Raw genomic sequence first — 57,671 nt, 5'->3', positions numbered from 1 at the left:
ATCAGACGCGCAAATATAAACAGCAGAGCGATTTGAATAACGGTAAGCAGCAATTTTTTCATAATGATGCCTCCCTTATATTTATATTGTACAGAAGGTTTTGCTATAGGTAAAATACATATAAAGAATAATGTGTATTCCTTTTGTCTATAGAAAGGATGAAATGTAATGGATATCCGGCACTTAACGTATTTTTTGGAAGTGGCCCGTTTGAAAAGCTTTACGAAGGCTTCACAGTCGCTGTATGTTTCACAGCCGACAATCTCAAAGATGATTAAAAACCTGGAGACGGAGCTCGGCATAAAGCTGTTTTACCGCAATGGCCGGCAAGTTGAACTGACTGACGCCGGGCAGAGCATGTATGTGCAGGCGCAGGAAATCACAAAGTCATTCCAAAACCTGACGTCAGAGCTGAACGATATTATGGAAGTGAAGAAAGGGCACGTCCGCATCGGTCTTCCGCCGATGATCGGGTCCGGCTTTTTCCCGAGAGTGCTCGGAGACTTCCGCGTCACATATCCCGATGTGACGTTTCAGCTTGTTGAGGACGGCTCTATTAAAGTGCAGCAAGGAGTGGAGGACGGCTCGCTTGATATCGGGGTCGTCGTGCTTCCCGCGAATGAAGAGATTTTTCATACGTTCACAATCGTCAAGGAAACCCTTATGCTCGTCGTCCATCCGTCACATCGGCTCGCTGACGAGAAAGAATGCAGTCTTCACGAATTGAAAGAAGAGCCGTTCATATTTTTCAGGGAGGATTTTGTCCTTCATAATCGAATTATGACGGAATGCGTGAAAGCCGGATTCAGGCCGCACGTCATTTATGAAACGTCACAGTGGGACTTTATCAGCGAAATGGTATCCGCCAATCTCGGTATCGGCCTGCTGCCGGAAAGAATCTGCCGCGGTCTTGATCCTGACAAAGTCAGAACCATTCCGCTCGTTCATCCGGTTATTCCGTGGCATTTAGCCATCATTTGGCGGAAAGACCGCTATATGTCCTTTGCCGCCAGAGCCTGGCTGGAGCATACGAAATCGTATTTATGGAATCCGAAAAAGAGAAAAAAGGATGATTAAGCATGGACGCACAAACCGCAGCTCAACACTTGAGTAAAGTGCGGGATCAAAACCCGCTCGTTCACAGTATCACCAATAATGTCGTCACGAACTTCACCGCTAACGGACTGCTCGCGCTCGGCGCATCGCCCGTTATGGCTTATGCAATTGAGGAGGCCGCCGACATGGCGAAAATCGCAGGAGCGCTCGTCCTGAATATAGGCACCCTCAATTCGGCGTCGGTTGAAGCTATGATCGCAGCCGGAAAATCGGCCAATGAAAACGGTGTTCCGGTCATTTTTGATCCGGTAGGCGCAGGCGCCACGCCGTTTCGGACGGCATCAGCCCGCAAGATCATACAGGAGGTCCGCTTGTCCGCCATTCGCGGAAATGCCGCGGAAATCGCCAATATTGCCGGCGCCCCTGATTGGAAGATAAAAGGCGTGGATGCGGGGGAAGCCGGAGGAGATGTGGTTCAGCTCGCTAAGACGGCTGCAAGCGGGCTGAAGACGGTCATTGCGATTACCGGAAAAACCGACGTCATCTCCGACGGCGCCGACACATACGCCGTACATAACGGTGATAAACTGCTGACGAAGGTGACGGGGGCGGGATGCCTGCTGACATCTGTAATCGGAGCCTTCTGCGCAGCGGAGCAGGACGTTCTGCAAGCGGCCGTTTCAGCCGTTTCTGTATACGGAAGCGCCGCTCAGCTTGCCGCTTTGGACACCTCCCAAAAGGGGCCGGGCAGCTTCCAGATTGAGCTTTTAAACAAGCTGGCAAGCATCTCAGAACAAGAAGCGGCCGAGCTTGCTGCAATTGAAAGGGTGACAGAAAAATGACGCGTATTTCTCGGGAAATGATGAAGGATATGTTATCGGTTTATTTTATTATGGGATCAAACAATACAAGCGCAGACCCCGTTTCTGTGGTGAAAAAAGCCATTGAGGGCGGCGCTACGCTTTTTCAATTTCGGGAAAAGGGGAGCGGTTCTTTAACAGGGGATGAACGTGTCCTGTTCGCGAAGCAGGTGCAGGATGTCTGCAGGCAGGCCGGGATTCCTTTCATCATTAATGATGATGTCGAATTGGCCTTGCGCCTTCAGGCGGACGGAGTGCATATCGGACAGGATGACGCAGACGCCGAAGAAACGAGAGCGGCAATCGGCGATATGATTCTCGGTGTGTCAGCACATAACGTCTCCGAGGTGAAGCGGGCGGAAGCCGCCGGAGCCGATTACGTCGGAATGGGCCCGGTCTATCCGACCGAAACAAAAAAAGATGCTGAAGCTGTGCAGGGCGTTACATTGATTGAAGAGGTGCGGCGTCAGGGCATCAGCATTCCGATTGTAGGAATCGGCGGCATTACGGCTGACAACGCGGCGCCCGTCATTGTAGCGGGTGCAGACGGCGTCAGCATGATCAGCGCCATCAGCCAAGCCGAAGATCCAAAAGCGGCGGCGCGCAAGTTTTCAGAGGAAATTCGGCACTCCAAAGCAGGGCTGTCCCGATAGGGCGGCCCTTTTTCTGTGTGCGCAAAAAGGCAGTGACGGACTTGGAGAATATAAGCCGTATGTCAAGAACAGGGCAATCAGCTTGCAATATCGACCGAAGTGTTTGACGGCTCTATCGCCTTGCTCAAAGTGATGCCTGAACCAATCACCGCCGGCGCCGAAGGCTTAAAAGCACTCTATGAACCAGTAAAAAGCGCGCAGTGAGAGATCATTTCGAGGTCACGGAAAAACTTGATGCGGAATTCAGCGAATTTGAAGTTTTGATGTCGAAATACAAAACGTGCGATCAATCGTATACGTCTTGTGATACATTAAGTACAGATCAAATCAGGGAGATAAGCACGAAGCTGACGGCCCTTTCTGAAACCATGTCGAAGATTGCCGATGTGCTTTAAAAGGAGTTAAGACACAGCATGAGCGATGAACAAAACAAGGAAAAACAGATCCACAGACGGGATGTCCTGAAGTGGGGCGCCGTCGCGGGCGCCGCCGTTGCTGTCGGAGCGAGCGGCCTCGGAGGACTCGCGCCGCTCTTCAAACCGGCGGCCACCGCTTCAAAGAAGAATGATGAAAAACGTGATCGTGATCAAATCGTTCCTTTTTACGGAAAGCACCAAGCGGGAATCACAACGGCGCATCAGACGTATGTGTATTTTGCAGCGCTTGATGTCATGTCAAGCGACAAAGCCGATGTCATCTCCCTTTTCAAACAATGGACAAGCCTGACGCAGCTGCTGACTTCAGGCGCCGTCCCGTCGGGCGAACAGAAAAATAAATATATGCCTCCGCAGGATACCGGGGAGTCGCAGGATCTGGCCCCGGCGAATTTGACCGTTACCTTCGGCTTCGGCCCCGGGTTTTTCGAGAAAGACGGGAAGGACCGCTTCGGACTGAAAGATAAAAAACCGAAGCACCTCGCCGATATTCCACCGATGCCTAACGACAAGCTCGATAAGAAACAAGGCGGCGGTGATATCGTCATACAGGTCTGCGCGGATAATGAACAAACGGCGTTTCACGCGGTGCGCAACCTGATGAAACAGGCAGCAGGCGTGTGCGAAGTCCGCTTTCTCAATAAAGGTTTCTTAAGCGGCGGGAAAAACGGGGAAACGCCGCGCAACCTCTTCGGATTCAAAGACGGCACCGGCAACCAAAGCACAAAGGATGAAAACCTGATGAATTCGATCGTTTGGGTTCAATCAGGTGAGCCGGACTGGATGACGGGCGGCACGTACATGGCGTTTAGGAAAATTAAGATGTTTTTAGATATATGGGACCGTTCATCCTTGAAGGAACAAGAGGACACGTTCGGGCGGGTGAAAAGCTCGGGCGCGCCTTTCGGACAAAAAAAGGAAACCGATCCCGTGAAGCTGAATCAAATTCCCGCCGACTCGCATGTCAGCGTGGCAAAATCAACCGGCAGACAGATTCTGCGCCGGGCATTTTCCTATACGGACGGAATTGATCCGAAGACGGGCTATGTTGACGCAGGCCTGCTGTTTATCTGTTTTCAAAAAGACCCGGACCGCCAATTTGTCCCGATGCTGAAGGCTTTGGCGGCAAAGGATGCACTGAATGAATACACACAAACGATCGGCTCTTCCTTATTCGCCTGTCCCGGCGGCTGTAAAAAAGGAGAATATATCGCCCAAAGGCTGCTGGAATCGTGACACCTTTCATATGGAGGGTGTTTTTTAAAAAACACTTGTAACTATATATGTTACAACTTAAAATGAAAAGGAAAGGAGACTTACAATGACACTGCAGATTAAAGTATATTCTGATTATGTATGTCCGTTTTGCTTTGTCGGCAAAGCGGCGTTTGAAGAAGCAATCAAGGACAAGGACGTACAGGTGGAATGGATGCCGTTTGAATTGCGTCCGAGCCCCTCGCCGAAACTTGATCCGGTGAATGATCCCGCCAAGCGGCAGATGTGGAAAAACTCCATTGAGCCGATGGCGCAGTCTTTAGGCGTTGAAATCACGTTCCCCCGCGTGTCACCGCATCCTTACACGGATTTGGCATTTGAAGGCTTTCATTTCGCAAAGGAACATGGGAAAGGAAGCGAATACCATACACGCGTTTTTCAGGCGTTCTTTCAGGAAGAACAAAATATCGGTGACGTTGGCGTGCTGACAAAGCTTGCGGAAGAAGCCGGACTTGACGGCGCTGCCTTCAAAGAGGCGCTTGAGACAAGAGCGTACAGACACGTACAGCGGGAAGCGCTCCGCCATGCTTATGAGGAAGCCGGCATTACGGCAGTGCCGACGTTTATCATCGGCGATGAGAGAATCCCTGGCGCGGCGGGGAAGGAAACCTTTGAACAAATCATTGAGCGGGAACTGAATAAACGTTAACCCGAAAAAAGCCCTCTCGATCAGCGAGAGGGCTTTGCCATATAGTGTTTGACAAATGTTTGTCTGTCCGCTTCATAAGCCGCGGCGTCAAATGAGTCGCCGCAAAAATGAAGGCACCAAGGGTCTTTTTGGCAGGCGACGCCGACTTGATAGCCGTGTTTTTGAAATTCAAGCGACTGTGATGTGTCGTAAAAATGAAAGCCGCGAAACAAATCCTCCCGCCACTCCACGTCATATTGAGCCGCCATTAACAAGCCGTCAATGGCGTCAGCGGGCGTAAACAGTCCGTCTTCATCACCGTGCTCAAAGACCAGCGAATGATAAGCATTCCCCCGGTATTCAATCACTTTTCCCATCCGCTCTCCGCTTTCCCACCAAATGCCGTTCGGCGGCAGGGTTTTGCAGCCGGCGACACCGAGAAGGCCGAGCTCCTGATGAGATTGAAAGATATGAAGCATGTCATGAAGGAAATGCTGATGAATGATAAAGGTATCCTGATGCAGATAAATTTTATATTTGGAGGGGTGTCTCAGCGCTTTGTTGTAGGACGAGGCTATGCTTGCTGAATCGTATATCGGCATGATATCAACGGAGTATGAAGGGGGGACGGTAAGCTGCATGATATGGCTTTTGCACCGGGAGTACAGCGACTCGTCATTCACACAGACGACAAACAGAAATGAATGTGAATCCATTACATGCTCCTCTCGGCCTCAATCACATATTGATACGCCGATGCTTCTGTCATAAAGTCATGCCTTATGCCAAGCTGTACGCATACTTCGTGCAATGATGCGATGGCTTTGTGATAAGAGGGGTGATCAACGCGGATCGCCTCAATGCGTTTCACCTCATAGCCGGCGGCTTTAAATAATGAAAGCGTCTCTTCACGGGTAAAAAAACGCAGGTGGGTCTGATCCATTAATCCGGCGTCCCTGTAAGTCCATTTGCCGGCTAAAAGCTCCAGCACCACTGAGATGTGGCCGACATTCGGTATGCATGCAAGCACCGTGCCGTCTTTTTTTACATACGGGCGAAGCTTTTTCAGCACGGACCACGGGTCGATAAGATGCTCAAGAACGTCTCCGAACAGCATGCAGTCGAATTGTTCTGATTCGTACGGAAGAATGGCGGATTCAATGTCGCCGCAAAGCACGTGGCTCAATTTGCTTTCCGCCTTTTTTGCGGCTTCGGGATACGCTTCAATGCCGTAAACCGTTATTCCGCGGTGTTCGATCGCCGCTCCTAAATTGCCTGTGCCGCAGCCGACATCAAGCACTGTCCGCCAGTTTTCGTCTATTTTGTTCAATAAATAAGGATTCAGGCCTTCGTAGTAGTTCTGTTGTTTTTCATCATAATAGGGATTCGTATCCATCTGTGTATCACCTCATAAACGGGCATATACACAAGATATGCAGCGGGGGGATCTCATATCACCATGTTTGGCTGTTCAATTGCGGAATGCGGACGGGAATGGTTGTCCGGTATACGGTTTGTTCTCTGATTCCCCTCTTATTGCGGATGTTCCTTTGAAAACTCGGGTGCGGGCGGACTGTGGCAGGTCATATAGTAAAAGGATCCGCCTGTAATCTTACCGCTGGCGGATGGTGTTTTTCATTGGTGTTTTTTTCTTCACCGCTTTTTCAGTATTTAAGAAGCGCCTCACATCGTCAATGTGCAAACCCATGATTCTAGCCTCTTGAATTAACAATTGCCAATCTTGATCTATATCTTTCATTACATGAGTTTTCATAAGAACCTCCAATTGAAAAATTGATTTGCCCAGCTACAGCAGCCAATGTATAACAAATATCACACATAGTTGGCCGGTAATCCCAAATTGAAGATGAATTCACCTACCTATTCCCTAAGAAAATGACTGAAATAACCAAAATCCTTCAAGAATTCTTACGTATAATAATAAACAAATAAATACTGACTGGATAGTATGCAAATAAAAATAAATCATATGACCTATTAATATTTACCCTCAAAGCGTCGACTAGCATATTCTTTTTGCATAAAAAATACCGCAAAAGAATGATTCGGTGTAAGATAAAGTGAATGATCAAACAGCTGGGGTAAAAAATGAAAAAAAACAAATTTCAAATTAAGAGAGAAGAAACATTTGAAAGTTTTATTGACGCAGGCCTTCATCTCCTGATTGAAAGAGCTTACGATTCAGTCTCAATCGATGACATCAGTAAAGCGGCGGGTTTCAGCAAAGGTGCGTTTTACGTTCATTTTGAAAGCAAGGAAGATTTTCTGAAGCATTTGTTAGACAGGCGTCAGATTAAAAAAAGGATCATCACTGGCTATCTCGACGAATTAGAAAAGCAAACAGCGCGGCCGTTGACGCTTTGTGAAGCTGCGGCAAGCGCGGCCAGCCTGTTGATGCGGTTTGTAAACAGCAAGCCAGCCTGGAATGTTGTGTCTTTTGCCGTTCATATGCCTACTTACAAAGTCGTCAGTGAATATGAAGCTTATATCCGTCTTTATAAATTATGGATAGAAGAAAGCACCATGTACATAAATTGGCTCAAATCGAGGAATTTAATAGAAGACCATATAGATACCGAGCATACCGCTAACATGATGTGCGCGCTCATCGACGGGATAGTTAAGCAATCCAATGTGCTGGGAAGGCCGGTTACTTTCCGCAGCATGTTTGACGCGCTCTATGTTTTTGTCAGCGGAAGAAAATCGGGGTAACGTTCTTCTTGATTTGACAAAAGGTTTAGAAAAGTCTTTCAGAAAGCGAGGAACTGCTATGCGCTACAGAGAAATTATGATGTATATCATTATGGGGATATTCACGACCATCGTGAATATCGTCAGTTTTTACATTCTGACGTCGGCCTTTGAGATGGATTACAAGGCGGCGACCGTCGCTGCTTGGATTCTGTCCGTTCTATTTGCATATGTCACGAATAAACTGTATGTATTTCAGCAAAAGACCGCGGGGATGCGGAGTCTGATGAAAGAATTGACGGCCTTTTTCAGCGTGCGGGTATTGTCTCTCGCCATCGATCTCGCCATGATGATTCTTCTGGTCAGTCAATTTCATATGAACGAAACGTTGGCGAAAATCGCCGATAACGTCATTATCGTAGTCGTCAACTATGCGGCCAGCAAGTGGATTGTCTTCAGAAAAGCGAAAGAAGAGGGCGTGTCATAACGGTTTCTTTCCGCGCCCCGGGGGAAAGTGTAATGGTGAAAGGGGATGCGTATGAAGCACAAAATAAAGAAAGCGTTTGCTGATGTATTCGGGGAATCGGAGGACCTGCGCATTTTCTTTGCGCCCGGCAGAGTGAATCTCATCGGAGAGCATACGGATTATAACGGGGGCCACGTCTTTCCGTGCGCGCTGACGATCGGTACATATGCAGCCGTCCGGGAGAGAGGGGACAGGCTCGTCAGAATGTACTCTCATCAATTTAAGGAAGCGGGCATAAAGGAATGCAGTCTCGATGATATCCGTTATCAAAAAGAGGACGGGTGGGCCAACTATCCGAAAGGGGTCATGGCGGAATGTCTCGGCAGCGGTTTTTCCCTTCCGCACGGCTTCGATATTGTGTTCTGGGGAAACATCCCGAACGGCGCGGGGCTGTCATCTTCGGCTTCCATTGAACTTGTTACGGCGGTCATTCTCAAGGAATGCCATGAGCTTGAGGCGGATATGCTCGACTTGGTGAAGCTCGCTCAGACGGCGGAAAATTCCTTTATCGGCGTCAGCTGCGGAATAATGGATCAATTCGCCATCGGAATGGGAAAGAAACATCATGCGATTCTGCTGAATTGCGGGACGCTCAGCTTTGAATATACAAAACTCGGGCTGTCGGGGCTGTCGATCGTTATTGCAAATACCAATAAAAAACGAACGCTTGCAGACTCAGGCTATAATACGAGGCTCAAGGAGTGCGGGGAAGCGCTTTGTGATCTTCAGAAGCATCTTTCCGTTCAATCACTGGGAGAGCTGACCCCTTCCGCCTTTGACGCTCATGCGGAGCTGATTCAGAATGAAGTGAACAGACGCCGGGCGAAACACGCCGTCTATGAAAATCACCGCACAATAGAGGCAGCCGACATGTTCAGTAACAATCAGCTTCATCATATCGGTGAATTAATGAGGGATTCGCATCTCTCTTTACGCGATGACTACGAGGTGACGAGTCATGAGCTGGATACACTGGCTGAAGCGGCCTGGCGCCACGGCGGGGTGATCGGATCAAGGATGACGGGAGCCGGTTTCGGCGGCTGTACAGTCAGTATCGTCAAGGACGATGCGGTTTCGGATTTTATTGAAACGGCAGGAGCCCGCTATGAGGAAAAGACAGGGAGAAAAGCTGACTTTTACACGGCGGATGTCGGAGCCGGAGCGAGAGAACTAAAGGGGGATGACGATGGCAATTGAGCGGCACGCGGAACGTTTAATCCGGTACGGATTGCAAAAAGAGCTGATTTCCTATCTTGATATTGAATATACAAGAAACCGTTTATATGAAGCTTTGCATATCACCCATCCGGAAGTTTCAGAACAGAAAGAAAATGAATCGGCGGCATCATTGCCGGACATATTGGCCCCGATTTATGAATGGGCGGCAGAAACGGGCCGGATTGCAGCCGATACAGACACCTATCGCGACCTGCTGAGCGCGAAGATCATGGGCTGCTTTGCCCCGCAGCCGTCCGAGATTGTCCGTCGTTTTGAAGAAACAAAGGCGGTGCACGGGCCGGAGCAGGCGACAAAGGCGTTTTACCGGTTTTCAGAGGATGTGTATTATATCCGTTCGGACAGAATACAGCGGAATGTCGGGTGGACGGCTGAGACGGCTTACGGAAAGCTGGACATCACGATCAACCTTTCAAAACCGGAAAAAGATCCGAAAGCAATTGCCGCTGCCAAAGAGCAGCCGCAATCCGATTATCCGAGATGTGTTCTTTGTAAAGAAAATGTCGGGTACGAGGGGAGACCGGATCACCCGGCGCGTCAAAACCTTCGTGTCATTCCGGTGATTCTCGGCGATGAGCAGTGGTTTCTGCAATTTTCTCCGTATGTGTATTACCGGGAGCATTGCATCGTTTTGAAAGACCGGCACGAACCGATGAAGATCAGTAAAAAAACGTTTGACCGGCTGCTGTCGTTCGTCAGCCAGTATCCTCATTATTTTCTCGGTTCCAATGCTGATCTGCCGATTGTCGGCGGCAGTATTTTAAGCCACGACCATTTTCAGGGGGGCAATTATGAATTCCCGATGGCGAGGGCGGAGACAGAAAGCCGGTACAGGCTGTCTGACTATCCGAAAACGGTGTTGGGAATTGTGAAGTGGCCGATGTCGGTCATCCGCCTGCAAAGCGAGAGCGCGTCTGAGCTTTCCGGCGCGGCGGATGCCATCCTGCGGGCGTGGCGCGGTTATTCCGATGAGGCGGCTGATCTCCTCGCCTATTCAGGAGAAACACCGCACAATACAATTACGCCGATTGCCCGGCGGAAAAAAGGTTTATTCGAATTAGATCTCGTCCTCAGAAATAACCGCACCTCTGATGAGCATCCGCTGGGAATTTTTCATCCCCATCAGGAAGTTCATCACCTGAAAAAAGAAAATATCGGACTGATTGAGGTAATGGGGCTTGCGATTCTGCCGGGCCGCCTTGAACAAGAAATGAAATACACGGCTGAAGCGCTGTGCTCACCGGACCCGGAAGCGGTCTTAACGGCAGACCCTTCTGCGGCAGCGCATAAAGATTGGGCGCTCAGTGTGCTGCATAAGCGGAAGATAACGAAAGAAAACGCGGAACAGATTCTGAGAGAGGAAATCGGCCATGCCTTTGCGCGGATACTGGAGCATGCCGGCGTCTTTAAACAGACAGAAGAAGGCAGAGCGGCTTTCCGGCGGTTTATCCGCCATTTGGGCGCTCTACCGGAAAAAAGCCCCATCCCATAAGGGACGAGGCTTTTTTTTTATCCTCTGCTTCTGGCGATCAGGCTGAATAAGAATACCACGATCGCAGCTCCGATGATTGCCGGAATGATGGCAAAGCCGGCAAGGTGAGGACCCCATGTGCCGAGCAGTCCGTGCCCGATCCATGCGCCGATCAGACCAGCGATCATTGACCCGATGATTCCTCCGGGCATACTGCCTTTTACAAATAAACTTCCGATCCAGCCGATAATAATAGCGACAATCAGAGATACGATAAAACCCATAAATATCACTTCCTATTTTTTATTTATTTATGCCTATATGTTACCTTCGTTTTGTCCATATTAAACATATGAATGCGTTTTTTATAATGAACATATCAAGGCGCGTTCCGGTCTTTTTTTTCACAATGCGTTGCGTTAAAATGGAAACCGTGTGAAAAGGTGTGAGCAAAGGAAAAAATATTTCTTTTGTAGAATGTTTAACAAAATGAAACTTTTTGTTGACCAGCGTTTTTTATTATGGTAAACCTTTATTTGGTATTATTCGTTCTCACTATCTTTTTTCTCTATATATGCTAAATGATCTAAAACTTTTTATGTTTGATTTGCGCAAGTGGAAAAAGTTCATGCATTTTTTGACGATTTTGTGACATTAGGTCGAAAAAAAGATGAACTTTAGAAAAAAATAAAGCTAATAAGGGCAGATTTTGATAGCATAACAAGGTAGATAGAGAAAAGATTTTGAGAAAGTACATTTCAGATTCACTACATCAATAGGAAGGATGGTGATCTTCTTGTTCAGAGCATTTAAACCGTTACTTTTAATAGCGATGTTGGCTGTTGTTTTCGTACTGGGCGGATGCAGCGACATTTCCGTTTTAGATCCGAAAGGACCTGTAGCAGACCAGCAGAAAGATCTGATTCTCTTGTCAATCGGATTTATGCTGTTCATTGTCGGCGTCGTATTCGTACTATTTACAATCATTTTAGTGAAATACCGCGACCGCAAAGGCAAAGACAGCGGAAATTACAAGCCCGAGATGCACGGCAACACGTTCTTAGAAGTAGTCTGGACAGTGATCCCAATTTTAATTGTTATTGCACTTTCTGTGCCTACCGTACAGACGATATATTCGTTAGAAAAAGCGCCTGAAGCGACAAAGGATAAAGAGCCTCTTGTTGTTTATGCTACTTCGGTAGACTGGAAATGGGTATTCAGCTACCCAGAGCAGGATATTGAGACGGTTAACTACCTGAACATTCCTGTAGACCGTCCGGTTTTATTTAAAATTTCTTCAGCCGATTCAATGGCATCGCTATGGATTCCTCAGCTTGGGGGACAAAAATACGCGATGGCGGGAATGCTGATGGATCAATACTTACAGGCTGACAAAGTGGGAACATATGAAGGCCGCAACGCGAACTTCACCGGCGAACACTTTGCCGACCAGAAATTCAACGTAAAAGCTGTTACGCAAAAAGACTTTAACAGCTGGGTGAAAAAAGCCCAAAGCGATTCTCCAAAGCTGACGAAAGAGAAGTATGACGAACTGATGCTTCCGGAGAATGTCGGTAAATTAACGTTCTCTTCTACACACTTAAAATACGTTGACCACGGCCAAGATGCCGAATATGCGATGGAGGCGCGCAAACGCCTTGGCTACAAAGCCGTATCACCGCACTCTAAAACAGATCCGTGGGAAAATGTAAAGAAAAACGAATTTAAAGTATCCGACGATAAACAAGATTGAAATTGAACAAGAAAGGAGGAAGCCCGAATGAAATTGAGATGGGATGAATTTTTTGTAACAGGTGACCCATTAATTCTGGGCGCACAAGTTTCCATTGCGCTTTCCACTATTGCTATCATCGTTGTACTCACATACTTCAAAAAGTGGAAGTGGCTCTGGTCTGAATGGCTTACGTCTGTAGACCATAAGAAACTTGGAATCATGTACATTATCTCTGCTGTTATCATGCTGTTCCGCGGCGGGGTCGACGGCTTGATGATGCGCGCCCAGTTAGCGCTTCCTAATAACAGTTTTTTAGACTCAAACCACTATAATGAGATCTTTACGACTCACGGTACGATCATGATTATCTTCATGGCGATGCCGTTTTTAATCGGTCTGATCAACGTTGTCGTACCTTTGCAGATCGGTGCGCGCGACGTAGCATTCCCTTACTTGAACAACCTGAGTTTCTGGACGTTCTTCGTAGGTGCGATGCTTTTCAATATTTCTTTCGTTATCGGAGGTTCTCCGAACGCAGGCTGGACGAGTTACATGCCGCTGGCAAGCAACGACATGAGTCCCGGGCCTGGTGAGAACTTCTACCTGCTCGGTCTTCAGATTGCCGGTATCGGTACGCTGATGACGGGTATCAACTTTATGGTGACGATCCTGAAAATGCGTACGAAAGGCATGACGCTGATGCGTATGCCGATGTTCACATGGACGACGCTGATTACAATGGTTATTATCGTATTCGCCTTCCCTGTTTTGACAGTGGCATTGGCGCTGTTATCATTTGACCGTTTGTTCGGCGCTCACTTTTTCACGCTGGAAGCCGGCGGTATGCCGATGCTTTGGGCTAACTTGTTCTGGATTTGGGGACACCCTGAAGTATATATCGTTATCTTACCGGCATTCGGTATTTTCTCTGAAATTATTTCAGCGTTTGCAAGAAAGCAGTTATTCGGTTACAAAGCGATGGTCGGCTCAATTATCGCCATTTCCGTCCTGAGTTTCCTTGTATGGACTCACCACTTCTTCACAATGGGGAACAGTGCGTCCGTTAACTCTTTCTTCTCGATTACAACGATGGCGATTTCGGTTCCGACCGGGGTTAAAATCTTTAACTGGCTCTTTACGATGTATAAAGGCCGGATCAGTTTTACAACACCGATGCTGTGGGCGCTCGCGTTTATCCCGAACTTCGTTGTCGGCGGGGTAACAGGGGTTATGCTTGCGATGGCTGCAGCGGATTATCAATACCATAATACGTACTTCCTCGTATCTCACTTCCACTATGTGCTGATCGCGGGTACGGTATTTGCATGTTTCGCAGGATTTATTTTCTGGTATCCGAAAATGTTCGGCCACAAGCTGAACGAAAGAATCGGAAAATGGTTCTTCTGGATCTTTATGATCGGATTTAATGTATGTTTCTTCCCTCAATACTTCTTGGGGCTGCAAGGTATGCCTCGCCGTATTTACACTTACGGACCGAATGACGGATGGACTGCATTGAACTTTATTTCAACTGTCGGAGCCTTCATGATGGGTGTCGGATTCTTAATCCTTTGCTACAACATCTACTACAGCTTCCGCTACTCTACTCGCGAGATCAGCGGAGATTCATGGGGCGTGGGACGTACGCTTGAGTGGGCGACTTCATCTGCGATACCGCCGCATTACAACTTTGCGGTGCTTCCTGAAGTGAAATCTCAAGATGCGTTACTGCAATTGAAAGAAGACAAAACGGATATTCATCCGGAAAGCAAGTTCAAGAAAATCCATATGCCGCACAACTCCGGAAGACCGCTTATTATGTCAGTGGCGTTCGGTATTGCAGGCTTCGGACTTGTATTTGAATGGTTCTGGATGGGCATTGTCGGCTTGATCGGCATTCTGCTTTGCATGGTGCTTCGTTCATTTGAATATGACAATGGCTACTATATACCTGTTGAAGAAATAAAAGAGACGGAAAGAAAGATTTCCGAATAAAGGAGGCGTGATTTATGGAACATGCAGAACACGGCAATTCTAACGCGCCTATGGAATATCAATCTGAAACCGGCAGACTCAATATTCTCGGGTTTTGGATCTTTTTAGGGGCAGAGATTGTGTTGTTCTCAACACTATTTGCAACCTTCTTCGTTCTTCAAAGAAGAACAGCAGGAGGAGTCTTACCGGCTGAATTATTTGAAGTGAAGCTTGTCATGATCATGACATTCCTGCTTCTGATCAGCAGTTTCACCTGCGGGATCGCTGTTCATGAAATGCGTCGCGGAAGTTTAAAAGGCGTCGTCATTTGGACGATCATTACGCTTCTTCTCGGCGCGGGCTTCGTCGGATGTGAGCTTAACGAGTTCATCCACTATGTACATGAAGGAGCATCTCTCGGTACAAGTGCTTTCTGGTCTGGATTCTTCGTCCTTCTGGGAACGCACGGAACGCACGTAACGATCGGTATCTTCTGGATTGCCGGCATCTTACTGCAATTGAAGAAACGCGGATTAACGCCGCAGACGTCTTCAAAAATCTTTATCTCAAGTTTATACTGGCACTTCTTAGACGTTGTTTGGATCTTCATCTTTACAGGCGTCTATCTCATCGGATTGGGGGGACTATAATATGGCAAACAAATCTGCTGAACACAGCCACTTTCCGTGGAAGCATATCGTAGGTTTTGCGTTGTCTATTATTCTGACCCTGCTGGCCCTTTGGGTTGCAGTATATACGGAATTAAGCCCATCAGCAAAACTCTGGATCATTTTCGGATTCGCATTTATCCAAGCCGGTCTTCAGCTTCTCATGTTCATGCACATGACAGAAAGCGAAAACGGCGGAATTCAAGTCGGAAACACGCTCTTCGGATTTTTCGGAGCGATTGTTATCATCCTTGGTTCCATCTGGATCTTTGCGGCGCACTACCATCACGGTGACCATATGGATGGAAACCCTCCTGGCGGTGCGAAGCAACATTCCGAACATCAGGAATAAAAAAAAACCCTCTTCGTTCAGGCGAAGAGGGTTTTTTGTGCCTTTATTGGCTTCTTCTCCGGCGCAGGCGCGGAAGGCCGTAAATGATAAAGGCGGCGATATGGGCAACGATGACGTTGACGGCAAACAGGATGATCATGAGTGTGTGGCCGAGAGGGGATAGGCTGCTGGTTGCGTAAAAGTAGAAGAAAACCCACATGAGAATAATTGGCGGTATGGCCGAAAGAGCGACTTTTTTGTTATCCAGCCAGATAAAGAGGGGTGTTGCGCTTGCGACCAGTAAATAAGCAAAAAACATGTCCATCTTACATGTCTCCTTTCACTTTATGGGAGCGTTTCCAAAATGAAATACAGAGAATGAAATGTGTCTGTTTTGTGGTCGTTTTTTGAACATTTTGTTACAATTATTATACCATGTTTTCCAATTTTTGATACCGCTTTTTCGAGAAATGTATTGCAACTATTGCCTCATTTTTGGATAGGTACAAGAAACCGGAAAGGCCAAATACCCTGTCACAATTCCGGACAATGGAATGGCGCAGGCTGTGAACCTTTGCTATGGTCAAAGAAAATATGCACAGCAAGGGTGGTTTGAAGTGGACGTAAGGAAAGAAGATGTCACAGCGCCGGATGTCATTGCGCTTTTGCAGGATCATCTGAAGAGCATGACCATGCATTCTCCTCCGGAAAGTATACACGCGCTCAATGCGGACCGGCTGCGTCAGCCTGACGTTACGTTTTGGAGTGTGAGGGAAAACGGCGTCCTGCTCGGCTGCGGCGCCTTAAAGGAGTTAAACAGCCTGCACGGTGAGATCAAATCAATGAAAACCTCTCCGCATCATGTCAGAAAAGGCGCAGCCAACCGGATCCTCCGCCATATGCTTGAAGAAGCATATCAGCGGATCAGCGTGGAAACCGGTTCTATGGAGGCTTTTCTCCCCGCCAGACGCCTGTATGAAAAAGCCGGGTTTCAATATTGTGATCCGTTTGCACATTATAAAGAGGACCCGAACAGCTTGTTCATGACGTTAAACATAAGCTGAAACCCCTTTTCTGACGAGAAGGGGTTTTTTATCGGAAAAGTTTCGTCATGACCGAAACATTTCCTTTTCTGACACGTCATATGTCGTGTAGTCCCCAAACCGTAAAAAATAAAAAGGAAGCAACCTCATCATGTTTTCTTGAACAGTGTTCATGTATAATAAACAATAGTGACTTCCGATGAAAATGTAAGGCGGGATAGAATGAGTCGATATAAGAAACAGCAAAATCCCTATTATCAGGGGGATTTGATTTTTATATTTGGTGTGTTTTTAATAATTAGTGTTGCGGCGATTTATGCGGCCGGACAGTTCGGGCAGTACGGAGGCAGTGCCTGGATGAAACAGATTGTCTTCTATGTTATAGGTGCGGGATTCATCGGATTATTGCTGTACTTTGATTTAGAGCAGCTTGAGAAACTGAGTCTGTACGTATTGATTGCCGGCGTGCTGTCGCTGCTCCTTTTGCGTGTGGCGCCGGAATCCATCGCGCCGATTAAAAACGGAGCGAAGAGCTGGTTTCAAATCGGAAACTTTACCCTCCAGCCCTCTGAGTTTACGAAAATAGGAATTATGATGATGGTCGCGTCCATTATATCGAAGGCGGGCCCGAAGGATCAAAGGTCGCTTCGGGAAGATGTGAATCTGCTTTTGAAAATTGCGGCATGGACGGTTATTCCGATCGGGATGATCGTCTTGCAGGATGCCGGAACGGGTGCGATCTGTCTGTTTATCGTTATGGTGATGGTGTTTATGTCAGGTGTAAACTGGAAGCTGATCACCATCATCGGCGGTTCGGCCGCGCTCGTGCTTGGCCTTTTCTTAGTTCTCGTGATTGAATTTCCCCATGTGGCGAATTCAATCGGCATTGCGGATTATCAAATTAACCGGATTACATCGTGGATGTCTGACTCCAGTGCGGCAACGACTCAGGCAGAGAGCGATAAAAGCTGGCAGGTGGATCAGGCCGTTATGGCGATCGGATCGGGCGGCATTACCGGAAACGGCGTTCATAATCTGAAGGTGTACGTACCTGAGGGGCAGACCGACTTTATCTTTGCGATTTTGGGTGAAAGTTTTGGATTTTTAGGCTGCGCCATTGCGGTCGTCATGTTTTTCTTTTTAATTTACAGGCTTGTGGTGCTGATTGACCGCTTGCATGCGTTTAACCGGTTTGGCGCGTTTTTTTGCGTAGGATTTACTGCACTTATCGTGATTCACACCTTCCAGAACATCGGGATGAATATCGGCATTATGCCGGTTACCGGTATTCCGCTGCTGTTTGTCAGCTATGGGGGGAGCTCGGTGCTTTCTACATTAATCAGCTTCGGGATCGTATATAATGCAAGTGTGCAGCTGACGAAATATAAAAGCTACTTGTTCAATTCTTAATGTGAGACGGCTCGTTTTTCGGGCTGTCTTTTTTTGTTTAGAGCATTTCGCTTTTGACATGATTCCCTTTCGGATATGATATAGAGAGAAGGAGGCTTTTATATGAACAATACCATCGAAACTATACTTAATCATCGGTCGATCCGATCATTTACTGACGAGCTTCTGACAGCAGAAGAGATAGATACATTAGTGAAAAGCGCCCAGGCGGCGTCAACGTCCAGTTACGTGCAGGCTTACTCCATCATCGGCGTAACCGATAAGGAGAAAAAGCGGAAGCTGGCGGCGCTGGCCGGAAACCAGCCTTACGTCGAAAATAACGGGCACTTGTTTGTGTTTTGCGCTGATTTGTACCGCCATAAAAAACTTGCTGAGGAAAAAGGCGAAAACATTACCGAGCTTCTTGAGAATACGGAAATGTTTATGGTCAGCGTCATTGATGCCGCACTTGCCGCACAAAATGTGAGTGTTGCCGCGGAATCAATGGGGCTTGGCATTTGTTATATCGGAGGCATTCGAAATGAACTTGATCAGGTGACGGAAGTGCTTGGTACACCTGACCATGTGCTGCCGCTGTTCGGCTTGGTAGTCGGTCATCCCGCTCATCCGTCCGGTCAAAAGCCGCGCCTGCCGAAACAAGCCGTATATCATGAAAACACATACGATACGAATGAAGAACACTTCCGCAGTTATATGAAGGAATATGATGAAACCATTTCCGCTTATTATGATAAACGGACAAACGGCAAGCGGGTTGAAACGTGGTCTGATCAAATCCTGCAGTTCATGAAACAAAAACCGAGAACCTATTTAAATCAATATGTAAAAGATAAAGGTTTTCAAAAGAATTAAGAAAAAACCTCTCCTGACCGGGAGAGGTTTTTTTATGTTTCACGTGTAACATATTTCGACAAAATGGAACAAGGTATATAAATCTTTATCATCAGGGATGCTTATAAGCATACAGAAAGAAAAAACGGCTTAGCAGTGGTACGATGTTGATGAGGTGACAGTGATGATTTCATTAAGTATATTGGATCAATCTCCTGTATCAGAAGGGAGTTCCGCGGAAAGTGCTCTGCGGAATACAGTAAGACTGGCGCAGGAGGCGGAAAAGCTCGGATATAAGAGGTTTTGGGTGTCAGAGCATCATTTTTCAGAGCGGTTGGCGGGTTCAAGCCCTGAAGTGCTGATCAGCCATATTGCGGCGAAAACGAATGAGATTCGTGTAGGCTCGGGCGGTGTCATGCTTCCGCATTACAGCGCATATAAGGTGGCGGAAAATTTCCGCGTGCTTGAAGGGTTGACGCCGGGCAGAATCGATCTCGGATTAGGGAGAGCGCCGGGCGGAATGCCGATCGCATCATGGGCGCTGAATGACGGCGGGAAGCGTAACGCTGATCAATATCCGCAGCAGCTTCGTGAGCTGGCGATGTATTTGCATGATGCAGCCGACGACAATCACCGTTTTCCGAATCTCACGGCATCACCCCTTATTAAGACGGCGCCGGAAGTCTGGCTTCTCGGTTCTTCGGGGGAAAGCGCGCTTCTGAGTGCAGAAATGGGAGCAGGCTATATGTTTGCTCACTTTATTAATGGAGAAGGCGGAGAAAGCACGACGGCACAATATAAGCGCAGATTTAAACCTTCTCTATTAGGTAAAGAACCAAAAACAGCCGTGGCGGTGTTTGTGCTGTGCGCGGACACGGAGGAGAAAGCGGAGGAACTCGCGGCCGTCATGGATTATACGCTGCTTGCAGGTGAACAGGGGATTCCGCTTCACGGCGTACCGTCTTACGAAACCGTCCGCGGCAATACGTATACACCGTATGAACAAAGACGAATTGCCGATAATCGGAATCGAATGATCATCGGAACGAAGCAGCAAGTGAAAGAACAGATTCTGGCTCTCAGTAAAGCATACGGAACAGAAGAAGTGATGGCTGTAACCATTACTCATCATTTTGAAGATAAACTTCAGTCATACCGCCTGCTTCGAGAAGCTTTTGCCGATTAATCAGAAAGAAACCCTGCTGATGCTCCAGCAGGGTTGTTCGGTTATTCAATGATAAAAGGTTTTTCAGTCAGCACCTGGCTTGATTTCCCTTTGTTCGCGGCATAGGCCAGCATATAATATTCTCCTGCCAGCAGTGCGGTGTCACCATTGACTTTGCCGTTCCAGTCGAAATATTGATAGCCTTTATCCTGCTTTTTGTAGATGCCGGCTTGGCCGACAAAGTCAAGATTGCTGTCATATACAAGGAAAGCAAGCTCTTCGGCTCCCGCCGGAAGATAGGTTTCAATTTGGTAGGTTCCCTGCGTTGTGCCGTCCTGCACGTCGATTGACGTCACGCGCGGATAGTCCGGCTCTTTTACAATCAGCAGCGTCGGCACTTTTGCGACTGTTTTTCCGCCTTCACGCACTGTGACGGTTCCCTCATAGGTGCCTGCCTTTACTTTTTTGGCATTGACCTTTACTTTCGCATTGACCTTTCCGGTTTGATGAGCGGGGATCACGACCCGGTCTGTGCCCGAAACGGTAATGCCCGTGCCGTTGAAAGAGTACTCGAGCTGATATGATTTTCTGATGGACGATTGGTTTTCAATCGTAAAGGTTTCTTTTTTCGTTTCATTGCCTTTGTCTTTCATAAACGTTCCGTAAGAATAACTTCCCGGGGCGACAAGAGAGTCTGCTTTGATTGCCTTCATGATTCTGATGCTTCCGGCGCCTTGCGCATTATGCGGGTATACGTCACCGTCCGCGTCCGTTAAGGTTTCCGCCGTGTTCATGAGAGCGGCTTTTATTTGTTCCGGGCTCCATTTCGGTTTGGCCTGCTTGATGACGGCAGCTGCGCCGGCTACATGCGGGGAAGCCATGCTCGTTCCCTGCTTCGATCCGTAGCCGTACGGGTCGGCCGGATCATGGGTCGGAATAGTACTGACGATATTTACGCCGGGAGCGGAGACGTCAGGTTTAATCATCCACGTGTCCATAACCGGACCGCGTGACGAAAAGTCTGCCATTTGTTCAGTGAGCGATTTAGCCACGGATAAATTGAAAGTCGCTTTTGTGCCGCCCGCTTTTAATTGGCTGACGAGTTTTTCGCCGTCTTCTGATGAAAGCTTAATCGTCGGCACGGACATGCCCGGTACGTTGGCTTCAATTTCTCCCGGGGCATTGTTATACACAACCATACCGATCGCGCCCGCTTTTTTGGCGTTGTCGGCTTTATCCACAAAGGCGATGCTGCCCCGTTTGACGACCGCGACTTTTCCTTTCAGATCTTTGCCTTCAAAATCCTTTTGCTCGCCGATACCCGCCTCTATGAGCTCTGTTTCTTTTTTATTCAGTGCTTTTATGTCATCTTCTTTGTTGTAGCCCATTACTTTCGCTGAGGAATAGGAACCGAAGGAGACGGCGTACTCGTTCAGCGGCAGCTGGGTCGCTCCGACGGAGATCGCTTCTCTGGACGTTCCCGGAGAGCCGACGGTCCAATTGTTCGGCCCGCTGTTTCCGTTTGATGTAACGGCCGTGACGCCTTCTGACATCGCCCAGTCAAGCGCCGTGCTTGTCGCCCAGTCTGGGTTATTCACAGAATTGCCAAGAGAAAGGTTCATGACATCCGCTCCGTCCTGTACCGCGCGTTCGATGCCGGCGATGACGTTCTCCGTTGTTCCGCTTCCGCCCGGACCGAGCACACGGTAGGCAAGGAGTGTAGCATCCGGCGCGACGCCTTTAATCGTTCCGTTTGCCGCTACCGTGCCCGCGACATGGGTTCCGTGGTCAGTCGACGCGCCTCTCGGATCACCGGACGGCGTTTCTTCAGGATCGTAGTCGTTATCCACAAAATCGTATCCTTTATATTGTCCGAAATTTTTCTTTAAGTCAGGGTGTTTATATTCGACACCGGTGTCAATAATGGCAACCTTGACGCCTTTACCCGTATAGCCGAGCTTCCACGCGTCATTTGCCCCTATATAAGGCGCGCTGTCATCCATCTGCGGAGACACGGCATCTTTAGATAGGGTGATGTCTTTATCTTTGAGCTGATCGGTATGATAGGTGACATTCGGATAAACCGCTTTGACATCCTGATCACTCAGCAGTTTGGGGATTTCATTTGCCGGGAGTTTCATGGAGAAGCCGGAAAACACTTGCTCATATTCCCTGTTGATTTTTCCGTGTTTAACGGTTTTGAGCGCTTTCTTTTTCACTTTTGTGCGTTCGCTTTTCAGCTTGCTTTTTGTCTGTGCTTTGCCGAGTTCCTTTGCTTCCGCCAGTGACTTTTCCTTCAGCTCCACGATGACTGTCGTTTGTTTGCCGGTGGTCATATCAATGTCACCGAACACCTCAGCCTTCTCAAGATCAGGAGTTTGCGGTTTTGAAGCCGGAGCAGCCTGTGAACTTGTGGATAAGGTAAAGGATAAGACAAAAGCCGGAAGCAGATAACGGATGATTCCTTTTTTCAATCGTGTTTCCCCCTTTTTTCTTTATCTAAATTAGAAATCTAGTATATATTTCTTGAAAATTCAAAATAATCCTTGTGACATATGACTCATTTATGGAAATTGGTCTGTGAATAAGGAGGGAGTTATACACAGAATCCTGTGCATAACTGAATAAATTTGTGTATATATATTGTTGGGAACGAATGTTCCTATACAAAATATAGACCAAGTTTGTGGATATGTGGATATACCCTGTGTTTAAGCTGTGCTTAACCAAGGGATAAAGTGTGTATAACTTTTTTTATCGGCTTTTCCATTTTTCAGGTCATTTCCATCAGCTTTCAACAAAACTTCTGAAAACTAGTTTGTTTTTTCACTCATATTGTGACAAACAATTCGACCGGCCGCGTCTATCATAGAGTCATAGGGTTGCTAGACCCGCTAGTTTTTAGCGGAGAAGGATCGGCCGCCTTTTCCGTTAAAGCGGAGAGAAAAACAGGCCTGCGAACAAGCTGTCTGTCAAAAAGAAGCGGAGGGATGATTTGCAATGAAACGTTTGCTAGTATCTTTACGGGTGTGGATGGTCTTTCTGATGAACTGGATGGCGCCGGGTAACGGAAGATATCCATTAGCCGCCGTGTACGGAAACCAAGCGGCTTATCATAAGAAAGCGAACCGGACGGCTGGGGCTTTTTCGTTTGTGAGCCGTGTCCGATCGGCGGATTTGACCGATGAAACGAAATCGGCCAGCGGCAGGCTGGATAAAAACCGATGGATGCCTGTCCGCAAAGAATTGCCGAAACGGGAGCGCGCGGGTCCGACACCTTTACATCATATGAAAAAGAGGGTACAATCCCACTAAACATAAGAACGGGAGCGAACCTCTTGAGAATAGACAAAGTATTAAATAACAATGCGGCGTTAATAAAAGAAGACGGACGGGAGAAGATCGTAATGGGTCCCGGAATCGCTTTTCAAAAGAGAAAAAATGATGTGATTCAAAAGCATAAAATTGAAAAAATATTTGTCGTGCACGACGAAAATGAAAAGTTCAAACAAGTGTTAGAAACGCTTCCCGAAGAGCATATAGAGGCGGCTGAAGATATCATCAGCCATGCGGAGGGAGAGCTTGCGGCACCTTTGAGCGATCACATCCACATTGCGCTGGCGGACCATTTATCCTTTGCGATCGAAAGGATTCAAAACGGCCTTCAGGTGCATAACCGATTGCTTCATGAAATTAAGGCGCTTTATAAAAAAGAATATGAGATCGGCCGCTGGGCGGTTGAACACGTGAAACAAACCCTCGGTATATCATTGCCTGATGATGAGGCGGGGTATATCGCGCTTCATATCCACACTGCCAAGGCGGATGCCAAAAGCATGTATTCGGCGATGAAGCATACAACCATGATCAAAGAAATGATCGAAAAGATCGAATCCTTTTTCGAACAGAAGGTGGATGAAGACAGTATTTCCTATCAGCGCCTCGTCACGCACTTGCGGTATGCGGTCAGCCGGTTGGACTCAAATGAAGCACTCCATTCCATGGACGAGGAGATGCTTTATTTCATCCAAAAAAAGTATCCGTTTGCTTATCGGTGTGCGCTTGAACTGGCGGCGTTTTTAAAAACTGAATATGATTTGGAACTGCCGGAATCCGAGGCCGGCTATATTACGCTGCATGTCCAGCGTCTGCAAAAAAACCCGGAATAACGCGTCTGTTTCGAGAAACAGACTTTTTTTATGAAAACATATTGACGAAAGCGCTGTCATGAAATAGAATGAAAGCGCATTAAAAAAACTGAATCCGGCGGGATTGTGACTGGTAATGCAGGCAAGACCTAAAATTTGCGTACATGAAAAAGGGATCATGCTGATCTTTTTCGTTGGCGAATTTTAGGTCTTTTTTGATTTTAGAAAGGGGGATACATAATGAATTATCAAGAAACGGCAAAACAGCTTATCAAACATATCGGAGGGGAATCAAATATCATCAGCGCGACACATTGCGCGACGCGGCTCAGGCTCGTCATTCAAGATGAACAGAAGATCAGCCAGGCCGGCATTGAAGAAATAGAAGGCGTAAAAGGGGCTTTCAGCAGCTCGGGGCAATATCAGATTATATTCGGCACCGGCCTCGTGAATAAAGTGTATGACGCTTTTTCAAAAGAAGCCGATTTGGGGCGGGAAGATCGTGAGACACATCAGGACGCAGCGAAAAAAAAGCTGAATCCGGCCGCAAGATTTGCGAAGACACTGTCTAACATATTCGTTCCCATCATTCCGGCTATCGTGGCAAGCGGACTTTTAATGGGGCTGCTCGGCATGATGAAGGCTTTTCACTGGGTGTCTGAACAATCATCGCTGTTTAAGCTTTTAGACATGTTTTCAAGCGCGGCGTTTATCTTCCTGCCCGTATTCATCGGGTTCAGCGCGGCGAAGGAATTTGGCGGTAATGCCTATCTCGGTGCCGTGCTCGGGGGAATTATGATCCATCCGGCGCTTTTGAATCCGTGGGGGCTTGCGGATGCATCGCCTGATTTTATGCAGCTCTTCGGCTTCGACATTGCGCTGCTCGGCTACCAAGGGACGGTCATCCCCGTACTGTTAGCCGTTTACATTATGAGCAAAGTGGAAAAGGGCACCAGAAAAATTGTGCCTCACGCATTCGATTTATTGGTCACGCCGTTTGTCACGGTGATTGTCACAGGATTTATTACCTTTATCGCAATCGGTCCGCTTGGCAGGGCGATCGGATCAGGCATTACCGTCTCGCTGACATATGTGTATGATCATGCGGGAATTGTTGCCGGACTGCTTTTCGGCGGTCTTTATCCGCTTATTGTGCTTACCGGTGTGCATCACAGCTTTCATGCGATTGAGGCCGGCCTCATCGCTGATTTGGGCAGAAACTATATCCTTCCTATCTGGTCGATGGCGAATGTCGCTCAGGGCGCGGCGGGACTGGCTGTATTTTTCCTGACGAAAAAAGCGAAAATGAAAGAAATCGCTCTGCCAGCCGCATTCTCCGCTTTTCTCGGCGTAACCGAACCAGTCATTTTCGGTGTGAACCTAAGGTACCGTAAGCCGTTTATCGCGGGAATGATCGGCGGAGCGCTGGGAGGAGCCTATGTCGTGGTGACCGGCGTCGCCGCCAATGCCTACGGTCTGACCGGAATTCCGATGATTGCCATCACGGCTCCGCTCGGTTTAGGAAATCTTATAAACTATCTGATCGGAATGGGCATCGCCTCTGTCTCGGCGTTTATTGCCGCTTACATTATGGGAGCTAAAGAAAAGGAGGCCGTCAAATGAGGACACCGGATCAAGAGCTGCGCCTGCAGGCTGAGGAAGCGAAAAAGAAGCGGGGAGAAACAGCCGCGTCAGATCCATACCGCCAGAACTATCATATTATGGCGCCGGTCGGGCTTTTAAATGATCCGAACGGCGTGATCCAATGGAACGGCGTATATCACTTGTTTTTTCAATGGCAGCCATTTCATACGGGGCATGGCGCGAAATTTTGGGCGCATGTGACGACGAAGGATTTCGTTGAGTGGAAAGAGGAAGAAATCGCGCTTGCGCCGGGTGAGTGGTATGACAAAAACGGCTGTTATTCCGGAAGCGCCATCGAAAAAGACGGGCGGCTCTGCCTGATGTACACAGGCAATGTCCGTGACGAAGAAGGCAATCGGGAAACGTATCAATGCCTCGCCGTATCCGAAGACGGGATCGTATTTGAAAAAAAAGGAGTCGTCGCGCGTCTCCCGGAAGGCTATACCGCTCATTTCCGTGATCCGAAGGTTTGGAAGAAAGACGGAGCGTATTACATGGTGCTCGGCGCGCAGACAGAAAAGCTCACCGGAAGCGCTGTATTGTTCACATCAGAGAACTTGACGGATTGGACGTTTCTCGGTGCGATTGCGGGGGCGGGCTCCGGCGGTCTCGGGTCATTCGGCTATATGTGGGAATGTCCCGACCTGTTTTCCCTTGACGGAACCGACGTGCTGCTCGTATGTCCGCAGGGGCTTGAAGCCGACGGGATAAAATATCATAACAGCCACCAGGCGGGCTATTTCCTCGGCAGGCTGCATACAGAGCCGCCAGAGTTTAAGCATGGTGAATTTACGGAGCTTGACAGAGGATTTGATTTTTATGCGGCGCAGACGCTGGAAGATGATAAGGGACGGAGAATTCTGTTCGCGTGGATGGGCGTTCCGGATCAGCATGAGGACAAACATCCGACACATGCGTATCACTGGGTTCACTGCTTAACGATGCCGAGACAGCTGTCACTGTCCAACGGCAGAATCATACAGCGCCCGCTCCCGGAAATGAAATCACGCCGCACGGATGAACAAAAGCGCCGTCTTCAATTGAATTGCTCGTCTGTAAGCCTCCCGGTGAAAGATGCGTCCCGGGCTGAAGTGCTGCTGGAAGACATCACTTGCGAATCCGGTTTTGAAATCTCAATTCGGGGCGCAGCCCGGTTTATATTTCATCAGGAAGAGGGGCTGGCTGTGCTGGAGCGCACAGCTTTCAGAGAAGAAGAAAAAGAAAAGAGAAGCTGCGCCATCAGCGAGGTGCATTCCGTGCAGCTCTTTGTGGATGCATCCTCCATCGAATTGTTTTTGAATGATGGAGAAGAGGTATTCAGCGCCAGATATTTTCCTTTCCCGGGAAATGATGACGTAACCGTCACTTCGGTAGGAAAAACGGAAATAAATGGCTCAATTTGGACACTTTTGTAGAAAATCGTTCTTTTTTCTTATGTGAAACCTATGCCATCTGTGCTATTCTTCAAACGAAAGCCTATGATTCCAGGAATAAAAGGAGTTGTTTTCTCAGTTTTGAAAAATCAGAAGATGACGCCGAAATGTTTACTTGTCAAAGCCGCAGAGCAAGTGGAAGATAAGCGGGAAGAATATAAAGAAGTATTGCTTCAGCTGAATCGCATGCTCAAGAGAGCTGAGCCGCACAATGAATGGAGTGATCGGCTGATGCATACATATGAACAGATGAAGGAATATGCGCTGTTTGTGCAGTCTATTGAGATGTTTTTGCGGTCATCCGCGAAAAAAATGAAATAATCCCCCTCGATCATGAGGGGGATATTTATTTTATTTTCCGCTAAGGCGCATCGCCGAATGTTTAGTCGGTCCGATGTATTGGTTCAGCGGGAAGGATTCTTTGATTGCCGCGGTGATAAATTCTTTTGCCGCATAGATGGCTTCCTTCACTTCAGCGCCTTTGGCCAGTTCTGCCGTCACGGCGGCGGAGAATGTGCATCCGGCTCCGTGCGTGTAAGGTGTATCAATCATTTCGCTTTCTAATACTTCCGCGGTTTCTCCGTCATACAGCACGTCGATCGCTTTTTCATGTTTCAATTTGCCTCCGCCTGTAATCAATACATATTTCGCGCCGAGTTCGTGAATTTTCTTGGCCGCTTCTTTCATGTCTTCCACTGTTTTTAATTCATCCATACCGCTCAGCTGGCTTGCTTCAAACAGGTTTGGCGTGATGACGGTTGCCAGAGGCGCCAATTGGGTGCGAAGCGCTTCGGCATGCTCCGGATACAGCACTTCGTTCGCTCCTTTGCAGACCATGACAGGATCGATAACGACATTCTTCAGCTGTTTTTCTTTAATCGTTTTCGCCGCAAGCTCTATGATCTCCACGGTAGGGAGCATTCCCGTTTTCATGGCGTCTACGCCGATTCCGTCAACAATCGTCGCCAGCTGTGCGCGAATCGTATCGGCATCGATCGGAAATACTTGATGATCCCAGCTGTTCTCCGGGTCCATCGCTACGATCACGGTCAAAGCCGTCATTCCGTATACGTTTTTTTCTTGAAATGTTTTTAAATCGGCCTGAATTCCCGCGCCGCCGCTGGAATCAGAACCGGCAATAGTAAGTGCTTTGTGCATTGACATATCAATGGCCTCCATCAGTGTTTTATATCTCATTATAGTTAGATTTTCTCCCGATCACAATACGGAAGGCTTGGAGGAATGATTTGACAGCCGCAGGGGATGTGCGTACAATACCTACATAAGATTACTAGGTAAGGGTGAGAAAATAAATGCTCAACAGGGAGCTTGTAAAGGGAAGCACGGTCATTCTGGTGCTGACGCTGCTGAATGAACGGCCCATGTACGGGTATGAACTTGTGAAAGAAATGGAGAATAGAAGCGGGAATGAACTGCAAATGAAGGAAGGCACGCTGTACCCATCGCTTCATAAGCTTGAACGCCAAAGCTATATTTCTTCTTACTGGGAAAAGCAGACCAAAGGGCCGGACCGAAAATATTACCGGATCACCGATGAAGGAAAGACCATTCTAGCCGAACGGACGAAGGAATGGAATCTGTTCTCTGCTCTGATGGACCGGATGCTGAAGCGGGGCGGGCAGAATGGATAAAGACCTTTATGTGCAGGAAATCAGAAAAGGGCTGGAAGGCAAGGCCGGAAGCCGTGAATTATTAAAGGAAATCGAAAGCCATATTCATCATGCCATTTGTGATCATCTGGAAAAAGGCAAAACCGAAAGCGAAGCGATGGCGCTTATTCTGCGGGAAGTGGGGACTCCGTCTGAGATTATCTCTGCTTTTCAAAAAGCTTCGGCGGTGCCCGCGCGGACTTTTATGCTCTTTTATCTGTTCTGCAACTGCGGTCTTTTTGTGATGGGGGCGATGATTACGATGATGCACGCGTGGCGGATTCATCCCGCTGTTGACGCGCTGTGGAAAGGGATTTCCGTGTCAGTATGGCTGATTATGATCAGTTATGTGCTGTATTGGTTCCAGACGGTATGGGCTTCAATGGTGCCGAATCTATGTTTTATGTTTGTCTTTTTGTTCAATCTGGTTCCGGCTGGGCTGTTTCCTTCGGCGGTCACACCGAGTTTTGCGGCAGTATGCGCCGTTGTGACGGTATGTTTTCCGTTTTGCGGCAAAATAGGTTTTTACGCAGGCAGGCAGAGGCTTGCCTGATCTTTTTCACTATATACATAGGTAATCTATATAGGGGTGTTGAAATGAGATTAGGTTCGTGGATGTACGGCGCGTGCGCCCAAATAGCCGTTACCGTATTTACCGTCTGCGGCTTGGTTCTTGCATTGCCCGTTGTGAGTCTTTTTATTATGGTTCTGAATGGGATGCAAGACGCTATATTTGTTGTTTTCAGTATTTTGCTTCTTCTATTGTTTTATGTACTGGGATGGATTTGGGCCGTTTCGTTTGCGCGTGAGTGGAAGGTGAAACTTTTCGAGCTGCAGATCAGTTCGCTCATTCCGCTGGCGGGTATATTATACTTGTACATTGACAGCGGGGTGAGTATACCGGAACTGATTCATGATTGGGATGAGGATGGATGTGCGCTTGTCCCGCCGGCTTTTGTCTGCTTGTGCACATGCTATGCGATGGTGTTGGTGCCTGTTTATCAATCAAAACTTTGGAACGCCATGGAGGCGGGCAGATTTAATGCCAAGGCGGTATGCACTGTTTGGGGAGACCTTCTGATCATTCTCGTTTTGCTGGCGGGTATGACCTGGATTTGTTTCTGAATGGGCCGAAATCAAAAATCCCCCCTGATCTCTCCGCCGCTTTATGTTTTAATAGAACATGAGAAAAAGCAGAAGGAGCGGGTCATGAATATATCAATTGTTATAGTCACGTATAACCGGATTCCGGCTTTGTGTGAGTTGCTGGAGTCGATTTCCATGCAGGCCATAAAGCCTTATGAAGTGATCATTGTAAATGATGCCGGGGAATCGGTCGAACAAGCGAAGCAGCTGTACAGCGATCTGCCGATTCAGATTATTGATTTAGAACAGAATGCCGGACATGTGGAAGCGCGGAACGCAGGTGTGAAAAAAGCGTCGGGTGATTATATCATGCTGTGCGATGATGATGATTTCATTACGCCGGGCCATTTGGAAAGAATGGCGGCTGCACTTGCTGATGCGGATTTTGTCCATTCTGACGCGGAAATTGTGTCATTTGAAGAACGGGGCGGCACGAGATACCCGGTGTCACGAAAGCCTTTCGCCTATACGGCGGATTATGCGGATATGCGGGTATTTTCCACGTACGTTCCGTCAGGAAGCATGTACAGGCGTTCTCTGCATGACACGTTAGGGTATTTTGATCCGGATGTCCATAATTATTGGGACTGGGACTTTTATTTGCGCGCCGCAAAACAGCACCGTGTGAAGCGTGTTCCTTGCGCGAGCGTCATATATGCGTTTTTTGAGGGAGGCGGCAATCAGTCCGCGGATCTCGGCGGCAAACGGAAGCGGTACTTAGACCGGTTAAGCGAAAAGCACGGGCTTGGGGAGCTCCCGACGAAAAACTTCGCGGTTCTTCTTGAAGAGCCGGACATGAAGAGGCGGGAGGCGCCGACTGACATTGTGTGGGACGGAAAGCCCGTCCATTCAAGACTGCACAGTTAAGGGGGACGGACAGTTTGAAACAGCTTTTAAAAGACAGCTGGTGGAATCAGCTGAAAGATGAATTTGACAAACCGTATTATCAAGAGCTGAGAGAAATGCTGAAACAAGAATACAGCAGCCAAACGATTTATCCTGACAGCCATGATATTTTTAACGCCTTGCATTATACGCCCTATGAGGATGTAAAAGCGGTCATTCTCGGACAGGACCCGTATCACGGGCCAGAACAGGCGCACGGGCTTAGTTTTTCCGTTCAGCCCGGGGTCAGACAGCCGCCGTCTTTGAAAAATATTTTCATAGAGCTTCAGGACGATATCGGCTGCTCCGTACCGAACCACGGATCGCTCGTCAGCTGGGCGAAGCAGGGAGTGCTTTTGTTAAACACAGTGCTTACGGTTCGCCGCGGTCAGGCCAACTCCCACAAAGGCAAGGGATGGGAGCGGCTCACTGACCGCATCATTGATGTGGTGAATGAAAGAGAGAAGCCGATTGTCTTTATCCTATGGGGGCGTCACGCGCAGATGAAAAAAGAGCGCATTGACACATCGAAACACATTATTATTGAATCGACTCATCCGAGCCCGTTTTCGGCAAGGAACGGCTTTTTCGGGAGCAGACCGTTTTCCCGTACAAACGCCGCCCTTGAAAAAATGGGGGAGCAGCCGATCGATTGGTGCATCCCCGACCTGCCGCAATAAACGTTTTTTTGAGGCGCTTCCGCCCGGCGGAAGCGTCTTTTTTGGCGTTCAGGGCGATATGCCGTCAGAAAAAATAACAAACTCAATTCTGCGATTCGCTCAGAAATTTGATAAAATGCAGGAAGAAGACAAATTACTGCTGGAGGATTTACTCATGAACATACATATCTCTGCTTTGATTCAGAAGATGGAAGAAGAACTGAGGCAGGCGAAAACGGCGACCCGCACCGAGGAGGTCAAAATGCACGCGGCCGCCATCCGCTCTCTGTGTGATGTCGTGCTCGGCACTCAGACGCACACCGCTCCGGCGCCTGTGCAGAATCCGATTCCGAAAGCGGCGCCGAAACCTTCCGCGTCTCCTTCGACAGACCCGCTGCTGCTTGAAAAAATGATGGGCAGCGCCGGGCTGAACCAATATCAGAAAAAAGCGAAAGACGAACGTGAGGAAGACGGAAACGGGGATTCCATTTTCGATTTTTAACAGGAGAGGTTGATTGACTTGAAACTGATACTCGGGGGTTTGCAATGGACGGCATTTATGATTGCGGCTGCGATTGTAGTTCCTGTCGCCATCGCACAATCATTTCACTTGAACCATGCCGATTCTGCCGCATTGATTCAGAGCACATTTTTTGTGCTTGGCGTCGCCGCGGTCATCCAATGTCTCCAGGGACATCGTCTGCCGATTAATGAAAGCCCGGCAGGCTTATGGTGGGGCGTATACACGATTTACGGCGGACTGACGGGCACGGTGTTTGCGACATTCGGCGAGACGCTGCGGGCGCTGCAGGGGGCGCTGTTATTAAGCGCTGTCTTTTTCTTTTTGTTCAGCCTTTTTAAAGTGATTGAACGGCTGGCCGTGCTGTTTACGCCGGTTGTGACTGGTGTGTATCTGCTGCTGTTGGTCATGCAGCTGAGTCAGCCGATTGTGAAAGGCCTTTTGGGCATCGGCTATTTAAAAAACAGCGTCGACGGCCTTGTATTCGGGCTCGCCATGGTTGTGACGGCGGCGATGTTCATCATGTCCCGATCGAATGTTACGTTCTTAAGACAGTATGCGATTCTCCTTTCGCTTGCCGGCGGATGGATCTTATTCGCCGTCTTCGGCGCTGCCAAACCGATTCAAATACCGGACCGCGTGATTCAGCTGCCGGCTCTTTTTCCGTTTGGAAAACCCGTGTTTGACAGCGGCCTGATCATTACGTCACTCTTCATTACCGTGCTTTTGATTGTCAACATGCTCGCGAGCATCCGGGTTGTAGAAGCGGCGGTGAAAAAATTCGGCGGCACCGTCGGGAAGCGGCGTGAGCGTCCGGCAGGGTTTGCGGCTTCGATCAGCCACCTTTTGAGCGGACTGTCGGGGGGTATTGCGCCTGTGCCGATTTCAGGGGCGGCCGGTTTTATTGAGACGACGAAGCTTCCTTCGAAAAAGCCGTTTCTTTTGGGAAGTGTATTTGTCATGATCATCAGTATGATCCCGCTATTTATGAATGCGTTCGCGAGTCTGCCCTCACCGGTCGGCTTTGCGGTAAACTTCGTCGTTTTCTCCACGATGGCGGGTCTTGCCTTTACAGAGTTTGACTCTTATGAGAAAGCGGAGCAAAAACGAATCCGCTCCATTATCGGTCTGGCGCTCCTGACGGGGGTCGGCGTAATGTTTGTGCCGGAGAGCGCGTTATCAGGGATGCACCCGATCCTGATTTCGCTCTTAAGCAACGGCCTTGTGCTAGGGACGCTGCTGGCGATAGCGATTGACCGAATCCAGCTTATCAAAAAGAAAAAATCCGACAATCTCGTGTCATCGGACGGCGGACGTTGAATTTTGCCGATGTTGGGTTATGATTGAATTGGAAACTTTAACGAAAAGGCGGGAGAAAAATAGATGAAAGTGTTTATTATTCTTGGTGCGATTAACGCTTTATTGGCCGTGGCGCTGGGCGCTTTCGGCGCGCATGGGCTTGAAGGGAAAATCCCCGATAAATATTTGCAGGTGTGGCACACAGGCGTGCAATATCATATGTATCACGCGCTCGGTCTTCTGGCTGTCGCGTTTTTGGCCGAAAAGCTTTCTGGCGCAGGCAGTGTTTCTGTTGCGGGCTGGCTGATGTTTGCGGGCATCGTTCTGTTTTCAGGAAGCCTGTACGTATTGAGCGTGACGCAGATTTCCATTCTCGGCGCGATTACACCGCTCGGCGGGGTGGCGTTTATCATCTCTTGGATTATGATTATCGTCGCGGCCGTCAAATATTTATAAAGAAAAAAAGCCAATCCTCTGTCAAGTGAGCGATTGGCTTTTTGATTTATCTCGGCGAATAAGAAGACATGGAGTACGGATAAGTATAAGCGATTTCCTCATCAAACGTGATGTAATCAAGGTAAATGGTCAGAAGCAGATAGCGGGTGCCCGTTTTCGGATCGCTGATGATGATATGGTCACGTCCCGCCGCCTGAATCACACCGCGGAAAATCTTTGAATTCCATTCTTTGCTGTTTTCAAATGTCATATAAATCGTCGCCGTTTTGCCCCGGTTCAACCGCAGAATATTTTCAATGTATGACTCTTCAATCGGCAGCATGCCGGGAACGTTTTGTGACGATGATGGACCTGACGGGATTTGAAAGCTGCCGCCGCCCTGCTGCTGCGGCTGGCCGGGGAACCCCCCGCCGAAGCTCTGCTGGCCTTGCTGCATCGGCATTGTCATTTGCTGCTGCATCGGCATCATTTGTGATCCTTGGCCCTGTGGCTGCGGATAAGGGTTAGGCCCGAGCTGCGGCTGGTATCCTTGCATATCCATTCCCATCCCCATCCCTTGCATTTGCTGATATTGATTCTTTTTCGGTTTCATATTGTTCCTCCTTTGATGAAAACCTCTTGATGCTGAAACCTCCTGAAAAGTATCAGACAGCCGACAGAGCGGCTGCTGTTTTTATCTATTCCACCATATGAGCCCAAAGAAAGATTTATGCGGAAAAAGAAAATACGCTCCAATAAGTCCGGACATCAGAGCCGGCTTTTTTTGTGCGCGCAATGCTGACTTTTCACATAATAGTCTGTATTCCTATCGCATCTTCCGCATAAGGAACATATGATAGCGGTAGTTTCAGGTGCGAAAAGGGGGTGACGAGTTGCCTAAAGTGTCAGTGATCATGACGAGCTATAACAAAAGTGACTATGTGGCCCGCTCTATTAAAAGTATTCTGTCTCAGACGTTTACGGACTTTGAGCTGTTCATTATGGATGACAACTCAAATGAAGCGACATTGGTGAAAATACGTCCTTTTCTCACGGATGACCGCGTCCGGTTTTATCAAAGCGATGTATCGGGCGTCAAAGAAAGAACGGAAAAAACACGCTACGCCGCCTTGATTAATCAGGCAATAGAAATGGCGGAGGGCGAGTACGTGACGTATGCGACCGACGACAACACGTATGTGCCGGAACGGCTTGAGAAAATGGTGAAAGAGCTTGATGAAGACCCGGAAAAAGCCGTCGTGTATTCAAGTTCCAAAACCTATCATCTGAATCAGCGGAAAGAGACGGTGAAGGAGACGGCCAGGCCCGCCGAACGGATCGTGTGGAACGCGCCGTGCGCCATTGACCATTGTTCGGTCATGCACCGGTTTTCCGTGCTGGAACAGGTCAAATCGGCATTCGGTTCCTATTGGGATGAAAGCCCCGCGTTTTACCGGATCGGTGACGCCCGTTTCTTCTGGAGAGTGAATCATTTTTATCCGTTTTACCCGATTTCTGAGGAGCTTGATATCAATTATATTACCGATCAATCCATCCATTATCAGCTTTTCGCGGCGGAGAAAAACGAGTTTGTGAACAGTCTTCCGCAGCAGACCACGTGCCGGGAGCTGAGGGAATCATTAAAAAAGCTTGGAAAGGGGTGAGGGCTTGTCGGCATACTTAGCGAATTATTGGGTGCTGTACCGGCAGTATATTGACCTTTTTCAGTCACTTCGCTACAAAGACATCCCGCTCGCATTGATCAGTAATTTTTATCAATATATCAGTCCGGCGCTTCGGGAGAGCATGGAGCAGAACCCAGAGCTTTTCGGTCCGGCGAATCAGCATATTCCTGAAGCCGGTATACAGCCATATTATGATCAAAAAAGGCAAAACATTAAGAAAACAGATGAGAAACCGGTAAACGGAAAAGTCATTCTGCATTTCGATCATCTTCGGTTCACCGAGGGAAACTACCGGCAGTTTGATCCGGCAAAAACAGCGGTACTGGCCAGATGGAGTCTGCCTGACCATTACGGGCTGCCCGTTATCTGCAAATTGGAGCTGACGGGAATGGGGCAAAAAGGGAACCCCGTCCCTTATATTGAAAAAGCCCATTCCATTTTGAAAGAGCTTCACAGCCATCCCGCTTTCGGAAACAGAGAATTTCAGGAACGTTTGTATAAAGACATTCCATTATTTATTGAAGCGATTGATGCCGTTGATATTTTGTTTACGGCCGAGAAGATTTCCGCCGTTGTAGTCGGCACGACAGAGGATATTTACAGCCGTGTGCTGGCGCTGATGTCCGCGAAAAAAAACGCCGTCAGCATCTGTCTCCAGCACGGAGCGCTCATGGGAGATGAAGCGTTTCTGCCCGTATTTACGGACTATCAGGCTGTATTCGGGGCTTATGAAGCGGAGTGGTATAAAGCAAAAGGCTGCAGGGATGAACAAATCATCATCACGGGGCATCCCCGTTTCGACGAGATTTTTTCAAGAGAACCGATAGATCAGGATACGTTTTACCGCAAACTTTCTTTTCTCCCGTCACAGCGGACGGTGCTGATCGCCACGCAGCCGTTTTCTGATGAATTTTATACGGGAGTGCTTGAAGAGCTTGTCGGCCAAAAGAACATGCAGCTCATTATTAAACCGCATCCGTGGGAAATCGGCAAAAACAAGCTGGATGCTTACAATCAGGTGCTGCGGAAATATAAAGCAGGAAAAATCATCAAAAAAGAGATGGAGCTGTATGACATTCTCCCGTATGTTGACGCTGCGGTGACTCAGACATCAACGGTCGGTCTTGAAGCGATGCTGTTTCAAAAGCCCGTGCTGATCGGAAAATCAGCGGGAACCCGCAGATACCCTTATTATCACTCACTTGGAGAATTTGTCTTTGAGGACCCGCAGGCACTCGCTCAGGAATTAATCCGGATATGCGAAAGCCCCGCAGAATATCAAAAAGCGGAACAGGCGCGCCGTGCTTTTGTCGCCGCGAACTACCCGGTTCAGGATTCGCTTGCCGCTTTATGCCAAGTGCTTCAGGAAAAAACCGGAGTCAGCTTCAGACGGGTTGACCCTTCATAAAAAAGATAGGAGCGCAAAGAAAATGGTGCAAAAAAGATCAGCTTTTCTTCCCTATTCATTGCCCATGATCGGGAAGGACGAAATTCAGGAGGTTATTGATACGCTTGAATCGGGCTGGCTTTCAAAGGGACCGAAAGTAGAGGCGTTTGAAAAAGCCTTTGCTGCCTGGACGGGAGCAAAGCACGCGATCGCGCTGAACTCATGTACCGCCGCTTTGTTTTTGGCCCTGAAAGCGAAAGGGATCGGTCCCGGCGACGAGGTCATCACGTCTGCCGTGACGTTCAGTTCAACAGCCAATACAATCGTGCACACAGGCGCCGTTCCGGTGTTTGTTGACATCGATCCGCTTACGCTGAATGCGGACCCTGAAAAAATTGAGGCGGCCGTCACCCCGCGGACAAAGGCGATTGTACCTGTTCATTTCGCCGGCCAGTCGTGTGATATGGATCAGATTCTGGACATTGCCGAAAAGCATCAGTTATTTGTCTTAGAGGATGCCGCACATGCCGTGTATACCACTTATAAACAGAAAATGATCGGATCAATCGGTGATGCGACGGCATTCAGCTTCTACGCGACAAAAAACTTGGCAACCGGTGAAGGCGGCATGCTGACGACGAACGATGACGGGCTTGCCGATCAGATCAGGGTGCTCAGCCTTCACGGCATGAGCAAAGGCGCGTGGAACCGCTATTCTTCAAACGGAAGCTGGTACTACGAGGTCGAAACGCCCGGCTATAAAATGAATATGTTTGATCTTCAGGCAGCGCTTGGGCTTCATCAGCTGAAACGGATTGACAGCATGCAGCAAAGAAGAGCCGACATTGCCAGCCGCTACCAGGACGCCTTCAAGCACATGAAAGGGCTGACCATCCCGCATGTCAGTGATGACGGGCGGCATGCATGGCATCTGTATGTTCTTCAAATAGAGGAGCAGGAGGCCGGGGTCAGCCGAAACGATCTGATTTCCGCTTTAAAAGACCAATATAATATCGGCACAAGTGTTCATTTTATTCCGGTTCCGTTCCATCCGTATTATCAAAAAACGTACGGGTATAAGGAAACTGACTTTCCGGCCGCGGCCGCGTATTATCACCGCACCGTGTCACTCCCTCTTTATCCGTCAATGACAGATGCCGACGTTGAATACGTCATTGCAGCCGTTACGGATATCGTCAAAGGGGCTGATTAGGTGTACAGACTGAGGGAAAATCTTGCGCAGGACATGATTCATGCCTTCCTGCATCAGAAGGGCATCCAGCCGGAAGCCTATGAATCGTCGCTCTGTTTATTGGAAGAAAACAGCCTTCAAGGCGTGATTTTATATGAAAACTCTTCGTGGGAAAGTCAATTGTTCCGAAAAAATATCATCAATGTGAAACTTGCAGCCGCAAACAGCACCGGACAGCTCAAAAGGCTGTTTCAGGCATTTTACGCGGCAAGGCGGGCGGCAGGCACTGATTTTATATTTATTAAAATACCGGCTGAAGATATCGGGGCGATGCAGGTCGTTCAGCAGCTTCCGAACGCTTATTTTGTAGGGAGTCTGCTCAAGCTCGTCAGCCCGGTGCGTGTATATAACAGCACGCCGCCGTTTGAGATTACAGAAGCCGGACCCGGCGACACGGAAGCGATCAGCCGGCTGGCCCGCGACGCCTTTACAAAAAGCCGGTATTACCAAGACCCCCATCTCAGCTATGAAAGTGCAAACCGCCTGTTTGAAGAGTGGGCGCGGAATAACGCGGAAGGCAGAGCTTCGTTACAATTCGCCGCCACATATAAGGGAGAGACCGTGGGCTTTGTTCAGGGGCTGTCTAAAGGCGATGAATTCGTCCTTGATCTGATGGCGGTAAAACCGGGATTTGAAGGGAAAGGAGCGGGATTCCATTTAGCGGCGCACGTGATTGAACAATCATTGCGCTTTCAGCATAAGACTGTATCAGCGGGAACGCAGCTCCACAATGTAAGAGCCATCCGCCTGTATGAAAGAATGGGATTTAAAGCGGATGCGTCCTATTACTACTATCATGTGTGGCCCGGGAAGGAGGCGGACTGATGGCATCATGCAAAATCGGAACGAAGTCAATCGGCGAAGGTTCGCCCGTATTCATCATCGCCGAAGCCGGAATTAATCATGACGGAAAACTGAGCCAGGCGTTTGAATTGATAGATGCGGCCAGTGAGGCCGGCGCGGACGCGGTCAAGTTCCAAATGTTTCAGGCTGACAAAATGTATCAGAAAGACCCCGGCTTGTACAAAACCGCTGCGGGAAAAGATGTCTCGATATTTTCTTTGGTGCAATCAATGGAAATGCCCGCCGAATGGATCGAACCGCTGCTTGAATATTGTAAGAAAAAAGGCGTGCTGTTTTTAAGCACGGTCTGTGACGAAGGCTCTGCCGACTTACTGTATGCGACTTCGCCTTCAGCCTTTAAAATCGCCTCCTACGAGCTGAATCATCTGCCGTTATTGAAATATGTCGCAGGACTGAAGACACCGATTATCTTTTCCACCGCGGGCGCTGATATTTCAGATATTCAGGAGGCTTATCAAACCATTACCGGCGAGGGAAACACAGAAATTGCGATCATGCATTGTGTGGCGAAATATCCCGCGCCGCCTGAATACAGCAATCTGAGCGTCATTCCCATGCTTGCCGCCGCATTCCCGGATGCAGTGATCGGTTTCTCCGATCACAGCGCCCATCCGTATGATGTGCCGTGCGCGGCGGTCAGGCTCGGAGCGAAACTGATTGAAAAGCATTTTACGATCGATAAAAACCTGCCCGGTGCTGATCACTCCTTCGCCCTCAATCCGGATGAATTAAAAGAAATGGTTGCGGCGATCCGCTCGGTTGAAGCGGAGCTGCGGCAGGGGCATCACGCTCCGGTGCCGGAAGTGCTGTCGGGAAGCTCCCATAAAACCACGACACCGATTGAAGGAGATATCAGAAGGTTCGCTTACAGAGGCATTTTTTCAACAGCGCCGATTCAAAAAGGCGAATGTTTTACGGCTGAAAACCTTGCCGTCCTTCGTCCCGGCCAAAAACCGCAGGGGCTTCACCCGAGATATTTTGAGCTTTTAACTGACGGCGCGCGTGCGGTCAGGGATATCCCCTCCGACACGGGCATCACTTGGGATGACCTTTTGACGAAAGGCAGCCCATATGATGACTGACATTTTGTTTATCATTCAGGCGCGGATGGGAAGCGGGCGTCTTCCCGGCAAAGTGCTGAAACCGATCGGCGGGTATACGATCCTCGATATGATTGTCAAAAGGGTTCGGCAAAGCGCGTATTATGATCAATCACGGGATAATCTGATCGTCGCCTCGTCTGACAGCAAGACCGACGACATTCTGTCAGCGCACTGCATCAGCAAGAACTACCGTGTGCACCGCGGCAGCGAACAGTGTGTGCTTGACCGGTTTGCACAAGTCATCGAACAAGTAAAACCGGACATCGCAGTCAGACTGACGGGGGATAACCCGTTTGTCGACCCTTCGCTGCTTGATTTTCTCATTCAATCGCATTTAGATCAGCACGCAGACTACACGTATATCTGCGGTACACCGCTCGGCATCGGCGGCGAGGCGGTAAATGCGCGTCTTTTAAAAGAGATCAATGCCGACAAAACGCTGGCGGACAAATATCAGGAGCATGTCACGCTTTTAATAAGAGAATCTCCTGAGAAGTACCGGCTCCTCTTTCCTGAGCCCCCGCAGGAACTCCGGGCCCCCCACTTGCGGCTGACCGTCGATACCGAAGAGGACTACAGGCTGGCCCGCGAGCTGTACGTAAAAGCGGGCTCGCGTCCTGATATTCCGGCAAAAGAATTGATCCATCTGCTGAATCGTGATCCGGAGCTCAGGGCCATTAATCAAATGATCCGGCAAAAAGAGGCTGATTAGCATGCGGGTTTTGATTTTCGCGGACGGGGGCCGTGACATCGGCATGGGGCATGCGGTGCGGATGAAGCTGCTTGCCGGTGCCATTAAGAACAATTGCTCAATAACGTTCTACACAAATAAAGAGGCTTCTTCTTATCTGTCTTCTGATCAATGGGAAGTGAACATCAAGCCTGACAAGGGACAGAAGGAATTTATTGTCCGGGAAATAAACAGGCAGGCTCCTGACCTTCTCATATTCGATCTGCTCGATATGCCGTGTGACTGGTTAGAGGAAATCAAAAAGCATTCATCGGCACGCATCGTCTTATTTGAAGAAAAACGGGAACATGTCATTCATTTATGCGATGCCGTTATAAACGGCATTTACGGAGGGCTGAAAAGCCGGACGGTTCAAATGGGCAGCGCCGCGGTATATGAAGGCCCGGAATATATCATTCTTCATCCGGGTTTTGAAAAAGCAAAGCAGCTTTATCAGCTGAGAAAAGAATGCCGGACCATATTGGTTTCATTAGGAGGAAGCGACCCGAAGAAGCTTGTCTTTAAAGTGATGGAAGCATGCCGCCGTATCCCCGGCATTCAGCGAAAACGAGTGATCATCGTCATGGGCGGCGCCGCGCCTCATGCTGATGACGTGCGCGCGCATCTTACACAAATGCCTTATGCCGAGATGGTAAGGCAGACAAATGACATGGCCGCGCTTCTCAGGAGGGCTGATATGGCCGTCGTGTCCGGCGGGATCACTTTATATGAAACCATTTGTACAGGTGTGCCCTGCATCGTACTTTCTCAAGTGGAGCATCAAACTGAGACGGCGGGAAAATTCGCCGCACGGGGGGCCGCCGTTCACCTCGGCCTTGGTGAAGGCATATCAGCGGACGTTCTCGCACGGCATATGTCTGACATGGCCGCTGATTATCCTCTGCGGACCGGACTTCATCAAAACGGAAAGCCGCTGGTTGACGGCAGGGGCATCAAACGGGCGGCGGCGATTCTTTATGATTTGTGATAAAACCACACGTAAGGAAGTGTTCATGTGAAAGGTGTTATCTTAGCCGGAGGCACCGGCTCACGCCTTATGCCGCTGACAAAAGCGGTCAATAAGCATTTACTCCCTGTCGGTCCATATCCGATGATTTACTGGTCGATCATGAAGCTGGAAGAAGCGGGGATTACAGATATCTTGCTGATTACGCAAAAAGAATATATTCCGCAATTTCATAAACTTCTCGAAACCGGAGAAGAGCTCGGCGTCTCAATCACATATCAGGTTCAGCCAGCCGCATCCGGCATTTCCGACGGTTTATCATACGCAAAGCGGTTTACCGGGCGCGATCCGTTCGTTCTGCTTTTGGGAGATAATATTTTTGAAGATTCATTAAAACCTTATACGGAGCGTTTCGCAAAGCAGGGAAAAGGAGCAAAAGTGCTGCTGAAAGAAGTAGACGATCCGGAGCGCTTCGGCATCGCCGAGATTGATGAGGAAAACAAACGGATCAAGTCGATCATTGAAAAGCCGGAGCAGCCGCCGACAAGACTATGCGTCACAGGGATCTACATGTACGACGCAGAAGTGTTTTCTTATATTGAACAAATTTCCCCTTCAAAACGCGGCGAACTGGAAATTACGGATGTCAATAATTTATACATTGAACACAGTAAGCTGACGTATGATGTGTTAACGGGCTGGTGGGTGGATGCGGGCACGCATGAATCGCTCTACCTCGCCGGAAGTCTGGCGCATCAGGCATTACAGAAAGGACAGGAGCATTAATCATGCCAAAATCATATTTAATTACAGGGGGCGCCGGATTTATCGGCCTTACCTTTACAAAGATGATGCTGAAAGAAACAGATGCGCAGATTACCGTCCTGGATAATCTCACGTATGCAAGCAGGCCGCTTGAAATAGAAGCCTTAAAAAAGAACGGCCGTTTTCGTTTTATCAAAGGTGACATTTCGGAAAAAGAGGACATTGACAAAGTCTTTTCCCAAATGTATGACGCTGTCATTCATTTTGCGGCTGAATCCCATGTGGACAGAAGCATAAATCAGGCAGAGCCGTTCATCACAACAAATGTAATGGGCACATACCGACTGGCGGACGCAGTGTTACAGGGAAAAGCCGGCAGGCTGATTCACATTTCCACAGATGAGGTGTACGGAGATTTGGCGCCGGATGATCCCGCTTTTACAGAGACGACGCCGCTTTCTCCGAACAATCCGTATTCGGCCAGCAAGGCAAGCTCAGACCTGCTCGTCATGTCTTATGTGAGAACCCATAAGCTTCCTGCCATTATTACAAGATGCAGCAACAATTACGGGCCGTACCAGCATCACGAGAAAATGATTCCGACCATTATCAGGCATGCCGTAAACGGCACGCCGGTTCCGCTGTACGGCGACGGGATGCAGATCAGAGACTGGCTGTTTGCCGAAGATCATTGCCGCGCCATTAAGCTCGTACTGGAAAAAGGAACACTCGGTGACATTTACAATATCGGCGGAGGAAATGAACGGACGAATAAAGAGCTTGCGTCATTTATCATGAAGGAGCTTGGTGTCGAGGAACGGTTTGCTCATGTCGAAGACAGAAAAGGGCATGACCGCCGTTACGCCATCAATGCTTCAAAGCTGAAAAATGAGCTGGGATGGCGGCAGGACGTCACATTTGAAGAAGGAATGAGAAGAACCATTCGCTGGTATACAGACAGCCAAGACTAATCGGAAAGAAGGGGATCCGATTGACGAAGGTATTAGTAACCGGAGCGGCCGGCCAGCTGGGGCGGGAGTTATGCCGCCAGCTGAAGCGGGAAGGATATGAAGTGATCGCCTTGACAAAAGCGATGATGAACATATCCGACCAGCGTTCGGTGCGGCACTCGTTCAGCCATTACAAGCCGGATATCGTCGTCAATACGGCGGCATACACCTCCGTTGACAAATGTGAAACGGAGCTCGACAAAGCGTATTTAATAAACGGAATCGGCGCTTATTATGCCGCGCTTGAGGCTGAAAACACCGGCGCGAAATTCATTCACATCAGCACCGATTACGTCTTCAGCGGCAAAGGAACACGGCCATACCAGACCGATGATCCCGCAGATCCGGGCACGATTTACGGAAAAAGCAAAAAACTCGGCGAAGAACTGATCCGGTTAACGGGAAAAAACCACACCATTATCAGAACATCGTGGGTGTACGGCAGCGGCGGGCACAACTTTGTCAATACGATGCTGAAACTTGCGGATACACATGATCAGGTGCGTGTCGTTAACGATCAAGTCGGAGCGCCGACGTACACAAAGGATTTAGCCGAAACGGTGATCGGTCTGTTTGACAGGCCGCCGGGCTTATACCACGCCGCAAACAGCGGAGTGTGCAGCTGGTATGAATTCGCCAAGGCCATCTTTGAAGAAAGCGGCAGAACCGCCTCCGTGCTGCCCGTCACGACGGAGGAATACGGAAACGAGACGCCGCGCCCCGCTTACTCGGTGTTGAGTCTTGAGTCGATTGAACGGCAGGGGCTCGGCATGAGGCATTGGCGGGAAGCGCTGCAGGATTATTTACAAGGGGAGGGACAGTGCAAGTGATCGAAGGCGTAAAAATCAAAAAGCTGATCAAACACAGCGATGACCGGGGTTTTTTCTCAGAACTCGTCCGTGACGATGAACATCTCTTAGAGCGTTTCGGGCAGGCTTCCTGGTCCAAAAGCTATCCCGGCGTCATTAAAGCGTTTCACTATCATGAGAAACAGGATGACCTGTGGTTTTTCCCGACGGGCCACGCCCAGGTCGTGCTCCATGACCTTCGCGAAGAGTCGGCAACCAAGGGAGAAACGGATGTCTACTACATGGGAGAAGACAATCCGATGCTCCTTCTCATTCCCAAAGGCGTCGCACACGGGTACAGAGTGTTGGGCGAAACCCCGCTGACCATTATTTATTTCACGACGATGTCCTACAATCCGGATCAGCCTGACGAAAAAAGAATCCCGTGGAATGATGACACCATCGGATTTGACTGGCAGACGGCTCACCGATAGCGCACAAGACGAAGACAGCGGATGTCTTCGTTTTTTGTGCTGATGTTAGCATTTGCTGTGAATGGAGCCAGTGAATAAGATACGACCGTCGACGATCATGATTGCTGGCCTGAAGGACAATTTCATCAAAAATGTCTTGGAAGATGGCGGTCAGTTAGGGACCTGAAATTTAAGAGATCCTCCCTTTCTTCTCCTATGGACATCATGCATCCTAAAAAAACAAAAAATGATTTATAGAATGGGAATAGGATTTAATTAGAAAAATCTTAAGAAAAAAGTAATATTTGCTTAAGAGAAAAGAGAACTTTCCTTTATATAGTAGGAGTATATATGGAAAGGGGAAAGCGAATGACATACATCTTAAAAACGAGTCAGCTTACAAAAACATTTAAAGGAAAAGAAGTTGTTTCCGGGGTTAATATGCACGTGAAAAAAGGGGAGATTTATGGATTCTTGGGTCCCAATGGTGCAGGTAAAACAACCATTATGAAAATGATTACAAATTTAATCAAGCCTACAAGTGGTGAAATAGAAATTTTCGGTGAGAAATTAACAGATACGTCATTTGAAGTTTTAAAAAGAATGGGCACCATTATTGAATATCCCATTTTCTATGACAACCTCACTGCTAAAGAAAATTTAGATTTCCATTGTGAATATATGGGCTATTACGATAAAAAATCCATTGACCACGCTATCGAGCTTGTAAAGTTACATAATATTGATAATAAAAAAGTGAAAGAGTTTTCTTTAGGAATGAAACAAAGGTTAGGAATAGCCAGAGCTATTTCTACAAGACCAGAACTTCTCATTTTAGACGAGCCGATTAATGGCCTGGATCCAATAGGTATAAAAGAGTTGAGGGATCTCTTTAAGTTACTTTGCAGAGAATATGGAATTACATTATTAGTCTCCAGTCACATTTTAGCCGAAATGGAACAAATGTCAGATACTGTTGGTATCATACAGAATGGCAAGTTAATAAAAGAAGTTTCTATGAAGAGTATAAACGGAAAACAAACAGAGTATATAGAGGTAAAAGTCCAAAATATAAAAAAAGCGTTATATATTTTAGAACAAGATCTGGGGATAAGAAATTTTAAAATGATTGATCAACAATTAATTCGTATCTATGAAACAGCAGTTACACAACAAGAAATCTCTAAAGCACTTATTCTGAATGACATTGGTATAGAAAGTATAAATAAAAAACACAGTTCTTTAGAAGAATACTTCTTAAATTCTATGAATGGGGAGGGAATACACACTAGATAGATTGCCCGTCTGTGTTATGCACCTATTTGCATTGTCTTAAATTCTTCTGCTGGAGGCTATTAGCATGTTAAAACTTATGAAATTAGAGTACAAAAAACATCACTTATCACAGTATTTTAAATGGGTGGCACTTTGGATATTCATCATCTTTGCCTTAGCGGCTTTTATGGGATGGGAATCTAAAAATGAAAATGAACTTATGTTTCGTGATTATGCAGATTTTATATCTCTAACTAATATTTTAATTAGAATTGTGTTTATTAGTTTTTCTGCTGTGATTTTATCCCGTTTAGTTATTGATGAATATAAAAATAAAACAATACAATTGCTGTTTACTTATCCTTTACAAAGAAAAAAATTAATGCAAGCTAAACTATCTATTGTCTTCCTATTCTGCTTTGTAAGTATTGTTATTGCTACGTTTGTTATTAACTTGTTAATTCTCTTCGTGAGTCCGCACTTATATTTATTCGAGAAGCCTGTTGAAATGAGTGAAGTTATTTCCGCTATGCCATCGACTCTTCTCACCGCTTTTATGATGGGAGGAGTGAGTCTGATTCCTTTATTTTTCGGCATGAGAAAAAAATCAACTTCTGCTACAATCACTTGGGCTGTCATAATCGGGGTCTTTATCAATGCAACAGTTTCCGACGAAGGAGAAACAGTCAGTTTAAGTCAATTTATTATCATTCCAATTATACTTTGTTTATTTGGTTTTTTAGTGGGTTATCTTTCTTACCGTAAGGTGGATCAGAAAGATTTATTGTAGATAAAAGGAGAAATTATACAATGAAGAAGATTATAGCATCATGTGCAGTGTTAATCGTAATCGGCGGAATTGTTTTAAGCCTTTATAAGACAGATACTAAAAACTTTAAAAAGAACGTGTCCTGCAATGTTGAAAAAATTGATACTTTAAAAGTATATACTGACTCATGGGATGTGAAGTTTAAAAAGAGTAATTCAAATAAGGCAACAATATCTGCTGAGGGGAAGCAGAAAGATAAGGCTCCAGTTACATTTCAAGGAGATGGGGGGGGGTTTGGTCGTTAGTCAAAAAGAACAAAAGAATGGCGGCTTTTTGGATGGATTTACTTTTGGGAAGCAGGGCGGCACAATCTATATTAATGTTCCCGATTCAGGTATGAACAATATTGAAATAACCAATAAAGATGGGAATATACAATTAAGTGAAATTTCAGCTGAAAATATTGTCGTTGATAATCATTCCGGTGATGAAAAAATCAATAATGTTTCGGCTCATACTGGAAAGTTTTCATCCAAGGATGGGGCGTTAAGCGTTGAAAATAGTTCTTTTGAGAAATTAAATATAACATCTGCAAGCGGCGATAATGAGATGAAGGAAATACATAGTTCCAATGTAAAGGTTACTTCTAAAGATGGAGCGGTTTCAATCAAGGACATAACAGAAGGAAAATCTTTATCAGTAAATACGAAATCAGGAGATATAGGTGTATCTTATAAAAAAGCGCCAACTTCACTTGCTGTTTTTGCTCAGAGTAATTCTGATGTAACGTTTGATCTAGATGGGCTTAATAAGAGCCATGATGGCGTAAAACTGAAAAAAGGTGAAATTGGCGCGGGAAGTAATAAAATAAGTCTATCCAGTGAAGATGGTTCGATAAAGGTGAGATAAAAAGAGAAAAACACAAGACAACAATTCCCGTATTGAAGAATGGTTGTCTTATTTGTTTGTATTTAAAATGTTTTGGAATATTTATCTCCTTTTGTATAAAAAATAATTATAATGAGATTAATTATCTGTATAATGATTGAAATAAACAGTGAATTAAGAATATCAGTTTTATATTTAAGGAGCGGAAAGCTTGGGTTACAAAATATTAATTGTAGAAGACGACCAATTCATAAGCGATATGGTAAGCGAAAGCTTAACGAAAGAAGGGTTTGAAGTAACAGCAGCTTTTGATGGTGAAGAAGCTTTAGACATATTGAACACCCAAAAGTTTGAGGTTATATTGTTGGATTTAATGCTTCCGAAGATAGATGGTATGGAATGTTTAAGAATGATTCGTTCCAAAAGTATGGTTCCCGTTCTTATCATGTCTGCAAAAGATGAAGATGTAGATAAGGCACTTGGTCTCGGCCTCGGGGCTGATGATTATATTTCTAAACCTTTTTCTATGCTGGAGGTAATAGCCAGAATTAAAGCAACCATTAGAAGAGAAAGACACTATAAGAGCTCCCTGTCTTCAAAGGAAGAAAAAATCATTAAAATAGGTGATTTAAGTGTTGACCTGCATGGCTTTTCCGTTAAAAAATTCAATGAAAAGATTAATCTCACGGCAAAAGAATTTAATATTTTAAAACTCTTTATTTCTAATCCTTCACAAGTATATACTAAGTCTCAACTTTATAAATCCGTATGGGAAGATGAGTATCATGGAGATGAGAATGTAATTAATGTTCATATTAGACGGCTTAGAGAGAAAATTGAGGACGATCCATCTCATCCAATGTACATAAAAACGTTGTGGGGAATCGGTTATAAGTTGGGAGATTTTTAAATTGTTTTATATGTTGGTTATTTTATTCATATGCTCTGCGGCAGTAAATATATTTCTTTTCCGAAGCCGATTAAATCTAAGGACTGAGATTAAATATATAAGAAATAAACTTCGAAAAGTTGTTAATGAAGAGACAGGCGAAAGATTATTGCTTAACACGGAAGATAAATATATAAAATCCTTGTTAATTCAAATAAACCGTCTTTTAGACCATAATCAAAAGATCAAAGGGAACTGCAATAGTATTGAACTGTCCATGCGAAAAATGTTATCAAATATTTCACACGATCTAAAGACGCCTTTAACAGTTATACTAGGTTATATTGAAATTATAAATAACGATAAAAGTCTGACTTCGGAAAAGGTTATGAGTTTACTAAAAACAGTTAATTTAAAAACGGTCGAGGTATTAGCGTTAATAAACCGTTTTTTTGAACTTGTAAAATTAGAGTCAGGAGATAAAAAATTAAATTCTTCACGAATTGACATATGTGAAGTCAGCCGAAAAATAATTTTGGATTACTACGAAATTTTAATCAGCAAAGAATTTGAAGTAGTGATTGATATACCCGATGATTCTGTCTTTGTTAGCGGAGATGAAGATGCAATTGAGAGGGTTCTGAATAATTTAATTACGAATGCAATTCAATATGGTTCCGATGGTAAGATGGTGGGTTTAAAGATCAGAATAACTGATAATGATGTTTTTGTAGAAATATCAGATAAAGGAAAAGGAATAAATGAAATGCATAAAGACCGTGTCTTTGAACGAATGTACACATTGGAGGACTCGAGAAATACCAATTATCAGGGAAGCGGATTGGGGCTGACGATTACTAAGAGATTAGTAGAGCAAATGGAAGGAAGTATATCTCTAAATAGTGTCCCCTTCAAAGAAACAACGTTTTCTGTACGTTTAAGACGTATTAAATTTTAATAAAAGCAGTAAGGTTTCTTCTGTATACGGCTTCAAATCCCCTTTCTCTTTAATCTGAGAGGCTGACAACAGTCTCTTTTTTTTATACGCAAAAGGCTGGCATGAATCTTGCATATAAAAAGGGGCGTAACGACAATGTGAAAGGGATTGATGGGTTTTGGTGTAAAAGCGCTTACATTTTGTTCTGCCGGTAATTGAAGCTTACACGTAAAATACGATGAGGTGATAAAACATGTCAGCCAACCCGCTTTCTAAAAGCAATCAGAAAGATGAAGAAAAAGAAGTTCTTAATTTGTTCTTGTCAACACAATCGATCATAAAAGAAGCCCTGCGCAAACTGGGCTATCCTGACAATATGTATGAACTGATGAAAGAGCCGATGCGGCTTTTAACCGTCCGCATCCCTGTCAAAATGGACAATGGCTCAGTACAGGTTTTCACGGGTTACCGCTCACAGCATAATGACGCAGTCGGCCCGACAAAAGGGGGCGTGCGGTTTCATCCGGAAGTCAGTGAAGAAGAGGTCAAGGCGCTTTCCATCTGGATGACTTTAAAATGCGGCATCACAAATCTTCCTTACGGGGGCGGAAAAGGCGGCATCATCTGTGATCCGCGGACGATGTCATTCGGAGAGCTGGAACGGCTGAGCCGCGGATATGTGCGTGCGATCAGCCAGATCGTCGGTCCGACAAAGGATATTCCGGCTCCCGACGTATATACCAACTCACAGATTATGGCATGGATGATGGACGAATACAGCCGCCTGAGAGAATTTGATTCACCGGGATTCATTACGGGCAAACCGATCGTTCTCGGCGGTTCACAGGGGCGGGAGACAGCGACCGCGCAAGGTGTCACGATTTGTATTGAGGAAGCCGTTAAGAAAAAAGGGATTCCATTGGAAAATGCACGGATCATCATTCAGGGGTTCGGAAATGCGGGGAGCTTTCTCGCTAAATTTATGCATGACGCCGGCGCCAAGGTGATCGGCATCTCAGACGCCCACGGCGCTTTGTATGACCCTGACGGCCTTGACATTGATTACCTGTTGGATAAGCGGGACAGCTTCGGCACGGTGACGAATCTCTTCACGGATGTCATAACGAACCGGGAGCTGCTGGAAAAGGACTGTGATATTCTCGTGCCTGCCGCAATCTCCAATCAGATTACGGCTGAAAACGCCCATCACATTAAAGCCTCAATCATTGTGGAGGCGGCAAACGGCCCGACAACGATAGATGCCACGAAAATTCTGAATGAAAGAGGCGTGCTTCTCGTGCCGGATATTTTGGCAAGCGCCGGCGGCGTGACGGTGTCTTATTTTGAATGGGTGCAAAATAATCAAGGCTTTTACTGGTCTGAGGAGGAAGTCGCCGGAAAACTGCGCAGCGTCATGGTGAATTCGTTTGAATCCATTTATCAGACAGCGCATACCCACAAAGTCGATATGCGTTTGGCCGCCTATATGACGGGCATCAGAAAGTCGGCTGAAGCGGCCCGGTTCCGCGGCTGGGTATAAGTGTTATCCGCAAAGAGATTTTGCATCAGTTATATAGCGGATCGCAAAATTTCTTTGCGTTTTCAGATTGCAGCTGACAGATTCGGACAAGCTTCGTCCGCTTTCGGCAAAGATTATCTTTTTTTTATCACAAATTGCTATGCTGGTATGCTTCTTGCATCTTCATAAAGCGTGAGCACACATTACAAAATACGGGGAGGAATTCTAATGCCAGTTTCATACGCACACGAACCATTTACAAATTTTCAGGAAGAGACAAATAAACAATCGTTTCAGGAAGCGCTGGCTTATGTGAATTCACAGCTCGGCAAGCATTATCCGCTTATCATCAACGGTGAAGCGATTGAAACGGATAAAAAGATCATTTCCGTCAATCCGGCAGATAAAAAAGAAGTGATCGGTTCTGTATCGGCCGCCGGAAAAGAACTTGCGGAAAAGGCCATGCAGGCTGCGCTGCAGGCATTTCAGACATGGAAAAAAGTACGGCCGGAACACCGCGCGAATGTGCTGTTTAAAGCGGCGGCGATCATCCGCAGAAGAAAGCACGAATTCTCCGCTTATCTAGTGAAAGAAGCGGGAAAACCGTGGAAGGAAGCGGATGCTGATACGGCGGAAGCGATCGATTTTTTAGAGTATTATGCCCGTCAGATGCTGAAACTGAAAGACGGTTCCCCTGTAAAGAGCCGTGACGGAGAATATAATCAGTATCACTATGAGCCGCTTGGGGTGGGAATCGTCATTTCTCCATTCAACTTCCCGCTTGCGATCATGGCGGGAACGGCGGCGGCAGCCATCGTAACAGGCAACACGATACTGCTGAAACCGGCGGATGCGGCGCCTGTCGTGGCGGCGAAATTTGTTGAAGTGATGAAAGAAGCGGGCCTGCCGGACGGCGTGCTCCAATTCATACCGGGCGACGGAGGAGAAATCGGCGACTATCTGGTTGAGCATCCGAAGACGAGATTTGTGTCGTTTACAGGCTCCCGCGCGGTCGGATGCCGCATCTATGAACGCGCCGCAAAAGTACAGCCGGGACAAAAGTGGCTGAAACGGGTCATTGCCGAAATGGGAGGGAAAGATACGGTGCTTGTAGACAGAGATGCTGATCTTGATCTTGCCGCTTCCTCAATCGTGTATTCCGCCTTCGGATTCTCAGGCCAAAAATGTTCAGCCGGTTCCCGTGCGGTCATTCATCAGGACGTCTATGATGAAGTTGTTGAAAAAGCCGTCGCTTTAACAAAATCACTCACCGTCGGAAGTCCGGAAGATTTTGATACATACATGGGGCCAGTCATCCACGAAGCATCTTATAATAAAGTCATGAGTTATATCGAAATCGGCAAAACAGAAGGAAAACTCCTGACGGGAGGCGAAGGTGATGATTCAAAAGGATACTTTATTCAGCCGACCATTTTTGCGGATGTTGATGAAAACGCCCGCCTGATGCAGGAGGAAATTTTCGGGCCGGTCGTCGCAATCTCAAAAGCCCGTGATTTCGACCATATGCTTGAGATTGCCAATAATACCGATTACGGACTGACGGGCGCTCTGTTATCGAAAACCCGCGCGCACATTGAACGCGCCCGCGAAGATTTTCACGTCGGGAATCTATACTTCAACCGCGGATGTACGGGAGCGATTGTCGGATACCAGCCGTTCGGCGGTTTCAATATGTCAGGAACCGATTCAAAAGCCGGAGGACCTGACTATCTGATTCTTCATATGCAGGCAAAAACAACGTCTGAAGCCTATTAATCTTTCGGAAATAGCGCGATGAAAAAGAGAGTCGCGCTATTTTCTCTATATGAGGGTAAGGAGGATGGAACATGTATCAGCAGCTCAGCAAAATGCTTCCGGAGGAGAAAATAGAAGCCATTACGAAATCACTGGTGGCGTTAAACAGCATCAACGGCACATTGGGAGAAGGAAAAAAAGCCGACTATATCAAAGATATGATTAAGAGCTTTCCTTACTTTCAGGAGAATCCGTCACATGTGTGGGAGCAGGCGATTCCTGAGGACCCTTACGGCCGCAAAAATATTTTCGCATTTATTGAGGGAAGCGGCGAAAGCCTGAATACGGTCATTTATCACGCTCATCTTGATACGGTCGGCATCGAGGATTTCGGCCCTTTAAAAGATATCGCTTTTGATTCCGACCGTCTCGCGGAGTATTTCTCAAACTATGAATTTGATCGGGATGTGCAGCGGGACGCCCGCTCAGGCGAGTGGATGTTCGGAAGGGGTTCGGTTGATATGCAGAGCGGTATTGCCGTTCATCTTGCCAATCTGCTTCACTTTTCTGAACGGCGCGATCAGCTGCCGGGCCATATTCTGTTCATGGCAAACCCGGATGAAGAAAGCCAGCATTCCGGCATTTTAACCAGCATTTCTGAATTAAAACGGCTGAAACAAGAAAAGCATCTTCGTTATTTAGCAGCGATTAATAACGATTTTATCACGCCGCTGTATGAGGGTGACACGACAAGGTACATCTACACGGGCGCGGCAGGGAAGCTTTTGCCTTGCTTTGCGATTTACGGGCGGGAGGTGCACGTCGGTGATACGCTGTCCGGCATCGACCCGAATTTGATCGCATCAGAAATCACCAGAAGAATTCACAACAATATTCATATGGCGGAAAACATTGAAGGGGAGCTTGTGCTTCCGCCGACCTGCCTGTACCAGCGTGACAATAAGGAAGCGTATAACGTGCAGACCGCCGTCAGCAGCTATGTCTATTTTAATTATTTTATTTACGAGAAAACCGCCAAAGAAGTCATGGATCAGCTGACTGCCGTGGTTGACGAAGCCTGCAGAGAGACAGAGCGAAAATTATCTGATTATTATGACGAATACTGCGAGAGAACGAGCCTGCCGAAAAAAGAGATGTCATGGAACGTTCAAGTGTACAGTCTGGAAGATTACCTGAAAAGGCTGAGAAACCGCGGGATAGACCCTGCACAGTGTATCGAGCAGACATTTAAAACATATGAACATCTTGAACTGCGGATGAGATGCTTTAAAGCCGTCGAGGAACTGCAAAAACTCGATCCTGAGCAGGGAGCCAAGGTCATTATTTTCTATGCGCCGCCTTACCTTCCGCACAATTATCTGAAAGAAGAGAGCACACGGGACCGGCTTTTGCAGCATGTCATTCAAGAAGCCGTCGATAAAACAGCGGCGTCAACCGGAGAAACATTCGCCTTTAAAAAGTTTTTCCCTTATTTAGCGGACGGAAGCTTTTTATCGCTGCATGAAACAGACGAGGAGGTCTCCGCCTTTACAGATAATTTTCCGGGCTGGGATGTCATCGGGACGATTCCTTTTAAAGAAATCAGGGAATTGAATATTCCGTCGGTCAATATAGGGGTATACGGAAAGGACGGCCATAAATGGACGGAACGCGTGTACAAGCCGTACACATTCCATGTGCTGCCGGAGCTCATTCAGCAGACGACAATGCACCTTTTGCACAGCTACCGACTAGACATACGCACAAATGGCTGACATAACGGAATAAGGGGGATGTATATGCAGGGAGATACCAATCAAACTGAATTGCAGCGCACGATGAAAGGCCGGCATTTGTTTATGATCGCCCTCGGCGGCGTGATCGGGACGGGGCTTTTTCTGGGCTCCGGTTTTACGATCAGTGAAGCGGGACCGATCGGCGCGATATTGGCTTATGTGATCGGCGGATTTTTAATGTATCTGGTGATGCTTTGTTTGGGGGAGCTCGCGGTCGCCATGCCGGTCGCAGGATCATTTCAGGCGTATGCCGCAAAGTTTCTCGGGCCGTCGACGGGGTTTACGATCGGATGGATGTACGCATTCAGCTGGGCCAACACAGTGGGGCTTGAACTGACATCGGCGGGGATTTTAATGCAGCGGTGGTTTCCGGCCGTTCCGATTTGGGTGTGGTGCCTTGTATTCGGCGTCGTCATTTTTTCCATTAACGCGCTGTCTGCGCGGAGTTTTGCGGAAATGGAATTTTGGTTTTCCAGCATTAAGGTCATGGCCATTGTATTGTTTATTATTCTCGGCTGCGCTGCGGTATTCGGCTTTGTCGGTTTTAACGGCGGGCAGACGGCTCCGTATCTGTCAAACTTTACGACGGACAAAGGGCTTTTCCCGAACGGCGCCCAAGCCGTGCTGTTTACCCTTGTCATGGTGAATTTTTCATTCCAGGGTACCGAGCTGGTCGGAATCGCCTCGGGAGAAAGCGAAAATCCGGAAAAGACGCTTCCCCGCTCAATCCGAAACGTCATATGGCGGACGCTGTTTTTCTTCGTGCTGGCGATGTTTGTTCTCGTGTCCATTTTGCCGTACCAAACGGCAGGCGTCATCGAAAGCCCGTTTGTGGCTGTGCTGGATAAAATCGGCGTTCCCTATGCGGCTGATATCATGAACTTTGTCATTCTGACCGCCATGCTGTCGGTGGCGAATTCCGGGCTGTACGCTTCGTCCAGAATGATGTGGTCCCTATCAAAAACTAAGATGGGCCCCGCTTCCTTAACGAAACTGACGAAAAAAGGCGTGCCTCTGAAAGCTCTTTCCATCACCATCGCCATCTCCGGTTTATCCCTGCTGACAAGTGTATTCGCGGCTGAAACGGTGTATGTGTGGCTCATTTCCATCTCCGGTATGATTACCGTCGTCGCGTGGATGTCAATCTGCGCTTCACAATTCGTTTTCCGGAGACGCTTTCTCGCTGAAGGAGGAAATCTGAAAGACCTGGCATTTAAAACGCCTCTTTATCCGATCGTGCCGATTCTCGGATTTTCGGTTTACGGTCTTATCTTGATCAGTCTCATCTTTATCCCCGACCAGCGTATCGGTCTGTACTGCGGCGTCCCGCTGATGATCATTTGTTACGCGTATTATCACTTCGGTATCAAAAAACGCCTGAAGCGTGAGCCGGCTTCTTCGGAAAAAGGCGCTGCCGGATAAGAAAAAAAGCCCTCCGCAAAAAGCGGCGGGCTTTACTTTGTTTTTCGTTTGGCCGACAGCACATAGGATAGAACGGCACAGAACTGAAAACCGAAAATGCTGACGGCCATCGGCCAGGCATTTTCTTCTCCGGCAATACCGACAAGGGGAGCGGCAGCCGCACCGCCGATAAAGGGCAGGAGTCCGAGAAGAGCCGCAGCGCTTCCCGCGCCTTTCTCCTGTTTCTGCATAGCCAGAGAAAATCCCGTCGTCGTGACGATCCCGACAGAAGAAACAATGATGAATAAAGAAATGCAGACCGCCGTCAGGCCTAAACCAAACGCAAGTGATAAAAGCAAAGCGATGCTTCCGATGACGGCGATCAACAGCCCGGAGACAAACAGCTTCCGTTCATCATGTGTTTTAGCCATCCGTCCGGTGATTTGGGTGGCGCATATGATTCCCGCACCGTTTACGGCGAACAGCAGGCTGAACATTTGCGCTGATACGCCGTAGATGTTTTGCAGTACAAACGGCGACCCGGCAATATATGCGAACATGCCGGTCATCACAAATGCCTGGCTGAGCGCAAATCCCATAAACATCCGGTCGCCAAGCAGGCCGCGAAACGTCATCAGCGTCTCCCGGAGTCCGCCGCTTGTCCGCTTTTCCGGCGGGAGTGATTCAGGCAACGCCGTAAGCACGGCGGCGGAAATGATACAGCCGATCACCGCCAGCACGACAAATACGATTTTCCAGCCGGCGAACTGAAGGATAAATCCCCCTGTAATCGGCGCTAAAATCGGCGCCGCCCCATTGACGAGCATCAGTAATGAGAAAAAAGCCGTCAATTCTTTTCCGGAATACATATCGCGCGCGGAAGCCCGTGCGATGACGATTCCGGCCGCCCCGGTGAATCCTTGAATAAACCTCATGACAATTAAAAACGAAACAGAAGGGCTGAAGGCGCATAATAAAGAAGACAGCGTATAAAGCAGCAATGACAGAATGAGCGGCTTCCGGCGCCCGATCATATCACTGAGCGGCCCGACAACGATCTGCCCGACCGCCAGCCCCAAAAGACAAAACGTCAGGCTCAGCTGTGCAAGTGACGCTGTCGTATGAAGATCGGCCGCCACTTCAGGCAACGCGGGCAGATACATATCGAGCGAAAGCGGCCCGAATGAAGCGAGCGTCCCGAGAATCAGTACCATGCCGAGGCCTGCGCGGGCGGCCTTTGAATCAGCGTTATTCATTCCATGACCCCCACCTTAACAGATGATTCTATCACTATAGCATAACCGGACGGCGTATTTTATATCATTTATTGAATACAAACTAAATATTTTATTTAAAATCTGAATGTAAATAAAAAATTGGAATTAGTTTTCATGTGAAATGTAAAATGAAATATAAGGATGCTAAACTATAAAACAACAAAAGGTAGAAAAGTTTTACGGAAGAGGTGTTCAAAGAGCATGAACAGCAAACAAACCGATCACATCGAAACGAAACGCCGATTTCCGATCTGTCTCGCGCTTGCTTTGACATTAGGCGTATTTGCCGCCGGT

General features: G+C 47.5%; 62 protein-coding genes and 1 pseudogene (2 of these 63 only partly in view). 53 read left to right on the top strand and 10 right to left on the bottom strand.

Features of this window, described 5'->3' with window-relative positions; genetic code table 11:
* A protein-coding gene (locus SB847_RS14875; protein WP_007407725.1) for a CidA/LrgA family holin-like protein crosses the window boundary here: on the bottom strand, positions 1-62 show its 5' portion. The gene continues 325 nt to the left of window position 1, outside the view; only the first 62 of its 387 coding nucleotides appear in the window; its start codon is at positions 60-62; the stop codon falls past the left edge of the window.
* 106 nt (positions 63-168) lie between these two features.
* Here SB847_RS14875 and cidR point away from each other — a divergent pair, with 106 nt between their 5' ends.
* From cidR to SB847_RS14845, 6 genes and pseudogenes are all read left to right on the top strand, one after another.
* Positions 169-1,077, top strand: a complete 909-nt coding sequence (gene cidR, locus SB847_RS14870; protein WP_003150908.1) for a cidABC operon transcriptional activator CidR — start codon at positions 169-171, stop codon at positions 1,075-1,077.
* 2 nt (positions 1,078-1,079) lie between these two features.
* Positions 1,080-1,898 (top strand): hydroxyethylthiazole kinase, encoded by an 819-nt coding sequence (gene thiM / locus SB847_RS14865; protein ID WP_410577974.1) that lies wholly within the window; start codon positions 1,080-1,082, stop codon positions 1,896-1,898.
* A complete protein-coding gene (gene thiE, locus SB847_RS14860) occupies positions 1,895-2,569 on the top strand; it encodes a thiamine phosphate synthase (RefSeq protein WP_410577973.1) in 675 nt (224 codons plus the stop codon). The genes thiM and thiE overlap by 4 nt, the downstream gene beginning before the upstream one ends.
* 75 nt (positions 2,570-2,644) lie before the next feature.
* A pseudogene (locus tag SB847_RS14855) lies at positions 2,645-2,964 on the top strand (Efem/EfeO family lipoprotein); the annotation flags it as partial.
* A gap of 18 nt (positions 2,965-2,982) precedes the next feature.
* Positions 2,983-4,239, top strand: coding sequence for an iron uptake transporter deferrochelatase/peroxidase subunit (gene efeB / locus SB847_RS14850; protein WP_069007053.1), 1,257 nt, complete (start codon positions 2,983-2,985; stop codon positions 4,237-4,239).
* Between the two features lie 85 nt (positions 4,240-4,324).
* Positions 4,325-4,927: a DsbA family oxidoreductase gene (locus SB847_RS14845; protein ID WP_012118748.1), complete on the top strand. Its 603-nt coding sequence runs from the start codon at positions 4,325-4,327 to the stop codon at positions 4,925-4,927.
* Positions 4,928-4,947: 20 nt separating this feature from the next.
* On the opposite strand, the gene SB847_RS14840 is transcribed toward SB847_RS14845, so the two are convergent.
* The 3 genes from SB847_RS14840 to SB847_RS14830 all read right to left on the bottom strand — a co-directional run bounded on the left by SB847_RS14840 (position 4,948) and on the right by SB847_RS14830 (position 6,680).
* Positions 4,948-5,622 (bottom strand): glycosyltransferase family protein, encoded by a 675-nt coding sequence (locus tag SB847_RS14840; RefSeq protein ID WP_101670224.1) that lies wholly within the window; start codon positions 5,620-5,622, stop codon positions 4,948-4,950.
* Complete coding sequence (locus SB847_RS14835; protein WP_088461844.1) at positions 5,622-6,302, bottom strand: class I SAM-dependent methyltransferase; 681 nt, start codon at positions 6,300-6,302, stop codon at positions 5,622-5,624. Before SB847_RS14835 ends, SB847_RS14840 begins: the two co-directional genes overlap by 1 nt.
* Before the next feature lie 216 nt (positions 6,303-6,518).
* Positions 6,519-6,680 carry an anti-repressor SinI family protein gene (locus SB847_RS14830; RefSeq protein ID WP_003150917.1) on the bottom strand — a complete coding sequence of 54 codons (162 nt, stop codon included), beginning with the start codon at positions 6,678-6,680 and terminating at the stop codon, positions 6,519-6,521.
* 335 nt (positions 6,681-7,015) lie between these two features.
* On the opposite strand from SB847_RS14830, the gene SB847_RS14825 reads away from it, so the two are divergent.
* The 4 genes from SB847_RS14825 (at position 7,016) to galT (ending at position 10,872) form a co-directional block, all read left to right on the top strand.
* On the top strand, positions 7,016-7,639 hold the full coding sequence (locus SB847_RS14825) for a TetR/AcrR family transcriptional regulator (RefSeq protein WP_410577970.1): 624 nt from the start codon (positions 7,016-7,018) through the stop codon (positions 7,637-7,639).
* Between the two features lie 79 nt (positions 7,640-7,718).
* Positions 7,719-8,105 (top strand): GtrA family protein, encoded by a 387-nt coding sequence (locus SB847_RS14820; protein ID WP_029325749.1) that lies wholly within the window; start codon positions 7,719-7,721, stop codon positions 8,103-8,105.
* Positions 8,106-8,156: 51 nt separating this feature from the next.
* Complete coding sequence (locus SB847_RS14815; protein WP_044802422.1) at positions 8,157-9,341, top strand: galactokinase; 1,185 nt, start codon at positions 8,157-8,159, stop codon at positions 9,339-9,341.
* Positions 9,331-10,872: a UDP-glucose--hexose-1-phosphate uridylyltransferase gene (gene galT / locus SB847_RS14810; RefSeq protein ID WP_410577969.1), complete on the top strand. Its 1,542-nt coding sequence runs from the start codon at positions 9,331-9,333 to the stop codon at positions 10,870-10,872. The genes SB847_RS14815 and galT overlap by 11 nt, the downstream gene beginning before the upstream one ends.
* Positions 10,873-10,889: 17 nt before the next feature.
* Here galT and SB847_RS14805 read toward each other — a convergent pair whose 3' ends face one another.
* A complete protein-coding gene (locus tag SB847_RS14805; protein WP_003150926.1) occupies positions 10,890-11,135 on the bottom strand; it encodes a GlsB/YeaQ/YmgE family stress response membrane protein in 246 nt (81 codons plus the stop codon).
* A 503-nt stretch (positions 11,136-11,638) separates the two neighbouring features.
* On the opposite strand from SB847_RS14805, the gene qoxA reads away from it, so the two are divergent.
* The 4 genes from qoxA to qoxD are packed head-to-tail and all read left to right on the top strand — an operon-like array spanning position 11,639 to position 15,580.
* Positions 11,639-12,604: a cytochrome aa3 quinol oxidase subunit II gene (qoxA, locus tag SB847_RS14800; protein ID WP_087920812.1), complete on the top strand. Its 966-nt coding sequence runs from the start codon at positions 11,639-11,641 to the stop codon at positions 12,602-12,604.
* 27 nt (positions 12,605-12,631) lie between these two features.
* Positions 12,632-14,581: a cytochrome aa3 quinol oxidase subunit I gene (gene qoxB / locus SB847_RS14795; protein WP_007614578.1), complete on the top strand. Its 1,950-nt coding sequence runs from the start codon at positions 12,632-12,634 to the stop codon at positions 14,579-14,581.
* 14 nt (positions 14,582-14,595) lie between these two features.
* Positions 14,596-15,210 carry a cytochrome aa3 quinol oxidase subunit III gene (gene qoxC / locus SB847_RS14790; protein WP_003150930.1) on the top strand — a complete coding sequence of 205 codons (615 nt, stop codon included), beginning with the start codon at positions 14,596-14,598 and terminating at the stop codon, positions 15,208-15,210.
* A 1-nt stretch (position 15,211) separates the two neighbouring features.
* Positions 15,212-15,580 carry a cytochrome aa3 quinol oxidase subunit IV gene (gene qoxD, locus SB847_RS14785; RefSeq protein ID WP_014419185.1) on the top strand — a complete coding sequence of 123 codons (369 nt, stop codon included), beginning with the start codon at positions 15,212-15,214 and terminating at the stop codon, positions 15,578-15,580.
* 43 nt (positions 15,581-15,623) lie between these two features.
* Here the strand turns inward: qoxD and ywcE are convergent, their stop codons facing one another.
* Entirely contained in the window at positions 15,624-15,884 is a 261-nt protein-coding gene (gene ywcE / locus SB847_RS14780) for a spore morphogenesis/germination protein YwcE (protein WP_003150937.1), read from the bottom strand.
* Positions 15,885-16,176: 292 nt separating this feature from the next.
* Between ywcE and SB847_RS14775 the strand changes: the two genes are divergently transcribed.
* The 4 genes from SB847_RS14775 (at position 16,177) to SB847_RS14760 (ending at position 20,029) form a co-directional block, all read left to right on the top strand.
* Positions 16,177-16,623, top strand: a complete 447-nt coding sequence (locus tag SB847_RS14775; RefSeq protein WP_105937168.1) for a GNAT family N-acetyltransferase — start codon at positions 16,177-16,179, stop codon at positions 16,621-16,623.
* 201 nt (positions 16,624-16,824) lie between these two features.
* Entirely contained in the window at positions 16,825-18,012 is a 1,188-nt protein-coding gene (locus SB847_RS14770) for an FtsW/RodA/SpoVE family cell cycle protein (RefSeq protein WP_007407709.1), read from the top strand.
* A gap of 102 nt (positions 18,013-18,114) precedes the next feature.
* Positions 18,115-18,864, top strand: coding sequence for an oxygen-insensitive NADPH nitroreductase (gene nfsA / locus SB847_RS14765; RefSeq protein ID WP_007407708.1), 750 nt, complete (start codon positions 18,115-18,117; stop codon positions 18,862-18,864).
* A gap of 163 nt (positions 18,865-19,027) precedes the next feature.
* Positions 19,028-20,029 carry an LLM class flavin-dependent oxidoreductase gene (locus SB847_RS14760; protein ID WP_342019173.1) on the top strand — a complete coding sequence of 334 codons (1,002 nt, stop codon included), beginning with the start codon at positions 19,028-19,030 and terminating at the stop codon, positions 20,027-20,029.
* A 41-nt stretch (positions 20,030-20,070) separates the two neighbouring features.
* On the opposite strand, the gene SB847_RS14755 is transcribed toward SB847_RS14760, so the two are convergent.
* Complete coding sequence (locus tag SB847_RS14755) at positions 20,071-22,482, bottom strand: S8 family peptidase (RefSeq protein ID WP_410564116.1); 2,412 nt, start codon at positions 22,480-22,482, stop codon at positions 20,071-20,073.
* A 526-nt stretch (positions 22,483-23,008) separates the two neighbouring features.
* On the opposite strand from SB847_RS14755, the gene SB847_RS14750 reads away from it, so the two are divergent.
* From SB847_RS14750 to SB847_RS14730, 5 genes are all read left to right on the top strand, one after another.
* Complete coding sequence (locus tag SB847_RS14750; protein WP_029325747.1) at positions 23,009-23,323, top strand: hypothetical protein; 315 nt, start codon at positions 23,009-23,011, stop codon at positions 23,321-23,323.
* Positions 23,324-23,346: 23 nt separating this feature from the next.
* Complete coding sequence (locus tag SB847_RS14745) at positions 23,347-24,177, top strand: PRD domain-containing protein (protein ID WP_007407705.1); 831 nt, start codon at positions 23,347-23,349, stop codon at positions 24,175-24,177.
* Between the two features lie 219 nt (positions 24,178-24,396).
* Positions 24,397-25,779: a sucrose-specific PTS transporter subunit IIBC gene (locus SB847_RS14740; protein ID WP_007614557.1), complete on the top strand. Its 1,383-nt coding sequence runs from the start codon at positions 24,397-24,399 to the stop codon at positions 25,777-25,779.
* Positions 25,776-27,215, top strand: coding sequence for a sucrose-6-phosphate hydrolase (locus tag SB847_RS14735; protein ID WP_410564111.1), 1,440 nt, complete (start codon positions 25,776-25,778; stop codon positions 27,213-27,215). Before SB847_RS14740 ends, SB847_RS14735 begins: the two co-directional genes overlap by 4 nt.
* Before the next feature lie 63 nt (positions 27,216-27,278).
* Positions 27,279-27,554, top strand: coding sequence for a hypothetical protein (locus SB847_RS14730; RefSeq protein WP_042635591.1), 276 nt, complete (start codon positions 27,279-27,281; stop codon positions 27,552-27,554).
* 30 nt (positions 27,555-27,584) lie between these two features.
* On the opposite strand, the gene SB847_RS14725 is transcribed toward SB847_RS14730, so the two are convergent.
* Positions 27,585-28,397, bottom strand: coding sequence for a bifunctional hydroxymethylpyrimidine kinase/phosphomethylpyrimidine kinase (locus tag SB847_RS14725; RefSeq protein WP_003150959.1), 813 nt, complete (start codon positions 28,395-28,397; stop codon positions 27,585-27,587).
* 149 nt (positions 28,398-28,546) lie between these two features.
* On the opposite strand from SB847_RS14725, the gene SB847_RS14720 reads away from it, so the two are divergent.
* From SB847_RS14720 to SB847_RS14685, 8 genes are all read left to right on the top strand, one after another.
* Positions 28,547-28,885: a PadR family transcriptional regulator gene (locus SB847_RS14720; protein WP_410564107.1), complete on the top strand. Its 339-nt coding sequence runs from the start codon at positions 28,547-28,549 to the stop codon at positions 28,883-28,885.
* Positions 28,878-29,456, top strand: a complete 579-nt coding sequence (locus SB847_RS14715; protein ID WP_044802430.1) for a permease prefix domain 1-containing protein — start codon at positions 28,878-28,880, stop codon at positions 29,454-29,456. Before SB847_RS14720 ends, SB847_RS14715 begins: the two co-directional genes overlap by 8 nt.
* Before the next feature lie 44 nt (positions 29,457-29,500).
* Positions 29,501-30,028, top strand: a complete 528-nt coding sequence (locus SB847_RS14710) for a hypothetical protein (protein WP_410564105.1) — start codon at positions 29,501-29,503, stop codon at positions 30,026-30,028.
* A gap of 84 nt (positions 30,029-30,112) precedes the next feature.
* Entirely contained in the window at positions 30,113-30,916 is an 804-nt protein-coding gene (locus SB847_RS14705; protein ID WP_410577965.1) for a glycosyltransferase family 2 protein, read from the top strand.
* A 14-nt stretch (positions 30,917-30,930) separates the two neighbouring features.
* The gene (locus tag SB847_RS14700; protein ID WP_410577963.1) at positions 30,931-31,614 is read left to right on the top strand and encodes a uracil-DNA glycosylase; all 684 of its coding nucleotides are present in this window, start codon (positions 30,931-30,933) and stop codon (positions 31,612-31,614) included.
* 58 nt (positions 31,615-31,672) lie between these two features.
* Positions 31,673-32,095 carry a YwdI family protein gene (locus SB847_RS14695; protein WP_015387535.1) on the top strand — a complete coding sequence of 141 codons (423 nt, stop codon included), beginning with the start codon at positions 31,673-31,675 and terminating at the stop codon, positions 32,093-32,095.
* Positions 32,096-32,113: 18 nt separating this feature from the next.
* Positions 32,114-33,433, top strand: coding sequence for a purine/pyrimidine permease (locus SB847_RS14690; protein WP_021494757.1), 1,320 nt, complete (start codon positions 32,114-32,116; stop codon positions 33,431-33,433).
* Between the two features lie 63 nt (positions 33,434-33,496).
* Complete coding sequence (locus SB847_RS14685; RefSeq protein WP_003150969.1) at positions 33,497-33,868, top strand: DUF423 domain-containing protein; 372 nt, start codon at positions 33,497-33,499, stop codon at positions 33,866-33,868.
* A gap of 46 nt (positions 33,869-33,914) precedes the next feature.
* Here SB847_RS14685 and gerQ read toward each other — a convergent pair whose 3' ends face one another.
* The gene (gerQ, locus tag SB847_RS14680; protein ID WP_007614539.1) at positions 33,915-34,460 is read right to left on the bottom strand and encodes a spore coat protein GerQ; all 546 of its coding nucleotides are present in this window, start codon (positions 34,458-34,460) and stop codon (positions 33,915-33,917) included.
* 280 nt (positions 34,461-34,740) lie between these two features.
* Between gerQ and SB847_RS14675 the strand changes: the two genes are divergently transcribed.
* From SB847_RS14675 to SB847_RS14575, 21 genes are all read left to right on the top strand, one after another.
* On the top strand, positions 34,741-35,511 hold the full coding sequence (locus SB847_RS14675) for a glycosyltransferase family 2 protein (protein ID WP_017418665.1): 771 nt from the start codon (positions 34,741-34,743) through the stop codon (positions 35,509-35,511).
* Positions 35,512-35,515: 4 nt separating this feature from the next.
* On the top strand, positions 35,516-36,940 hold the full coding sequence (locus SB847_RS14670; RefSeq protein ID WP_410564092.1) for a capsular polysaccharide export protein, LipB/KpsS family: 1,425 nt from the start codon (positions 35,516-35,518) through the stop codon (positions 36,938-36,940).
* Positions 36,941-36,962: 22 nt separating this feature from the next.
* Positions 36,963-38,132 carry a DegT/DnrJ/EryC1/StrS family aminotransferase gene (locus SB847_RS14665; protein WP_410564089.1) on the top strand — a complete coding sequence of 390 codons (1,170 nt, stop codon included), beginning with the start codon at positions 36,963-36,965 and terminating at the stop codon, positions 38,130-38,132.
* Entirely contained in the window at positions 38,133-38,996 is an 864-nt protein-coding gene (locus tag SB847_RS14660) for a GNAT family N-acetyltransferase (protein WP_406528953.1), read from the top strand.
* Entirely contained in the window at positions 38,996-40,117 is a 1,122-nt protein-coding gene (locus tag SB847_RS14655) for an N-acetylneuraminate synthase family protein (RefSeq protein ID WP_410564086.1), read from the top strand. Before SB847_RS14660 ends, SB847_RS14655 begins: the two co-directional genes overlap by 1 nt.
* Positions 40,110-40,850 carry a cytidylyltransferase domain-containing protein gene (locus tag SB847_RS14650; protein ID WP_410564083.1) on the top strand — a complete coding sequence of 247 codons (741 nt, stop codon included), beginning with the start codon at positions 40,110-40,112 and terminating at the stop codon, positions 40,848-40,850. The genes SB847_RS14655 and SB847_RS14650 overlap by 8 nt, the downstream gene beginning before the upstream one ends.
* A gap of 1 nt (position 40,851) precedes the next feature.
* The gene (locus tag SB847_RS14645) at positions 40,852-41,856 is read left to right on the top strand and encodes a PseG/SpsG family protein (protein ID WP_410564080.1); all 1,005 of its coding nucleotides are present in this window, start codon (positions 40,852-40,854) and stop codon (positions 41,854-41,856) included.
* Positions 41,857-41,883: 27 nt separating this feature from the next.
* The gene (locus SB847_RS14640) at positions 41,884-42,621 is read left to right on the top strand and encodes a sugar phosphate nucleotidyltransferase (protein WP_410564077.1); all 738 of its coding nucleotides are present in this window, start codon (positions 41,884-41,886) and stop codon (positions 42,619-42,621) included.
* A gap of 2 nt (positions 42,622-42,623) precedes the next feature.
* Entirely contained in the window at positions 42,624-43,571 is a 948-nt protein-coding gene (gene rfbB, locus SB847_RS14635; protein WP_007407684.1) for a dTDP-glucose 4,6-dehydratase, read from the top strand.
* A 20-nt stretch (positions 43,572-43,591) separates the two neighbouring features.
* Positions 43,592-44,440 carry a dTDP-4-dehydrorhamnose reductase gene (gene rfbD, locus SB847_RS14630; protein ID WP_038460264.1) on the top strand — a complete coding sequence of 283 codons (849 nt, stop codon included), beginning with the start codon at positions 43,592-43,594 and terminating at the stop codon, positions 44,438-44,440.
* A complete protein-coding gene (locus SB847_RS14625) occupies positions 44,437-44,892 on the top strand; it encodes a dTDP-4-dehydrorhamnose 3,5-epimerase family protein (RefSeq protein ID WP_003150986.1) in 456 nt (151 codons plus the stop codon). The genes rfbD and SB847_RS14625 overlap by 4 nt, the downstream gene beginning before the upstream one ends.
* Before the next feature lie 348 nt (positions 44,893-45,240).
* Positions 45,241-46,167 carry an ABC transporter ATP-binding protein gene (locus SB847_RS14620; protein ID WP_029325741.1) on the top strand — a complete coding sequence of 309 codons (927 nt, stop codon included), beginning with the start codon at positions 45,241-45,243 and terminating at the stop codon, positions 46,165-46,167.
* Between the two features lie 64 nt (positions 46,168-46,231).
* Positions 46,232-46,936 carry an ABC transporter permease gene (locus SB847_RS14615; RefSeq protein ID WP_410577960.1) on the top strand — a complete coding sequence of 235 codons (705 nt, stop codon included), beginning with the start codon at positions 46,232-46,234 and terminating at the stop codon, positions 46,934-46,936.
* 20 nt (positions 46,937-46,956) lie between these two features.
* The gene (locus SB847_RS14610; RefSeq protein ID WP_410577959.1) at positions 46,957-47,220 is read left to right on the top strand and encodes a hypothetical protein; all 264 of its coding nucleotides are present in this window, start codon (positions 46,957-46,959) and stop codon (positions 47,218-47,220) included.
* Positions 47,210-47,824 carry a DUF4097 family beta strand repeat-containing protein gene (locus SB847_RS14605; protein WP_486304277.1) on the top strand — a complete coding sequence of 205 codons (615 nt, stop codon included), beginning with the start codon at positions 47,210-47,212 and terminating at the stop codon, positions 47,822-47,824. Before SB847_RS14610 ends, SB847_RS14605 begins: the two co-directional genes overlap by 11 nt.
* 190 nt (positions 47,825-48,014) lie before the next feature.
* On the top strand, positions 48,015-48,713 hold the full coding sequence (locus SB847_RS14600; protein ID WP_014419158.1) for a response regulator transcription factor: 699 nt from the start codon (positions 48,015-48,017) through the stop codon (positions 48,711-48,713).
* Between the two features lies 1 nt (position 48,714).
* Positions 48,715-49,650 carry a sensor histidine kinase gene (locus SB847_RS14595; protein WP_140957692.1) on the top strand — a complete coding sequence of 312 codons (936 nt, stop codon included), beginning with the start codon at positions 48,715-48,717 and terminating at the stop codon, positions 49,648-49,650.
* Between the two features lie 232 nt (positions 49,651-49,882).
* Complete coding sequence (locus SB847_RS14590) at positions 49,883-51,169, top strand: Glu/Leu/Phe/Val family dehydrogenase (protein ID WP_044802439.1); 1,287 nt, start codon at positions 49,883-49,885, stop codon at positions 51,167-51,169.
* 207 nt (positions 51,170-51,376) lie between these two features.
* Positions 51,377-52,924, top strand: coding sequence for an L-glutamate gamma-semialdehyde dehydrogenase (pruA, locus tag SB847_RS14585; protein WP_410564060.1), 1,548 nt, complete (start codon positions 51,377-51,379; stop codon positions 52,922-52,924).
* 71 nt (positions 52,925-52,995) lie between these two features.
* A complete protein-coding gene (locus SB847_RS14580) occupies positions 52,996-54,678 on the top strand; it encodes a M20 family metallopeptidase (protein ID WP_410564057.1) in 1,683 nt (560 codons plus the stop codon).
* Positions 54,679-54,702: 24 nt separating this feature from the next.
* The gene (locus tag SB847_RS14575) at positions 54,703-56,121 is read left to right on the top strand and encodes an amino acid permease (protein ID WP_012118711.1); all 1,419 of its coding nucleotides are present in this window, start codon (positions 54,703-54,705) and stop codon (positions 56,119-56,121) included.
* Between the two features lie 32 nt (positions 56,122-56,153).
* On the opposite strand, the gene SB847_RS14570 is transcribed toward SB847_RS14575, so the two are convergent.
* The gene (locus SB847_RS14570) at positions 56,154-57,356 is read right to left on the bottom strand and encodes a multidrug effflux MFS transporter (RefSeq protein ID WP_047936279.1); all 1,203 of its coding nucleotides are present in this window, start codon (positions 57,354-57,356) and stop codon (positions 56,154-56,156) included.
* 222 nt (positions 57,357-57,578) lie between these two features.
* Here SB847_RS14570 and SB847_RS14565 point away from each other — a divergent pair, with 222 nt between their 5' ends.
* On the top strand, positions 57,579-57,671 hold the start of the coding sequence (locus SB847_RS14565; protein ID WP_108725258.1) for an MFS transporter. The gene runs 1,146 nt beyond the window's last position; the window shows 93 of its 1,239 coding nt (coding positions 1-93); the start codon lies at positions 57,579-57,581; its stop codon lies beyond the right edge, outside the window.

Source organism: Bacillus sp. SIMBA_026 (assembly GCF_046535335.1).
In the GTDB taxonomy this organism is placed as follows: domain Bacteria; phylum Bacillota; class Bacilli; order Bacillales; family Bacillaceae; genus Bacillus; species Bacillus velezensis.
Note: the sequence above shows the minus strand (reverse complement) of the source record. Positions and strands in the feature narration are given on the sequence as shown.

Excerpts from the sequence above, each read along its gene's own strand:
- efeB (WP_069007053.1), top strand. The coding sequence starts at position 2,983 with ATGAGCGATGAACAAAACAAGGAAAAACAGATCCACAGACGGGATGTC.
- rfbB (WP_007407684.1), top strand. The coding sequence starts at position 42,624 with ATGCCAAAATCATATTTAATTACAGGGGGCGCCGGATTTATCGGCCTT.
- SB847_RS14815 (WP_044802422.1), top strand. The coding sequence starts at position 8,157 with ATGAAGCACAAAATAAAGAAAGCGTTTGCTGATGTATTCGGGGAATCG.
- galT (WP_410577969.1), top strand. The coding sequence starts at position 9,331 with ATGGCAATTGAGCGGCACGCGGAACGTTTAATCCGGTACGGATTGCAA.
- qoxD (WP_014419185.1), top strand. The coding sequence starts at position 15,212 with ATGGCAAACAAATCTGCTGAACACAGCCACTTTCCGTGGAAGCATATC.
- SB847_RS14650 (WP_410564083.1), top strand. The coding sequence starts at position 40,110 with ATGACTGACATTTTGTTTATCATTCAGGCGCGGATGGGAAGCGGGCGT.
- qoxC (WP_003150930.1), top strand. The coding sequence starts at position 14,596 with ATGGAACATGCAGAACACGGCAATTCTAACGCGCCTATGGAATATCAA.
- SB847_RS14830 (WP_003150917.1), bottom strand. The coding sequence starts at position 6,680 with ATGAAAACTCATGTAATGAAAGATATAGATCAAGATTGGCAATTGTTA.
- SB847_RS14820 (WP_029325749.1), top strand. The coding sequence starts at position 7,719 with ATGTATATCATTATGGGGATATTCACGACCATCGTGAATATCGTCAGT.
- SB847_RS14655 (WP_410564086.1), top strand. The coding sequence starts at position 38,996 with ATGGCATCATGCAAAATCGGAACGAAGTCAATCGGCGAAGGTTCGCCC.
- SB847_RS14740 (WP_007614557.1), top strand. The coding sequence starts at position 24,397 with ATGAATTATCAAGAAACGGCAAAACAGCTTATCAAACATATCGGAGGG.
- SB847_RS14760 (WP_342019173.1), top strand. The coding sequence starts at position 19,028 with ATGATTTCATTAAGTATATTGGATCAATCTCCTGTATCAGAAGGGAGT.
- SB847_RS14590 (WP_044802439.1), top strand. The coding sequence starts at position 49,883 with ATGTCAGCCAACCCGCTTTCTAAAAGCAATCAGAAAGATGAAGAAAAA.
- SB847_RS14840 (WP_101670224.1), bottom strand. The coding sequence starts at position 5,622 with ATGGATTCACATTCATTTCTGTTTGTCGTCTGTGTGAATGACGAGTCG.
- SB847_RS14580 (WP_410564057.1), top strand. The coding sequence starts at position 52,996 with ATGTATCAGCAGCTCAGCAAAATGCTTCCGGAGGAGAAAATAGAAGCC.
- ywcE (WP_003150937.1), bottom strand. The coding sequence starts at position 15,884 with ATGGACATGTTTTTTGCTTATTTACTGGTCGCAAGCGCAACACCCCTC.
- SB847_RS14575 (WP_012118711.1), top strand. The coding sequence starts at position 54,703 with ATGCAGGGAGATACCAATCAAACTGAATTGCAGCGCACGATGAAAGGC.
- pruA (WP_410564060.1), top strand. The coding sequence starts at position 51,377 with ATGCCAGTTTCATACGCACACGAACCATTTACAAATTTTCAGGAAGAG.
- SB847_RS14705 (WP_410577965.1), top strand. The coding sequence starts at position 30,113 with ATGAATATATCAATTGTTATAGTCACGTATAACCGGATTCCGGCTTTG.
- SB847_RS14615 (WP_410577960.1), top strand. The coding sequence starts at position 46,232 with ATGTTAAAACTTATGAAATTAGAGTACAAAAAACATCACTTATCACAG.
- SB847_RS14715 (WP_044802430.1), top strand. The coding sequence starts at position 28,878 with ATGGATAAAGACCTTTATGTGCAGGAAATCAGAAAAGGGCTGGAAGGC.
- SB847_RS14695 (WP_015387535.1), top strand. The coding sequence starts at position 31,673 with ATGCCGTCAGAAAAAATAACAAACTCAATTCTGCGATTCGCTCAGAAA.
- SB847_RS14685 (WP_003150969.1), top strand. The coding sequence starts at position 33,497 with ATGAAAGTGTTTATTATTCTTGGTGCGATTAACGCTTTATTGGCCGTG.
- gerQ (WP_007614539.1), bottom strand. The coding sequence starts at position 34,460 with ATGAAACCGAAAAAGAATCAATATCAGCAAATGCAAGGGATGGGGATG.
- cidR (WP_003150908.1), top strand. The coding sequence starts at position 169 with ATGGATATCCGGCACTTAACGTATTTTTTGGAAGTGGCCCGTTTGAAA.
- SB847_RS14620 (WP_029325741.1), top strand. The coding sequence starts at position 45,241 with ATGACATACATCTTAAAAACGAGTCAGCTTACAAAAACATTTAAAGGA.
- SB847_RS14845 (WP_012118748.1), top strand. The coding sequence starts at position 4,325 with ATGACACTGCAGATTAAAGTATATTCTGATTATGTATGTCCGTTTTGC.
- thiE (WP_410577973.1), top strand. The coding sequence starts at position 1,895 with ATGACGCGTATTTCTCGGGAAATGATGAAGGATATGTTATCGGTTTAT.
- SB847_RS14570 (WP_047936279.1), bottom strand. The coding sequence starts at position 57,356 with ATGAATAACGCTGATTCAAAGGCCGCCCGCGCAGGCCTCGGCATGGTA.
- SB847_RS14725 (WP_003150959.1), bottom strand. The coding sequence starts at position 28,397 with ATGTCAATGCACAAAGCACTTACTATTGCCGGTTCTGATTCCAGCGGC.
- SB847_RS14610 (WP_410577959.1), top strand. The coding sequence starts at position 46,957 with ATGAAGAAGATTATAGCATCATGTGCAGTGTTAATCGTAATCGGCGGA.
- nfsA (WP_007407708.1), top strand. The coding sequence starts at position 18,115 with ATGAACAATACCATCGAAACTATACTTAATCATCGGTCGATCCGATCA.
- qoxB (WP_007614578.1), top strand. The coding sequence starts at position 12,632 with ATGAAATTGAGATGGGATGAATTTTTTGTAACAGGTGACCCATTAATT.
- SB847_RS14730 (WP_042635591.1), top strand. The coding sequence starts at position 27,279 with ATGATTCCAGGAATAAAAGGAGTTGTTTTCTCAGTTTTGAAAAATCAG.
- SB847_RS14720 (WP_410564107.1), top strand. The coding sequence starts at position 28,547 with ATGCTCAACAGGGAGCTTGTAAAGGGAAGCACGGTCATTCTGGTGCTG.
- SB847_RS14735 (WP_410564111.1), top strand. The coding sequence starts at position 25,776 with ATGAGGACACCGGATCAAGAGCTGCGCCTGCAGGCTGAGGAAGCGAAA.
- SB847_RS14770 (WP_007407709.1), top strand. The coding sequence starts at position 16,825 with ATGAGTCGATATAAGAAACAGCAAAATCCCTATTATCAGGGGGATTTG.
- SB847_RS14835 (WP_088461844.1), bottom strand. The coding sequence starts at position 6,302 with ATGGATACGAATCCCTATTATGATGAAAAACAACAGAACTACTACGAA.
- SB847_RS14750 (WP_029325747.1), top strand. The coding sequence starts at position 23,009 with ATGAAACGTTTGCTAGTATCTTTACGGGTGTGGATGGTCTTTCTGATG.
- SB847_RS14805 (WP_003150926.1), bottom strand. The coding sequence starts at position 11,135 with ATGGGTTTTATCGTATCTCTGATTGTCGCTATTATTATCGGCTGGATC.
- SB847_RS14665 (WP_410564089.1), top strand. The coding sequence starts at position 36,963 with ATGGTGCAAAAAAGATCAGCTTTTCTTCCCTATTCATTGCCCATGATC.
- thiM (WP_410577974.1), top strand. The coding sequence starts at position 1,080 with ATGGACGCACAAACCGCAGCTCAACACTTGAGTAAAGTGCGGGATCAA.
- SB847_RS14825 (WP_410577970.1), top strand. The coding sequence starts at position 7,016 with ATGAAAAAAAACAAATTTCAAATTAAGAGAGAAGAAACATTTGAAAGT.
- SB847_RS14645 (WP_410564080.1), top strand. The coding sequence starts at position 40,852 with ATGCGGGTTTTGATTTTCGCGGACGGGGGCCGTGACATCGGCATGGGG.
- SB847_RS14710 (WP_410564105.1), top strand. The coding sequence starts at position 29,501 with ATGAGATTAGGTTCGTGGATGTACGGCGCGTGCGCCCAAATAGCCGTT.